At 68.3% G+C, this 55361-nt stretch carries 54 protein-coding genes, 1 tRNA gene and 3 rRNA genes (1 of these 58 running past the window's edge); 44 read left to right on the top strand and 14 right to left on the bottom strand.

Features of this window, described 5'->3' with window-relative positions:
• From ACQG07_RS07730 to rrf, 3 genes are all read left to right on the top strand, one after another.
• Nucleotides 1–1113, top strand: a 16S ribosomal RNA gene (locus tag ACQG07_RS07730); the annotation flags it as partial.
• Between the two features lie 447 nt (nt 1114–1560).
• A 23S ribosomal RNA gene (locus ACQG07_RS07735) occupies nt 1561–4678 on the top strand.
• A gap of 136 nt (nt 4679–4814) precedes the next feature.
• Nucleotides 4815–4931 (top strand): 5S ribosomal RNA (rrf, locus tag ACQG07_RS07740).
• A gap of 426 nt (nt 4932–5357) precedes the next feature.
• Here the strand turns inward: rrf and ACQG07_RS07745 are convergent.
• Nucleotides 5358–5795 (bottom strand): hypothetical protein, encoded by a 438-nt coding sequence (locus ACQG07_RS07745; protein WP_426737960.1) that lies wholly within the window; start codon nt 5793–5795, stop codon nt 5358–5360.
• Between the two features lie 6 nt (nt 5796–5801).
• On the opposite strand from ACQG07_RS07745, the gene ACQG07_RS07750 reads away from it, so the two are divergent.
• From ACQG07_RS07750 to der, 16 genes are all read left to right on the top strand, one after another.
• Nucleotides 5802–6470, top strand: coding sequence for a hypothetical protein (locus ACQG07_RS07750; protein ID WP_426737961.1), 669 nt, complete (start codon nt 5802–5804; stop codon nt 6468–6470).
• Between the two features lie 4 nt (nt 6471–6474).
• Nucleotides 6475–7476, top strand: coding sequence for an HAD-IIA family hydrolase (locus ACQG07_RS07755; RefSeq protein ID WP_426737962.1), 1002 nt, complete (start codon nt 6475–6477; stop codon nt 7474–7476).
• A gap of 92 nt (nt 7477–7568) precedes the next feature.
• Entirely contained in the window at nt 7569–7727 is a 159-nt protein-coding gene (locus ACQG07_RS07760; RefSeq protein WP_162852287.1) for a hypothetical protein, read from the top strand.
• Nucleotides 7728–7730: 3 nt separating this feature from the next.
• Nucleotides 7731–8582 carry a TlyA family RNA methyltransferase gene (locus ACQG07_RS07765; protein WP_426737963.1) on the top strand — a complete coding sequence of 284 codons (852 nt, stop codon included), beginning with the start codon at nt 7731–7733 and terminating at the stop codon, nt 8580–8582.
• A gap of 4 nt (nt 8583–8586) precedes the next feature.
• The gene (locus ACQG07_RS07770; protein WP_079706105.1) at nt 8587–9597 is read left to right on the top strand and encodes an NAD kinase; all 1011 of its coding nucleotides are present in this window, start codon (nt 8587–8589) and stop codon (nt 9595–9597) included.
• Nucleotides 9594–11291 carry a DNA repair protein RecN gene (recN, locus tag ACQG07_RS07775; RefSeq protein ID WP_426737964.1) on the top strand — a complete coding sequence of 566 codons (1698 nt, stop codon included), beginning with the start codon at nt 9594–9596 and terminating at the stop codon, nt 11289–11291. The genes ACQG07_RS07770 and recN overlap by 4 nt, the downstream gene beginning before the upstream one ends.
• Before the next feature lie 86 nt (nt 11292–11377).
• Nucleotides 11378–13072: a CTP synthase gene (locus ACQG07_RS07780; protein ID WP_199862395.1), complete on the top strand. Its 1695-nt coding sequence runs from the start codon at nt 11378–11380 to the stop codon at nt 13070–13072.
• Nucleotides 13065–13703, top strand: a complete 639-nt coding sequence (locus tag ACQG07_RS07785) for an NUDIX domain-containing protein (protein WP_139382460.1) — start codon at nt 13065–13067, stop codon at nt 13701–13703. Before ACQG07_RS07780 ends, ACQG07_RS07785 begins: the two co-directional genes overlap by 8 nt.
• A gap of 3 nt (nt 13704–13706) precedes the next feature.
• Nucleotides 13707–14642: a site-specific tyrosine recombinase XerD gene (gene xerD / locus ACQG07_RS07790; RefSeq protein WP_086475418.1), complete on the top strand. Its 936-nt coding sequence runs from the start codon at nt 13707–13709 to the stop codon at nt 14640–14642.
• A gap of 85 nt (nt 14643–14727) precedes the next feature.
• Nucleotides 14728–15603, top strand: a complete 876-nt coding sequence (locus ACQG07_RS07795; RefSeq protein ID WP_071260744.1) for a ParA family protein — start codon at nt 14728–14730, stop codon at nt 15601–15603.
• A 16-nt stretch (nt 15604–15619) separates the two neighbouring features.
• Nucleotides 15620–16474 carry a segregation and condensation protein A gene (locus ACQG07_RS07800; RefSeq protein WP_191941182.1) on the top strand — a complete coding sequence of 285 codons (855 nt, stop codon included), beginning with the start codon at nt 15620–15622 and terminating at the stop codon, nt 16472–16474.
• Nucleotides 16467–17102: an SMC-Scp complex subunit ScpB gene (scpB, locus tag ACQG07_RS07805; RefSeq protein WP_137241546.1), complete on the top strand. Its 636-nt coding sequence runs from the start codon at nt 16467–16469 to the stop codon at nt 17100–17102. The genes ACQG07_RS07800 and scpB overlap by 8 nt, the downstream gene beginning before the upstream one ends.
• The gene (locus ACQG07_RS07810) at nt 17068–17889 is read left to right on the top strand and encodes a pseudouridine synthase (protein ID WP_086475416.1); all 822 of its coding nucleotides are present in this window, start codon (nt 17068–17070) and stop codon (nt 17887–17889) included. Before scpB ends, ACQG07_RS07810 begins: the two co-directional genes overlap by 35 nt.
• Nucleotides 17886–18986, top strand: coding sequence for a prephenate dehydrogenase (locus tag ACQG07_RS07815; protein ID WP_274500037.1), 1101 nt, complete (start codon nt 17886–17888; stop codon nt 18984–18986). Before ACQG07_RS07810 ends, ACQG07_RS07815 begins: the two co-directional genes overlap by 4 nt.
• Before the next feature lie 8 nt (nt 18987–18994).
• Complete coding sequence (gene cmk, locus ACQG07_RS07820) at nt 18995–19732, top strand: (d)CMP kinase (protein WP_274500036.1); 738 nt, start codon at nt 18995–18997, stop codon at nt 19730–19732.
• Nucleotides 19719–21227, top strand: coding sequence for a ribosome biogenesis GTPase Der (gene der, locus ACQG07_RS07825; RefSeq protein ID WP_085514417.1), 1509 nt, complete (start codon nt 19719–19721; stop codon nt 21225–21227). The genes cmk and der overlap by 14 nt, the downstream gene beginning before the upstream one ends.
• Before the next feature lie 93 nt (nt 21228–21320).
• On the opposite strand, the gene ACQG07_RS07830 is transcribed toward der, so the two are convergent.
• The gene (locus ACQG07_RS07830) at nt 21321–21968 is read right to left on the bottom strand and encodes a TetR/AcrR family transcriptional regulator (protein WP_426737965.1); all 648 of its coding nucleotides are present in this window, start codon (nt 21966–21968) and stop codon (nt 21321–21323) included.
• Between the two features lie 146 nt (nt 21969–22114).
• Here ACQG07_RS07830 and ACQG07_RS07835 point away from each other — a divergent pair, with 146 nt between their 5' ends.
• The 4 genes from ACQG07_RS07835 (at nt 22115) to ACQG07_RS07850 (ending at nt 27158) form a co-directional block, all read left to right on the top strand.
• Nucleotides 22115–23029, top strand: a complete 915-nt coding sequence (locus tag ACQG07_RS07835) for an NUDIX domain-containing protein (RefSeq protein ID WP_426737966.1) — start codon at nt 22115–22117, stop codon at nt 23027–23029.
• Nucleotides 23030–23128: 99 nt separating this feature from the next.
• Nucleotides 23129–23617 (top strand): NfeD family protein, encoded by a 489-nt coding sequence (locus tag ACQG07_RS07840; RefSeq protein WP_426737967.1) that lies wholly within the window; start codon nt 23129–23131, stop codon nt 23615–23617.
• A gap of 46 nt (nt 23618–23663) precedes the next feature.
• The gene (locus ACQG07_RS07845; RefSeq protein ID WP_064295482.1) at nt 23664–25184 is read left to right on the top strand and encodes a flotillin family protein; all 1521 of its coding nucleotides are present in this window, start codon (nt 23664–23666) and stop codon (nt 25182–25184) included.
• 279 nt (nt 25185–25463) lie between these two features.
• The gene (locus ACQG07_RS07850) at nt 25464–27158 is read left to right on the top strand and encodes a long-chain-fatty-acid--CoA ligase (RefSeq protein WP_426738100.1); all 1695 of its coding nucleotides are present in this window, start codon (nt 25464–25466) and stop codon (nt 27156–27158) included.
• Nucleotides 27159–27237: 79 nt separating this feature from the next.
• On the opposite strand, the gene ACQG07_RS07855 is transcribed toward ACQG07_RS07850, so the two are convergent.
• Both ACQG07_RS07855 and ACQG07_RS07860 read right to left on the bottom strand, forming a co-directional pair.
• The gene (locus ACQG07_RS07855) at nt 27238–27438 is read right to left on the bottom strand and encodes a hypothetical protein (RefSeq protein ID WP_056005177.1); all 201 of its coding nucleotides are present in this window, start codon (nt 27436–27438) and stop codon (nt 27238–27240) included.
• Nucleotides 27439–27648: 210 nt separating this feature from the next.
• Nucleotides 27649–28083 (bottom strand): MarR family transcriptional regulator, encoded by a 435-nt coding sequence (locus ACQG07_RS07860; protein ID WP_426737968.1) that lies wholly within the window; start codon nt 28081–28083, stop codon nt 27649–27651.
• 64 nt (nt 28084–28147) lie between these two features.
• Between ACQG07_RS07860 and ACQG07_RS07865 the strand changes: the two genes are divergently transcribed.
• From ACQG07_RS07865 to ACQG07_RS07875, 3 genes are all read left to right on the top strand, one after another.
• Nucleotides 28148–28669 carry a hypothetical protein gene (locus tag ACQG07_RS07865; protein ID WP_426737969.1) on the top strand — a complete coding sequence of 174 codons (522 nt, stop codon included), beginning with the start codon at nt 28148–28150 and terminating at the stop codon, nt 28667–28669.
• Nucleotides 28666–29628, top strand: a complete 963-nt coding sequence (locus tag ACQG07_RS07870; RefSeq protein ID WP_426737970.1) for an IS481 family transposase — start codon at nt 28666–28668, stop codon at nt 29626–29628. Before ACQG07_RS07865 ends, ACQG07_RS07870 begins: the two co-directional genes overlap by 4 nt.
• Before the next feature lie 72 nt (nt 29629–29700).
• Nucleotides 29701–29777, top strand: a tRNA-Pro gene (locus tag ACQG07_RS07875).
• Nucleotides 29778–29840: 63 nt separating this feature from the next.
• On the opposite strand, the gene ACQG07_RS07880 is transcribed toward ACQG07_RS07875, so the two are convergent.
• Nucleotides 29841–30215, bottom strand: coding sequence for a winged helix-turn-helix transcriptional regulator (locus ACQG07_RS07880; RefSeq protein WP_240043834.1), 375 nt, complete (start codon nt 30213–30215; stop codon nt 29841–29843).
• Between the two features lie 119 nt (nt 30216–30334).
• On the opposite strand from ACQG07_RS07880, the gene ACQG07_RS07885 reads away from it, so the two are divergent.
• A complete protein-coding gene (locus tag ACQG07_RS07885) occupies nt 30335–30700 on the top strand; it encodes a DoxX family protein (RefSeq protein ID WP_426737971.1) in 366 nt (121 codons plus the stop codon).
• Nucleotides 30701–30734: 34 nt separating this feature from the next.
• Here the strand turns inward: ACQG07_RS07885 and ACQG07_RS07890 are convergent, their stop codons facing one another.
• On the bottom strand, nt 30735–31697 hold the full coding sequence (locus ACQG07_RS07890; protein WP_426737972.1) for a zinc-dependent alcohol dehydrogenase family protein: 963 nt from the start codon (nt 31695–31697) through the stop codon (nt 30735–30737).
• Nucleotides 31698–31783: 86 nt separating this feature from the next.
• Between ACQG07_RS07890 and ACQG07_RS07895 the strand changes: the two genes are divergently transcribed.
• Entirely contained in the window at nt 31784–32413 is a 630-nt protein-coding gene (locus tag ACQG07_RS07895) for a TetR/AcrR family transcriptional regulator (RefSeq protein WP_426737973.1), read from the top strand.
• A 15-nt stretch (nt 32414–32428) separates the two neighbouring features.
• Here the strand turns inward: ACQG07_RS07895 and ACQG07_RS07900 are convergent, their stop codons facing one another.
• A complete protein-coding gene (locus tag ACQG07_RS07900) occupies nt 32429–32827 on the bottom strand; it encodes a VOC family protein (RefSeq protein WP_426737974.1) in 399 nt (132 codons plus the stop codon).
• Nucleotides 32828–32923: 96 nt separating this feature from the next.
• On the opposite strand from ACQG07_RS07900, the gene ACQG07_RS07905 reads away from it, so the two are divergent.
• Nucleotides 32924–33913, top strand: coding sequence for a helix-turn-helix transcriptional regulator (locus ACQG07_RS07905; protein WP_426737975.1), 990 nt, complete (start codon nt 32924–32926; stop codon nt 33911–33913).
• A gap of 665 nt (nt 33914–34578) precedes the next feature.
• Nucleotides 34579–34929, top strand: a complete 351-nt coding sequence (locus tag ACQG07_RS07910; RefSeq protein ID WP_159878965.1) for a hypothetical protein — start codon at nt 34579–34581, stop codon at nt 34927–34929.
• A gap of 25 nt (nt 34930–34954) precedes the next feature.
• Here ACQG07_RS07910 and ACQG07_RS07915 read toward each other — a convergent pair whose 3' ends face one another.
• The 3 genes from ACQG07_RS07915 to ACQG07_RS07925 are packed head-to-tail and all read right to left on the bottom strand — an operon-like array spanning nt 34955 to nt 37361.
• A complete protein-coding gene (locus tag ACQG07_RS07915) occupies nt 34955–35281 on the bottom strand; it encodes a YciI family protein (RefSeq protein WP_426737976.1) in 327 nt (108 codons plus the stop codon).
• Between the two features lie 44 nt (nt 35282–35325).
• Nucleotides 35326–36738: an FAD-dependent oxidoreductase gene (locus ACQG07_RS07920; RefSeq protein WP_426737977.1), complete on the bottom strand. Its 1413-nt coding sequence runs from the start codon at nt 36736–36738 to the stop codon at nt 35326–35328.
• Nucleotides 36735–37361 (bottom strand): dihydrofolate reductase family protein, encoded by a 627-nt coding sequence (locus tag ACQG07_RS07925; protein WP_426737978.1) that lies wholly within the window; start codon nt 37359–37361, stop codon nt 36735–36737. The genes ACQG07_RS07920 and ACQG07_RS07925 overlap by 4 nt, the downstream gene beginning before the upstream one ends.
• A 185-nt stretch (nt 37362–37546) precedes the next feature.
• Between ACQG07_RS07925 and ACQG07_RS07930 the strand changes: the two genes are divergently transcribed.
• Complete coding sequence (locus tag ACQG07_RS07930) at nt 37547–38032, top strand: glutathione peroxidase (protein WP_056005205.1); 486 nt, start codon at nt 37547–37549, stop codon at nt 38030–38032.
• Nucleotides 38033–38053: 21 nt separating this feature from the next.
• Here ACQG07_RS07930 and ACQG07_RS07935 read toward each other — a convergent pair whose 3' ends face one another.
• Complete coding sequence (locus ACQG07_RS07935) at nt 38054–38926, bottom strand: oxidoreductase (protein WP_426737979.1); 873 nt, start codon at nt 38924–38926, stop codon at nt 38054–38056.
• A gap of 199 nt (nt 38927–39125) precedes the next feature.
• On the opposite strand from ACQG07_RS07935, the gene ACQG07_RS07940 reads away from it, so the two are divergent.
• The 3 genes from ACQG07_RS07940 to solA all read left to right on the top strand — a co-directional run bounded on the left by ACQG07_RS07940 (nt 39126) and on the right by solA (nt 42673).
• Entirely contained in the window at nt 39126–39617 is a 492-nt protein-coding gene (locus ACQG07_RS07940) for a PadR family transcriptional regulator (protein ID WP_085514431.1), read from the top strand.
• A gap of 61 nt (nt 39618–39678) precedes the next feature.
• A complete protein-coding gene (locus tag ACQG07_RS07945; protein WP_426737980.1) occupies nt 39679–41382 on the top strand; it encodes an ABC1 kinase family protein in 1704 nt (567 codons plus the stop codon).
• A 130-nt stretch (nt 41383–41512) separates the two neighbouring features.
• The gene (gene solA, locus ACQG07_RS07950) at nt 41513–42673 is read left to right on the top strand and encodes an N-methyl-L-tryptophan oxidase (protein WP_426737981.1); all 1161 of its coding nucleotides are present in this window, start codon (nt 41513–41515) and stop codon (nt 42671–42673) included.
• Between the two features lie 42 nt (nt 42674–42715).
• On the opposite strand, the gene ACQG07_RS07955 is transcribed toward solA, so the two are convergent.
• Entirely contained in the window at nt 42716–44521 is a 1806-nt protein-coding gene (locus ACQG07_RS07955) for a helix-turn-helix domain-containing protein (RefSeq protein WP_426737982.1), read from the bottom strand.
• 202 nt (nt 44522–44723) lie between these two features.
• Between ACQG07_RS07955 and ACQG07_RS07960 the strand changes: the two genes are divergently transcribed.
• The 7 genes from ACQG07_RS07960 to ACQG07_RS07990 all read left to right on the top strand — a co-directional run bounded on the left by ACQG07_RS07960 (nt 44724) and on the right by ACQG07_RS07990 (nt 53268).
• Nucleotides 44724–45998, top strand: coding sequence for a hydroxymethylglutaryl-CoA reductase, degradative (locus tag ACQG07_RS07960; protein WP_426737983.1), 1275 nt, complete (start codon nt 44724–44726; stop codon nt 45996–45998).
• Nucleotides 45999–46018: 20 nt separating this feature from the next.
• Nucleotides 46019–46975, top strand: coding sequence for a hydroxymethylglutaryl-CoA lyase (locus ACQG07_RS07965; RefSeq protein WP_426737984.1), 957 nt, complete (start codon nt 46019–46021; stop codon nt 46973–46975).
• The gene (locus ACQG07_RS07970; protein WP_426737985.1) at nt 46972–47646 is read left to right on the top strand and encodes an FMN-binding negative transcriptional regulator; all 675 of its coding nucleotides are present in this window, start codon (nt 46972–46974) and stop codon (nt 47644–47646) included. The genes ACQG07_RS07965 and ACQG07_RS07970 overlap by 4 nt, the downstream gene beginning before the upstream one ends.
• Nucleotides 47643–49112 carry an amidohydrolase gene (locus tag ACQG07_RS07975; RefSeq protein ID WP_426737986.1) on the top strand — a complete coding sequence of 490 codons (1470 nt, stop codon included), beginning with the start codon at nt 47643–47645 and terminating at the stop codon, nt 49110–49112. Before ACQG07_RS07970 ends, ACQG07_RS07975 begins: the two co-directional genes overlap by 4 nt.
• 32 nt (nt 49113–49144) lie before the next feature.
• The gene (locus ACQG07_RS07980) at nt 49145–50782 is read left to right on the top strand and encodes an amidohydrolase (RefSeq protein WP_426737987.1); all 1638 of its coding nucleotides are present in this window, start codon (nt 49145–49147) and stop codon (nt 50780–50782) included.
• Nucleotides 50779–51960: a M20 metallopeptidase family protein gene (locus ACQG07_RS07985; protein ID WP_426737988.1), complete on the top strand. Its 1182-nt coding sequence runs from the start codon at nt 50779–50781 to the stop codon at nt 51958–51960. The genes ACQG07_RS07980 and ACQG07_RS07985 overlap by 4 nt, the downstream gene beginning before the upstream one ends.
• A gap of 123 nt (nt 51961–52083) precedes the next feature.
• A complete protein-coding gene (locus tag ACQG07_RS07990; protein ID WP_426737989.1) occupies nt 52084–53268 on the top strand; it encodes a sensor histidine kinase in 1185 nt (394 codons plus the stop codon).
• Here ACQG07_RS07990 and ACQG07_RS07995 read toward each other — a convergent pair.
• Nucleotides 53257–53802, bottom strand: a complete 546-nt coding sequence (locus tag ACQG07_RS07995; protein WP_426737990.1) for a CGNR zinc finger domain-containing protein — start codon at nt 53800–53802, stop codon at nt 53257–53259. The genes ACQG07_RS07990 and ACQG07_RS07995 overlap by 12 nt on opposite strands.
• Before the next feature lie 25 nt (nt 53803–53827).
• Here ACQG07_RS07995 and ACQG07_RS08000 point away from each other — a divergent pair, with 25 nt between their 5' ends.
• The gene (locus tag ACQG07_RS08000; RefSeq protein WP_137241575.1) at nt 53828–54046 is read left to right on the top strand and encodes a hypothetical protein; all 219 of its coding nucleotides are present in this window, start codon (nt 53828–53830) and stop codon (nt 54044–54046) included.
• Between the two features lie 88 nt (nt 54047–54134).
• Nucleotides 54135–54599, top strand: coding sequence for a carboxymuconolactone decarboxylase family protein (locus ACQG07_RS08005; protein WP_079706065.1), 465 nt, complete (start codon nt 54135–54137; stop codon nt 54597–54599).
• A gap of 6 nt (nt 54600–54605) precedes the next feature.
• Here ACQG07_RS08005 and ACQG07_RS08010 read toward each other — a convergent pair whose 3' ends face one another.
• A complete protein-coding gene (locus ACQG07_RS08010; RefSeq protein WP_192004826.1) occupies nt 54606–54791 on the bottom strand; it encodes a hypothetical protein in 186 nt (61 codons plus the stop codon).
• 124 nt (nt 54792–54915) lie between these two features.
• On the opposite strand from ACQG07_RS08010, the gene ACQG07_RS08015 reads away from it, so the two are divergent.
• Nucleotides 54916–55361: the 5' portion of a response regulator transcription factor gene (locus ACQG07_RS08015; RefSeq protein ID WP_079706060.1), read on the top strand. Its footprint extends 232 nt past the window's final position; the window shows 446 of its 678 coding nt (coding positions 1–446); the start codon lies at nt 54916–54918; its stop codon lies beyond the right edge, outside the window.

Genomic DNA, 55361 nt, shown 5'->3' on the forward strand with positions numbered 1-55361 from the left:
GACGGCCTTCGGGTTGTAAACCTCTTTTAGCAGGGAAGAAGCGAAAGTGACGGTACCTGCAGAAAAAGCACCGGCTAACTACGTGCCAGCAGCCGCGGTAATACGTAGGGTGCAAGCGTTGTCCGGAATTATTGGGCGTAAAGAGCTCGTAGGCGGTTTGTCGCGTCTGCTGTGAAATCCCGAGGCTCAACCTCGGGTCTGCAGTGGGTACGGGCAGACTAGAGTGCGGTAGGGGAGATTGGAATTCCTGGTGTAGCGGTGGAATGCGCAGATATCAGGAGGAACACCGATGGCGAAGGCAGATCTCTGGGCCGCTACTGACGCTGAGGAGCGAAAGGGTGGGGAGCAAACAGGCTTAGATACCCTGGTAGTCCACCCCGTAAACGTTGGGCGCTAGATGTGGGGACCATTCCACGGTTTCCGTGTCGTAGCTAACGCATTAAGCGCCCCGCCTGGGGAGTACGGCCGCAAGGCTAAAACTCAAAGGAATTGACGGGGGCCCGCACAAGCGGCGGAGCATGCGGATTAATTCGATGCAACGCGAAGAACCTTACCAAGGCTTGACATATACGAGAACGGGCCAGAAATGGTCAACTCTTTGGACACTCGTAAACAGGTGGTGCATGGTTGTCGTCAGCTCGTGTCGTGAGATGTTGGGTTAAGTCCCGCAACGAGCGCAACCCTCGTTCTATGTTGCCAGCACGTAATGGTGGGAACTCATGGGATACTGCCGGGGTCAACTCGGAGGAAGGTGGGGACGACGTCAAATCATCATGCCCCTTATGTCTTGGGCTTCACGCATGCTACAATGGCCAGTACAAAGGGCTGCAATACCGTAAGGTGGAGCGAATCCCAAAAAGCTGGTCCCAGTTCGGATTGAGGTCTGCAACTCGACCTCATGAAGTCGGAGTCGCTAGTAATCGCAGATCAGCAACGCTGCGGTGAATACGTTCCCGGGCCTTGTACACACCGCCCGTCAAGTCATGAAAGTCGGTAACACCCGAAGCCAGTGGCCTAACCGCAAGGATGGAGCTGTCTAAGGTGGGATCGGTAATTAGGACTAAGTCGTAACAAGGTAGCCGTACCGGAAGGTGCGGCTGGATCACCTCCTTTCTAAGGAGCATGTGCAGCTCTCCTCTGTATACAGGGAGATTCAAGCTGCCAAGCCAGATCGAGACACATGTTCTCGCTGGCGCTCATGGGTGGAACATTGACATTGGCATCAGATCGAATGATCGGAACTTAGTACGCTGCTTGCAGTTGGAACGGTGCCGGCCAGGAGGTGTGGTGCATGCACGCTGTTGGGTCCTGAGGGACCGGATCTTCTCCGCTTCGGTGGAGGAAGGACGAACCTCAGGGCCTCTTTTGCTTGACATCAATGGTCAAGGAGAGAGGTACCGCCCGTACTTTGAGAACTACACAGTGGACGCGAGCATCTTAGATTCATGACCCTTTTGGGTTGTGGATCACAAAGATCAAAACATGCTTCTTCGGAAGTGATGTTGATCATTGGTCAATCTGCATCAGGTAACTGGTGTCGATCGATTCAAACTCATGTGATTTCAAATTTCTAAGAGCAAACGGTGGATGCCTTGGCATCTGGAGCCGAAGAAGGACGTAGTAATCTGCGATAAGCCTCGGGGAGCTGATAAACGAGCTGTGATCCGAGGATTTCCGAATGGGGAAACCCCGCCAGGCCCCTTGTGGTGATCTGGTGACTCCCGCCTGAATATATAGGGCGGGTAGAGGGAACGGGGGGAAGTGAAACATCTCAGTACCCCCAGGAAGAGAAAACAACAGTGATTCCGTCAGTAGTGGCGAGCGAAATCGGAAGAGGCTAAACCGGGCATGTGTGATAGCTATCAGGCGTTGCATGTCCGGGGTTGTGGGACTTCTCACTCCGAACTGATATTCGGGGAGCATTAGAACGTGGTATAGACGAATGGGATTGAAAGCCCAGCCAGAGACGGTGCCAGCCCGGTAGTCGAAATGCTGCAATCGTGCGAGGAGTATCCCAAGTAGCACGGGGCCCGAGAAATCCCGTGTGAATCTGTCAGGACCACCTGATAAGCCTAAATACTCCCAGATGACCGATAGCGGACAAGTACCGTGAGGGAAAGGTGAAAAGTACCCCGGGAGGGGAGTGAAATAGTACCTGAAACCGTTTGCTTACAAACCGTTGGAGCACCCTTGTTGGTGTGACAGCGTGCCTTTTGAAGAATGAGCCTGCGAGTTAGCGATATGTGGCGAGGTTAACCCGTGTGGGGTAGCCGTAGCGAAAGCGAGTCTGAATAGGGCGATTCAGTCGCATGTCCTAGACCCGAAGCGAAGTGATCTATCCATGGCCAGGTTGAAGCGACGGTAAGACGTCGTGGAGGACCGAACCCACTTAGGTTGAAAACTGAGGGGATGAGCTGTGGATAGGGGTGAAAGGCCAATCAAACTTCGTGATAGCTGGTTCTCTCCGAAATGCATTTAGGTGCAGCGTTGCGTGTTTCTTGCCGGAGGTAGAGCTACTGGATGGCCGATGGGGCCCAAAAGCTTACTGACGTCAGCCAAACTCCGAATGCCGGTAAGTGAGAGCGCAGCAGTGAGACGGTGGGGGATAAGCTTCATCGTCGAGAGGGAAACAACCCAGACCACCAACTAAGGTCCCAAAGCGCGTGCTAAGTGGGAAAGGATGTGGAGTTGCACAGACAACCAGGAGGTTGGCTTAGAAGCAGCCACCCTTGAAAGAGTGCGTAATAGCTCACTGGTCAAGTGATTCCGCGCCGACAATGTAACGGGGCTCAAGCACGCCACCGAAGTTGTGGCATTGATATTTTTGGTAGGCCTTCGTGGTCCAGCCGTATTGATGGGTAGGAGAGCGTCGTGTGGCGAGTGAAGCGGCGGTGTAAACCAGCCGTGGACGCTACACGAGTGAGAATGCAGGCATGAGTAGCGAAAGACATGTGAGAAACATGTCCTCCGAAAGACCAAGGGTTCCAGGGTCAAGCTAATCTTCCCTGGGTAAGTCGGGACCTAAGGCGAGGCCGACAGGCGTAGTCGATGGACAACGGGTTGATATTCCCGTACCCGCGAAGAACCGCCCAAGACAATCCAGTGGTGCTAAGAGTCCTAACCCGGACGACTGATTCCCTTCGGGGATGATGGGTCCGGTCTAACGCTCGACCCCATGCTGGTGCGTTTAGCGTATTAACAGGTGTGACGCAGGAAGGTAGCCTATGCCGGGCGATGGTTGTCCCGGTGTAAGTGCGTAGGCTGAGAGATAGGCAAATCCGTCTCTCGTGAAGGCTGAGACACGATACGGACCCGTAAGGGATAGTAGGTGATCCTATGCTGCCAAGAAAAGCATCGACGCGAGGTTCTAGTGGCCCGTACCCCAAACCGACTCAGGTGGTCAGGTAGAGAATACTAAGGAGATCGAGAGAATCGTGGTTAAGGAACTCGGCAAAATGCCCCCGTAACTTCGGGAGAAGGGGGGCCTGAGGCGTATTAGGACTTGCTCCGAAAGCGTTTGAAGGCCGCAGAGACCAGTGGGAAGCGACTGTTTACTAAAAACACAGGTCCGTGCCAAGTCGCAAGACGATGTATACGGACTGACGCCTGCCCGGTGCTGGAAGGTTAAGAGGAACGGTTAGCCGCAAGGCGAAGCTGAGAATTTAAGCCCCAGTAAACGGCGGTGGTAACTATAACCATCCTAAGGTAGCGAAATTCCTTGTCGGGTAAGTTCCGACCTGCACGAATGGCGTAACGACTTCCCAGCTGTCTCAACCGCGAACTCGGCGAAATTGCATTACGAGTAAAGATGCTCGTTACGCGCAGCAGGACGGAAAGACCCCGTGACCTTTACTACAGCTTGGTATTGGTGTTCGGTGTGGCTTGTGTAGGATAGGTGGGAGACTTTGAAGCTTGGACGCTAGTTCAGGTGGAGTCATTGTTGAAATACCACTCTGGTCACTCTGGATATCTAACTTCGAACCGTAATCCGGTTCAGGGACAGTGCCTGGTGGGTAGTTTAACTGGGGCGGTTGCCTCCCAAAAAGTAACGGAGGCGCCCAAAGGTTCCCTCAACCTGGTTGGCAATCAGGTGTCGAGTGTAAGTGCACAAGGGAGCTTGACTGTGAGACTGACAAGTCGAGCAGGGACGAAAGTCGGGACTAGTGATCCGGCAGTGGCTTGTGGAAGCGCTGTCGCTCAACGGATAAAAGGTACCTCGGGGATAACAGGCTGATCTTGCCCAAGAGTCCATATCGACGGCATGGTTTGGCACCTCGATGTCGGCTCGTCGCATCCTGGGGCTGGAGTAGGTCCCAAGGGTTGGGCTGTTCGCCCATTAAAGCGGTACGCGAGCTGGGTTTAGAACGTCGTGAGACAGTTCGGTCCCTATCCGCTGCGCGCGCAGGAAATTTGAAAGGATCTGACCCTAGTACGAGAGGACCGGGTTGGACGAACCTCTGGTGTGTCAGTTGTTCCGCCAGGAGCACCGCTGATTAGCTACGTTCGGGATGGATAACCGCTGAAAGCATCTAAGCGGGAAGCCGGCCTTAAGATGAGATTTCCATGCCTTCGGGCGAGAGGCTCCCAGCCAGACTACTGGGTTGATAGGCCGGATGTGGAAGAGAGGACGAAAGACTCTCGGAGCTGACCGGTACTAATAAGCCGATAATTTGATAACACTTTCTTTGTTTGAATACGAAGATGCTACGCGTCCACTGAGTGGTTCTCGATGTACGGTCGAGAACCCGCAAACAACACCACTGTGTTCGCACAGCGTGTTGGTTTGCTTGTTCACTTTGATACATCAATAGTGTTTCGGCGGCCATAGCGAGAGGGAAACGCCCGGTCACATTCCGAACCCGGAAGCTAAGACTCTTTGCGCCGATGGTACTGCAGGGGGGACCCTGTGGGAGAGTAGGACACCGCCGGACTTCTTCGTTGAAATGGCCACCCAAGGTTCTTGGGTGGCCATTTTGCGTTAACACGCTTTGTGCGTGAAGTCGTCGTTTCACGGGTACCGTGGGACAAGAATTCAACAGTAGGTTGACGCCGGGTGACGGCGTCCGAGCACCGTGGAGATCATCGTGAGTGACCAGTCAGCAGACCAGCCCGACAAGGGTGAGCGACGTCCTCCGAGATCTTCCGGTGACAACCGTGGGAACAGTGGTGCTCCACGACGCGATGATCGCGCTCGTGGCACCGACCGCCCACAGCGGTCCGATGCGCCCAGGAGCGACCGTCCACGCACGGATCGTCCGCAGCGATCCGACCGTCCAGCACGCAGCGGTGACCGTCCGTCATCCGGAGATCGTCCGCAGCGTTCGGACCGCCTGGCTTGGCAGAAGGATCGGCCAGCGTCAGGCGATCGTCCGCAACGCGCGGACCGTCCCGCCTGGCAGCAGGATCGTCCGTCGTCGGGGGATCGTCCGCAGCGGTCCGACCGTCCCGCACGGAGCAGTGACCGTCCGTCCTCCGGCGATCGTCAGGACCGCGGAAACCGGACCGACCGTGGACACTCCTCTGAGCGTGGCGGCCGTCCCGACCGCGGGCGCGAGAGCGGTGGACGCGAGCTGTGGACGCGCGATGGCGCTCCGGCCCGCGGCGACCGCGACGCGTTCCGACGCGAGCGCGAGCTGACCGAGGAAGAGCGCATCGCGTTCGAGCTCAAGTCGATCCGGCCGCGCCACGACGACCCGGCGATCCCTGACGACGTCACGCCGCAGGACCTCGACAAGGGTGCGCGGAACGAGCTGAAGACCCTGAGCAAGGAGAACGCCGACGGCGTCGCGCAGCACTTGGCGATGGCGGCGCGACTGATCGACAGCGATCCTGCGTTGGCCCACCTCCACGCGATGTCCGCTGCCCGTCGGGCCGGCCGGATCGCGATGGTCCGCGAGACCCTCGCCATCACCGCGTACGAGACTGGCGACTACGCCCTCGCGCTTCGCGAGCTGCGGACCTATCGCCGTATCTCCGGCAAGGACGACCAGCTGCCGCTCATGGTGGACAGTGAACGCGGCGTCGGCCGTCCGGAGCGTGCCTTGGAACTCGGACGGTCCGTCGATCGCTCGACCCTCGACGTGCCGGTCCGCGTCGCCCTCGCGATCGCGATGTCGGGTGCCCGGCTCGACCTCGGGCAGACCGAGGACGCGCTGCTCGAGCTCCAGATCCCACAGCTCGACCCGAAGCGGGCCTTCTCCTACAGCCCGGCGCTGTTCAACGCGTACGCCGAGACCCTCGAGGTCCTCGGCCGTGAGGAGGAGGCGGCCGTCTGGCACGACCGGGCGATGATCGCCTCCGAGGCGCTCGAGCAGTCCGCTGCGGACGACGAGGGCGAGACGATGGTGGTCGTGGAGGAGTTCCTCGAGTTCGACGACGAACCCGAGTCGCCCACAGCTGTCGCCCCTGAATCCGACGATCAGCCCGGGGAGGAGCCGTCCGGTGAGTCCGCTGCTGACGAGAAGGCCTAAGCCCGTGACCCCGCTCGACGGCGTCGACGTGGTCCTCGCGGATCTGGACGGCGTGGTCTACGCCGGCCCGAATCCGATCCCGCACGCAGTCGAGTCGCTGAATCTGGCGGCGGAACACGTTCGCGTCGGATACATCACGAACAACGCCTCCCGGACGGACGCCTCCGTCGCGCAGCACCTGACCGACCTCGGTCTCAGTGTCGCGCCGGCAGAGGTCGTCACGAGCCCTCAGGCCGCGGTCCGGCTGCTGGCGGGCCTGGTGCCCGCCGGGTCCACGATCCTGGTCGTCGGTGGCGCCGGGCTCGTCGACGAGGTCGAGAAGGGTGGTTTCGTCGTCACCCGCTCCGCTGAGGACTCGCCGGCTGCGGTGATCCAGGGCTTCGCTCCCGAGGTCGGCTGGTCGCAGCTGGCCGAAGCGGCGTTCGCGCTGCAGACGCCGACCGCCGACGGTTCCGAGCTGCCGTGGGTCGCGACGAACACGGACTGGACCATCCCGCAGGCTCGTGGGATCGCACCGGGAAACGGCACGCTGGTGTCGGCCGTCCACACGGCGGTCGGCCGTCTGGCGACCGTCGCCGGGAAGCCGGAGGTACCGATCTTCGACGAGGCGAAGGTGCGTTTCGGCGCATCGAAGCCGCTCTTCATCGGCGACCGACTCGACACCGACATCCTCGGCGCGAACCGCGCCGGGATCGCGTCAGCTCTCGTCCTGACCGGCATCGATCGAGCCAAGCACGTGCTCGCGGCCGACCAGCACTCCCGGCCGACCTTCATCCTCGAGGACCTGCGGCAGCTGCACGAGCGGTATCCGGCCACCACCATGTCGCGCGACGGCAAGGCGGCGACGGTCGGTGCAGCCACGGTGCGGATCCGTGGGAACGACGTCGTGGTGGAGTCGGACGGCCCGTCCCGGATCGACCTGTTGCGTGCCGCGTGCGCCGCGATCTGGGCCTCCGGCCGTGCCATCTACGGGCTCAACGTCCCGGAGCGCCTGTACGCGGAGTGATGCCCACCCCTCGGAGAGGCGCGGTTCACCACGGGTGTTCGCCCACAGCGGTTCCCGGGGGCGGCGACGGTGGCGGCCGGTAGGGTTGCCCTGTGACGAACGAACCGGAGCACCCGACCGACGGCCTCGTGTCCCGCGTCCACCTCATCGACGAGCAGCCGCTCGAGGAGCGGGCCGCCGCATACAGCCAGCTCGTCGACGAACTGCGGGCGACGCTCGAGGGGAGCGACTCGCCGAAGACCTCGGCGTAGCGCATGGAGAACACACCCGAACCGTCGGCCACAGCCGATTCGCCGAACGGCGCCGCGCAGCCCGCCCGCCTCGACGCCGCCCTCGCCGCGCGAGGACTCGCCCGCTCCAGGACCCATGCGGCCCAGCTCATCGCCGACGGGCTCGTCAGCGTCGACGACCGCACGATCGTCAAAGCCTCCCACCGGGTCCACCCGGATGCCCGGGTCGTCGTCGCCGGCGCCGACCACTACGTGAGTCGCGCCGCCCACAAGTTGCTCGCCGCCCTGGACGCCTTCCCGGTCGTCGTCGCCGACGCACTCGTCCTCGACGCCGGCGCCTCCACCGGCGGATTCACCCAGGTCCTGCTCGAGCGTGGAGCGCGTCGGGTGATCGCCCTCGACGTCGGGCACGACCAGCTCGTGCCGCAGCTCCGAGAAGACGAGCGGGTGCAGGTCGTGGAGGGGTGCAACGTCCGCTTCCTGACGCCGGAGCAGCTCAGCGAGCTCACCGGTCTGGACGAGCGTCCGTCGCTCGTGGTCGGCGACCTCTCGTTCATCTCCCTCACGCAGGTGCTCCCGGCACTCGTGTCGGTCGTCGCGTCACCGGCGGAACTCGTCCTGCTCGTCAAACCGCAGTTCGAGGTCGGTCGTGGTGGCGTCCGTGAGGGCGTCGTCACCGATCCCGCGCTCCGTGCCGACGCCGTCGCAGGCGTCCTGTGGGCGGCCTGGGACCTCGGGCTCGGGACGGCCGGGCTCATCCCGTCGCCGATCGTCGGCACTCACGGCAACCGCGAGTACGTGGTGTGGATATCGGCGGAGCACGGAACCAATCCGACAGAATGGATGCAGCAGATCACCTCGATGGCTGGAGCGTAACCCGATGGCACATTCCACCGATCCTGCGGTCGCGGCGCGGAACATCCTGGTCGTCGCGCACACCGGTCGCGACGACTCACGCGATGCCGCCGTGCTCGTGTCCAGGCTGCTCCTGGAGGCCGGCGTCCGCCCGGTCCTCAGCGCGCTGGAGCGGGCCGACCTCATCGCCGTCGACCCGGATCTCGACGTCGTCTCCATCCTCGACGAGGAGGTCTCCCTCGGCGACATCGAACTGGCGATCGTCCTCGGCGGCGACGGCACGATCCTGCGAGCGGCCGAGGTCACGCGAGGATCGGCGGCGCCGCTGCTCGGGGTGAACCTCGGCCACATCGGCTTCCTCGCCGAGAGCGAGCGCGACGACCTCGCCGAGACGGTCGAACGGGTCGTGCGTCGCGACTACTTCGTGGAGGAGCGCATGACGCTCTCCGTCCGGGTCAAGGTCGGCGCGGAGGTCGTCTACGAGACGTGGGCGCTCAACGAGGCCACGGTCGAGAAGGCGAGCCGGGAGCGCATGCTCGAGGTCGTGATCGAGGTCGATCAGCGTCCGCTCTCCTCCTTCGGGTGCGACGGGGTGGTCATCTCGACGCCGACCGGCTCCACCGCCTACAACTTCTCGGCCGGCGGCCCGGTCGTGTGGCCGTCGGTGGAGGCCATCACCCTCGTCCCGCTCAGCGCGCACGCCCTGTTCGCGAAGCCGCTCGTGGTCGGCCCCGAGTCGTCCCTCGCCGTCGAGGTGCTGGAACGCACCGACGGCCTCGGCGTGCTCTGGTGCGACGGCCGCCGGGCCAAGGACCTCCAGCCGGGCGCCCGGGTGGTCGTCAGACGCTCCTCGGTGCCGGTCCGCCTCGCACGCCTCCACGAGAGCACCTTCACCGATCGACTCGTCAACAAGTTCCGGCTACCGGTCACCGGTTGGCGTGGCCCCGTCGGACGCGAGGAGCCGATGACCGGCACGATCCACCTCCCGGCCTCCACGGCCACCCGACACCACAGCGATCAGGAGGGCACCGCATGATCGAGGAGATCGAGATCCGCGACCTCGGCGTGATCGCGTCCGGGACACTCCCGCTCGGTCCCGGCTTCACCGCCGTGACGGGCGAGACCGGCGCAGGCAAGACGATGGTCGTCACCGCCCTCGGGCTGCTCCTCGGACAGCGGTCGGACAGCGGCGTCGTGCGAGCGGGCCAGAAGCAGACGAGTGTCCAAGGACGCTGGTTGGTGCCGGGCGACGGCGCGGTCGCCGAGCGCGTCCGCGAGGCCGGGGGAGACCTCGATCCCGCGGGTGATGCCGCAGAGCTGCTGCTCGGTCGGATCGTGACCGCCGAGGGCCGCGGCCGCGCGATCGTCGGTGGCCGCACGGCCCCCATCGGGATCCTCTCCGAACTCGGCGAGCAGCTCGTCGTCGTGCATGGGCAGTCCGATCAGATCCGCCTGCGGGCCGCGCCGGCCCAGCGGGACGCCCTGGACCGCTTCGCCGGTGAACCGCTCCAGCGGGCTCTCGGCGACTACCAGCGGTGCTACATGGAGCTCCTGGAGCTGCGGACGGAACTCGAGACCCTGACGAACGAGCGCGACACGCGACTCCTCGAGGCCGAGCAGCTGCGCGTCGCGCTCGCCGAGATCGAGCAGGCCGACCCACAGCCCGGCGAGGACGCCGAGCTCGCCGAGCGCGCAGATCGACTGACGAACCTCGAAGAGCTCCGCCTCTCGGCGGCCGGCGCCCGAGAGCTCGTCTCGGCCGAGGCCGGCGAGGAGAGCGACGTCGTCGGACTGCTCGAAGGCGCGCGGCGGCAGCTCGACCGGGCCTCGGTGCACGATCCCGCCCTCGGCGCGATCGCCGCGAGTGTCGCCAACGCGAGCTACCTGGCTGCTGAGATCGCCGCCGAGCTCTCGAGCTACCTCGCCGGACTCGACGAGGACGGCGCTCGCGAACTCGAGGTCGTCCAGGAGCGCCGCGCGACCCTCGCGACGCTCGCCAGGAAGTACGGTCCGTCGCCCGAGGACGTCCTGCACCTGCTCGAGACGGGCAGCACCCGCCTGATGGAACTCGACGGCGACTCCGACCGCATCACCCAGCTCGAGGGCGACGTCGAACGACTGTCCGGGGAGGTCGACGCCGCCGCCGCGACGTTGAGCGCCGTCCGGGTCGAAGCCGCCGCTCGACTCGGCGCAGCCGCGAGCGCGGAACTGCGCTCGCTCGCCATGGCCGAGGCGGAGCTCGTCGTCGAGGTGTCCGATCGCGACGACCTCACGCTGCACGGCAAGGACGTGATCGCCTTCCTCCTCCGGCCGCACGCCGGTGCAGAGCCCCGACCACTCGGCAAGGGCGCCTCGGGCGGAGAGCTGTCCCGCGTGATGCTCGCCCTCGAGGTCGTCATCGCCGGTGCGGACCCCGTGCCCACCTTCGTGTTCGACGAGGTCGACGCCGGTGTCGGCGGAGCCGCGGCGATCGAGATCGGGCGTCGCCTCGCGGCCCTCGCCGAGCGCTCGCAGGTGATCGTCGTCACCCACCTCGCTCAGGTCGCGGCCTTCGCCAACAACCACCTGAGCGTGGTCAAGGGCGGCGACGGTTCGGTGACCGCGTCGAGCGTGCGCCAGCTCGTCGGCGCCGAGCGTGAGGCGGAGATGGCGCGGCTGCTCTCCGGGCTCGCAGAGTCCGACAGCGGCCTCGCCCACGCCCGCGAACTGCTCGCCCTCGCAGCCTCCTGACGACGAGAACGCCAAGGAAGCGACACATGAACCCGAACTGGATGGTAGGATAAAAGCCCGTGGTGAATACTTCTGAAGCGGGCAACCTGAACTCTCCGACCGACGGCATCGTCTCGGGCTCCAACGGCACGACCAAGCACATCTTCGTGACTGGTGGTGTCGTTTCTTCGTTGGGCAAGGGGCTCACCGCAGCCAGCCTCGGCAACCTGCTGACGGCGCGCGGGCTCCGGGTGGTCATGCAGAAGCTCGACCCCTACCTTAACGTCGACCCGGGCACGATGAACCCGTTCCAGCACGGCGAGGTCTTCGTGACCGACGACGGCGCCGAGACCGATCTCGACATCGGCCACTACGAGCGGTTCCTCGACATCGAGCTGAGCCAGGCCGCCAACGTGACGACGGGTCAGATCTACTCGACCGTCATCGCCAAGGAGCGTCGCGGCGAGTACCTCGGCGACACCGTGCAGGTGATCCCGCACATCACGGACGAGATCAAGCGCCGTATGCGCCTCCAGGCGTCCGAGACGCCCCAGCCCGACGTGATCATCACCGAGATCGGTGGCACGGTCGGCGACATCGAATCGCAGCCGTTCATCGAGTCGGCTCGCCAGATCCGCCACGAGCTCGGCCGGAACAACGTGTTCTTCGTCCACGTGTCCCTCGTGCCGTACATGGGCGCCTCCGGTGAGCAGAAGACGAAGCCGACGCAGCACTCGGTCGCGGCCCTCCGGTCCATCGGCATCCAGCCCGACGCACTCGTGCTCCGCAGCGACCGTCCGGTGACCGAGAGCAACAAGCGCAAGATCGCGCTCATGTGCGACGTCGACGAGGACGCGGTCGTCAACGCGGTCGACGTCCCGAGCATCTACGACATCCCCACCATGCTGAACGACCAGGGCCTCGACGCGTACATCGCCGACCGCCTGGGTCTCGTCACCAACGAGGTCGACTGGAGCGGCTGGGCCGACCTCCTCGAGGCCGTCCACCACCCGAAGCACGCCGTCACCATCGGCCTCGTCGGCAAGTACATCGACCTGCCCGACGCCTACCTGTCGGTGACCGAGGCGCTCAAGGCCGGCGGCTTCGCCCACGACACCAAGGTCAGCATCCGTTGGATCCCGTCCGACGACTGCGAGACCGTCGAGGGAGCGATCAAGGCGCTCGCCGACGTCGACGGCATCTGCGTCCCCGGTGGCTTCGGCATCCGCGGCATCGAAGGCAAGCTCGGCGCCCTGAAGTTCGCCCGCGAGAACGGCATCCCGGTGCTCGGCCTGTGCCTCGGACTGCAGTGCATGGTCATCGAGTACGCCAGGAACGTCGTCGGGCTCGAGGGCGCCAGCTCCTCCGAGTTCGACCCCGACACGCAGTTCCCCGTCATCGCGACGATGGCCGAGCAGGTCGAGATCATCGCGGGCGGCGACCTCGGCGGCACGATGCGCCTCGGTCTGTACGCGGCGAAGCTCGACGAGGGCTCGATCGTCGCCGAGCTGTACGGTGCGGACGAGGTGTCCGAGCGTCACCGTCACCGCTACGAGGTGAACAACGGCTACCGCCAGCAGATCGCGGACGCCGGCCTCCAGTTCTCCGGTCTGTCGCCCGACGGCACGCTCGTCGAATACGTCGAGCTGCCGCGCGAGGTGCACCCGTTCTACGTCGCGACGCAGGCGCACCCCGAGCTGCGGTCGCGCCCGAACCACGCGCACCCGCTGTTCGCCGGCCTCGTCGGTGCTTCGCTCGAGCGCCAGCAGGCGAGCCGCCTGTTCGACGTCGCCAATGGTTGAGTCGATCGGCGACGCCGCGTCGTTGCGCGACGAGCCGCACCCCGTCGAGGTGGTGTCCTCCGAGCGCGCGTTCGCGGGCAAGGTGTGGGACATCCGCAGAGAGACGTTCCGCTACGGCGACGGCGAGGTCGTGCGCGAGTTCGTCGATCACACCGGTGCGGTCGCGGTCTTGGCGCTCGACGCCGACGAGCGCGTCCTGCTCATCCAGCAGTACCGTCACCCGATCGGCGAGCGCGACTGGGAGCTGCCCGCCGGCCTCCTCGACATCGCGGGGGAGGACCCGGCCGTGGCCGCGGGTCGCGAGCTGGAGGAGGAGGCCGACCTCGTCGCCGGTTCGCTCCAGCTGCTGACCGAGTTCTACACGACGCCCGGTGGCAGCAACGAGTCGATCCGCATCTACCTCGCGCGTGACCTCACCGCGACCGCCGAGGCCTTCGCCCGCGCTGAGGAGGAGGCGGACATCCTCGTGGAGTGGGTGCCCCTCGACGACGCCGTGGCCGCGGTGCTCGACGGCCGGCTCCACAACTCGATCCTGATGCTCGGCGTCCTCACGGCCGCTGCGGCTCGCGATCGCGGGTGGTCGACGCTGCGCGACAGCGGCCACTCCACGATCGGGCCGGGCGGAGCCTGAGGCGTGGCGCTCGATCGCGCGGTCGCCGACTACCTGCGGCACATCGCGATCGAGCGCGGCCTGTCAGCCAACACGCAGGCCGCCTACCGGCGGGATCTCGAGGGCTACCTCGCCTGGCTCGGCGCGCACGGTGTCGTCGAGGCACCGGCCGTCACCGCTGCGCACGTGTCGGAGTACACGGCGTCGCTCCGGACACCGGAGGGTCAGCCGGTGCGCGCGTCCTCGCTCGCCAGGGTGCTGTCGTCCATCCGCGGTCTTCACCGCTTCCTGCTCGACGAACAGCTCGTCGAGGTCGACGTCGCGCGCGAGGTACGCCCGCCGAAGCTCCCGGGGCGACTCCCGAAGGCGATCACGATCGACCAGGTGCGGGCACTGCTCGAGACGACCGACGGCGACGACCTGCTGGCCGTCCGCGACAAGGCGCTCCTCGAACTGCTCTACGCGACAGGAGCCCGCGTCTCCGAGGCCGTCGGTCTCAACGTGGACGACGTCATCGACACCGACATCGTGCGGCTCCTCGGCAAGGGCGGCAAGCAGCGGATCGTGCCGCTCGGCAGCTTCGCCCGTGACGCCGTCGACCGCTACCTGGTGCGCGTCCGGCCGGTCTTCTCCGGCCTCGGCCGGTCCACGCCGGCGCTCTTCCTCGGGCAGCGCGGTGCGCGGCTGTCCCGCCAGAGCGCGTGGCTCGTCCTCCAACGCGCCGCCGAGCGCGCAGGACTCGAATCGCACGTCTCGCCGCACACCCTCCGACACTCCTTCGCGACGCACCTCCTGCAGGGCGGAGCCGACGTCCGCGTCGTGCAGGAACTCCTCGGTCACTCCTCGGTGGCGACGACCCAGCTGTACACGCTGGTGACGGTCGACAACCTCCGCGACGTGTACACGCAGTCCCATCCCCGGGCCAGATGGACCACGGGCGGAGCGGCACCGCAGGCCTGACCCGTGGCCCGGTAGACTCGTCACTCGAACGACAGCAAGCGGGAGCGAGGCAACACCGGTGGCCGGTACGAAGCACACGAGCGCAGTGCAAGATTCTGCGCGCAAGACCGCCGCCGAACTGAACCCGAACGGCCCGACCGGCCGCCCGCGTCGTGAGTTCGCGGTGCCGCCCACACTGGCGCAACACGGTCCGGCACGCATCATCTCGCTCTGCAACCAGAAGGGTGGCGTCGGCAAGACGACGACCACCATCAGTCTGTCCGCCGCGCTCGCCGAATACGGCCGCCGGGTGCTCGTCGTCGACTTCGACCCTCAGGGTGCGCTGTCCGCCGGTCTCGGCATCTCCACGCACGACTCCAACACCGTCTACGACCTGCTGCTCGGCACCGTGAAGGACCCGGCCGAAGTCATCCAGCACACCGCCATCGAGGGTCTCGACGTGCTCCCGGCCAACATCGACCTCTCGGCCGCCGAGGTCCACCTCGTCAACGAGGTCGCGCGCGAGACGATCCTGGCCCGAGTGCTCCGCAAGGTGTCCGACGACTACGACGTCATCCTGATCGACTGCCAGCCCTCGCTCGGCCTGCTCACGGTCAACGCCCTCACCGCCAGCCACGGGGTGCTCATCCCGCTCGAGTGCGAGTTCTTCGCGCTCCGCGGGGTCGCGCTGCTCATCGAGACCATCGACAAGGTGCGCGACCGCCTCAACCCGGCGATCGAGCTCGATGGCATCCTCGCCACCATGTACGACTCCCGGACCCTGCACTCGCGAGAGGTCCTCGAGCGCGTCGTCGACGCCTTCGGCGAGAAGGTCCTCGAGACGGTCATCGGCCGGACCGTGAAGTTCCCCGACGCGAGCGTCGCCGGAACCCCGATCACCGAGTTCGCACCGGAGCACGCCGCCGCGAAGGCCTACCGTCAGCTCGCGAGAGAGCTCATCTCCCGTGGCGCGATCGCCTGATCCCGCGCGGACGCCCGTGGCCGTCCTCCCTCCGGCCGGCGACACCGGCTCGCGCTCCGCTGAGGCGACGACCGTCGACCCAACACCGGCACCGTCGTTCCGGGTGTCGTTCGAGGGCTTCGAAGGGCCCTTCGACCTCCTGCTGACCCTCATCGGCAAGCACGAACTCGACATCACCGAGGTCTCGCTCAGCCGCGTGACCGACGAGTTCATCGCCTACCTGCGCACGCTCGAGGCCGACGACGAACTCGACCAGGCGAGCGAGTTCCTCGTCGTCGCGGCCACCCTGCTCGACCTCAAGATCGCGGGGCTGCTGCCGCAGGGTGAGCTCGTCGACGCGGAGGACGTCGCCCTGCTGGAGGCGCGTGACCTGCTGTTCGCGCGCCTGCTGCAGTACCGCGCGTTCAAGCAGGCGTCGGCGTGGTTCGCGGAGCGCCTCGACCTGGAGGCGGCGCGCCACTTCCGGGCGGTCCGGCTGGAGGAGCAGTACCGTCAGCAGACCCCGGAACTCGTCTGGACGCTGACCGCGCAGGACTTCGGCGCCCTCGCGACGCTCGCGTTCACGCCGCGCGAGGTGCCGACCGTCGGTCTCGACCACCTGCACGCACCGCTCGTGAGCATCCGGGAGCAGGCGGCGCACGTCGTCGCCATCCTGCGCCGCGGCGGGTCCCACACCTTCCGCGAGCTCATCGCCGGCGCGGAGTTGAAGGGTGTGGTCATCGCGCGCTTCATCGCCGTGCTCGAACTGTACCGACACGCGGCGCTGTCCTTCGAGCAGATCGAACCGCTCGGCGAGCTCACGCTGCGCTGGACGGCCGAGACCTGGAACGACGACAGCCTCGCCAACCTGGGAGCCGATTACGATGCCTGACGCGACACCCGAGTCGATCGAGCGGCCGACGGACGCCGCTCAGGGCCTGCCGGCCGAGCCCGCGCCGGTGCCCGCACCGGACGTCCCGCGTGCGCTCGAGGCGATCCTCATGGTCGCCGACGAACCGCAGAGCCTCGTGAACCTCGCCGCCGCCGTGCACGTCCCGGTCGGCGCCGTCCGACGGGCCATCGCCGAACTCGTCGCCGACTACGACGGCGAACGCGGTGGCGTCCGACGCGGGTTCGAGCTCCGCGAGGTCGGCGGCGGCTGGCGGATCTACGTCCGAGCCGACTACGACGCGCTCGTCACCGACTACGTCGTGACCCAGAACCCGACGAAGTTGTCGCAGGCGGCGCTCGAGACACTGGCCGTGATCGCCTACAAGCAGCCGATCAGCCGCGGCGCGATCGCCTCGATCCGCGCCGTCAACGTCGACTCCGTCGTCCGCACCCTCCTCGGTCGCGGACTCATCACGGAGATGTTCACCGACAGTGAGACGGGTGCCATCAACTACGGCACCACCGATCTCCTGCTCACCCAACTTGGTATCAACGCCATCGAGGAGCTGCCGCGGATCTCGCCGTTGCTCGACGATGGCCGGGAAGGATTCGACAGTGACCAGCACTGAATCAGAAGGCATCCGCTTGCAGAAGGTGCTGGCGAACGCCGGCGTCGCCTCGAGGCGCGTGTCTGAGCAACTCATCGAGGACGGCCGTGTGGAGGTGAACGGCGTCGTCGTCACCGAGCTCGGCTCGCGGATCGACCCGGAGCACGACCTCGTGTCCGTCGACGGCAGCGCCATCCAGCTCGACGCCTCGAAGCGCTACCTCATGCTCAACAAGCCGGTGGGCATCTACAGCTCGCTGAAGGACGACCGCGGTCGCCCCGACCTGCGCCGCTTCACCGAGCAGTACGAGGAACGACTCTTCAACGTGGGCCGCCTCGATGCCGAGACGAGCGGTCTGCTCATCCTCACCAACGACGGCGACCTCGCCCACGTGCTCGCGCACCCGTCGTTCGGTGTGCAGAAGACGTACATCGCGAAGGTCACCGGCAAGGTGACCGCGCAGGTCCTCGCGAAGCTGACCGCGGGCATCGAACTCGAGGACGGACCGATCTCCGCCGACAAGGCCCGCCTGCTCGGCACCGAGGACGGGTTCAGCCTCGTGGAGCTCACGCTGCACTCCGGTCGGAACCGCATCGTCCGTCGCATGCTCGACGCCGTCGGCCACCCGGTCGTCGACCTCGTGCGCCGTCAGTTCGGCCCCCTGCACCTCGGGACCCTCGGATCCGGCCAGCTGCGCGAGCTGAGCAAGGACGAACTCGGCGCCATCCTGACCATCGCCCGCGCCCACGGTCCTGAAGCCCGCGCGGCCGACGGTACGGCAGCGGAGGCGTCGGAGCCGACGGCATGAGCGACCTGAGTTCCGCGCCCGCGCGCGTGCAGGGGTCGGTCCGCATCGTCGGAGCCGGCCTCCTCGGCGCGAGTATTGGACTCGCGCTGCGCGCTAAGGGCGTCGACATCATCCTCGACGACGCGTCGCCCAGCCAGTTGCGCCTCGCCATCGACTACGGCGCGGGTCGTGCGGCGGAACCCGACGACGACCCGTCCGTCGTCGTCATCTGCGTCCCACCGGACGTCACCGCCCGCGTCATCGAGGCCGAACTCGCCGCGTTCCCGCGCGCCGTCGTGACCGACGTCGCGAGCGTGAAGCTCGAACCGTACCGGGCACTGCTCGAGCGCGGTGTCGACCTCACCCGGTACATCGGTTCCCACCCGCTCGCCGGCCGTGAGCGCGGGGGAGCGATCTCCGCGAGAGCCGACCTCTTCCTCGGCCGCCCCTGGGTGATCTGCCGCGACGCCGAGACACCCGCCTGGGCGCTGTCGCAGGTGGAGGGCCTCGCGCTCGACCTCGGAACCATCCCGATGGAGATGACGCCGGACGAACACGACCGCTTCGTCGCGCTCGTCTCGCACACGCCGCAACTCGTCGCGAGCCTCCTGGCCGCCCAGCTGCAGGACGCCGAGGAGGGCGCCATCCAGCTCGCCGGACAGGGCCTGCGCGACACCGTCCGCATCGCCTCGAGCGCACCGGAGCTCTGGGTCCAGATCCTCAGCGCCAACCACGCCGAGGTCCTCCCGGTGCTGGAGCAGCTGTCCACCGACCTCGCGTCGGTCATCTCGGCACTCCGGGACCCGGAGGTGCCGGGCGCTCGCCGCACGATCGCGGACACGATCGCCGCCGGCAACACCGGCGTTGCACGGCTCCCCGGCAAGCACGGCCAGAACCGCCGGTTCGCGAGCATCGTCGTCCTCCTCGACGACCGCCCCGGCCAGCTGGGCGCCCTGTTCACGGAGCTCGGCGAGATCGGCGTCAATATCGAGGACCTGCGTCTGGAGCACTCGCCCGGCGCGAACATCGGTCTCGCGGAGGTCCAGGTCCTCCCCGAGGTGAAGCAGCGCACCGTCGACGACCTCGAGTCGCGCGGCTGGCGCATCGCGGAAGTATAGGAAGAGACATGACCGAACAGCACCCCACCAGTACCGACGCGTCGACGACGCCGGACGCACCCGTCGTGGTCGCGATCGACGGACCGGCCGGCAGCGGCAAGTCCAGCGTGAGCAAGGCCGTCGCCCGCCGGCTCGGCTACCGCTACCTGGACACGGGCGCCTGGTACCGCGCGCTCGCGCTCCACACGCTCGATGCGGACGTCGACCCCGAGGACTCGGCGGCGGTGATCAGCTCGCTCGACGCGTTCGGTGGCGCCTTCACCGTCTCCCTCGACCCGGACGTGACGGCGTTCACGCTCGGGGATCGCGACGTCACGGACGAGATCCGCGGCCCCCGCGTGACGGCCGTCGTGTCGGCCGTCGCCCGTGTCCCGGAGGTGCGGGCGTGGATCAACGAGACCTTCCGATCCCTCATCGCCGACGTCGACCGCCCGGGCATCGTCGTCGAGGGACGCGACATCACCACGGTGGTCGCACCGGACGCTCAGGCTCGGATCCTGCTCACGGCATCCGAAGCGGCTAGAATGGCCAGGCGTTCAGCGGAATTCGAGAGCCACCCTGCCGGCGACGTCGCGGAACAACTGCAGCGGCGTGATCGGGCGGACTCCAGGGTCGTCGACTTCATGAACGCGGCGGACGGAGTGACCACGGTCGACTCCACGCACATCGACTTCGACGAGACGGTCGACGCGGTCGTCCGCGTCACCGAATCCCTCACAGCAAGGAACTCCCATGGCTCACGATGACGAGCAGTTCGACGGAGGCCCCGACGACCTCGCGGACCGCCTCCAGGACATGGACGAGGAGCTCGCGACCCAGCGGGCCGCGTCCCTCCGCTCCGGCCTGGCCGACTACGACCTCGAAGGCGACGACCTCGACATCCTCGACGGCGCGACGGAGGACCCGGACGAGATCCGCTTCCTGCCGGCGCTGCCCGTCGTGGCGATCGTCGGTCGCCCGAACGTGGGCAAGTCCGCGCTGGTGAACCGCATCCTCGGCCGTCGTGAAGCCGTCGTGGAGGACACCCCCGGTGTCACCCGCGACCGCGTCAACTACAAGGCCGAGTGGAACGACCGTCGCTTCACGGTCGTCGACACCGGTGGCTGGGAGCCCGACGCCAAGGGGATCGACGCGTCCGTCGCGGCCCAGGCCGAGATCGCCATCGACCTCTCCGACGTCGTGATCTTCGTGGTCGACGCCATGGTCGGCGCCACGGCGACCGACGAGCAGGTCGTCAAGCTGCTCCGCAAGACCGGACGCCCCGTCTTCCTCGTCGCCAACAAGGTCGACGACGCCCGTCAGGAGCCGGAGGCCGCAGCGCTCTGGAACCTCGGCCTCGGCGAGCCTCACCCGGTCTCCGCGATCCACGGTCGTGGTGTCGCCGACCTCCTCGACAAGATCCTCAAGGTCCTCCCGCAGGTCTCGGCCGTCGCGAAGGACGAGTTCGGCGGACCCCGCCGCGTCGCGATCCTCGGGCGCCCGAACGTCGGCAAGTCGAGCCTGCTCAACAAGACCGCAGGCGAGGAGCGCGTCGTCGTCAACGACCTCGCCGGGACCACCCGCGACCCGGTCGACGAGCAGATCGAGCTCGGCGGCAAGATCTGGCGCTTCGTCGACACCGCCGGTATCCGTCGTCGCGTGCACCTGTCGCAGGGTGCCGACTTCTACGCGTCGCTCCGCACGAGCACGGCGCTCGAGAAGGCCGAGGTGGCCGTCGTCCTCATCGACGTCACCGAGGTGATCAGCGAGCAGGACGTGCGCATCATCGACCTCGTCCTCGAGAGCGGTCGCGCCCTCGTGCTCGCCTTCAACAAGTGGGACCAGCTCGACGACGAACGCCGGAAGTACTTGGAGCGCGAGATCGAGCAGGACCTCTCGCACGTGTCGTGGGCGCCGCGCGTCAACATCTCCGCGCGGACGGGCCGTCACCTGGAGCGCCTCGTCCCGGCCCTCGAGGTCGCACTCGAGTCGTGGGACATGCGTATCCCCACCGGCAAGTTCAACGCCTTCCTCGCTGAGCTCACGGCGGCGCACCCGCACCCGCTGCGTGGTGGCAAGCAGCCCCGCATCCTGTTCGGCACGCAGGCTGCGAGCCGCCCGCCGACCTTCGTGCTCTTCACGACCGGCTTCCTCGACCCTGGTTACCGTCGCTACGTGATCCGTCGCCTGCGCGAGATCTGGGGCTTCGAGGGCACGCCGATCAACGTCAACATGCGCGTCCGCGAGAAGCGTCAGCGCTGACCCGCGGCGTCCGTCTGCCGGACGGCGACGACAAAGGCCCGGGACCACTCCATGGAGTGGTCCCGGGCCTTCGTCGTACTGGTCGATGTGTGATCAGGAGCGAGCGAGGGTGGATTCGTCGGCGGGCGCCAGGGCGGGCCCGTGTTCGGTCTCGAACGGCCACCAGCTCGGGAGCAGTTCGCGGATGACCTCGAGGAACGACTCGACGTCGCGTGGTGCTGGGGTGTCGAGCCAGACACGGAAGCTCGCGACGGAGCCCGCGGCGACGAAGTGCGCCGCTGATCGCATGAACAGCTCGTGCTGCTCCTCGCTCAGGCATTCGGCGTGGGGGAGGGTGATCGCCCCGCGCTCGAAGATGTCGAGCACGGTGGATGTGAATACCCGGTTGAGCATCGGCTGCAGACTCGCGCCGGTGAGGTCGTCGCCGAGACCGACGCGGTAGATGTCGGCGCGCTCGTCGATGTGGCGGAGCGCGGCGACCGTGGCCCGGGTGATCGCCGCCGGGGCGTCGTCCGCGGAGACGGTCGCCAGGTGGGTCATGCTCAGCTCCGTGAGCTCCTCGGCAAGGACCGATTCGAGCAGCTCGCACGGCGCCGCCGCGTGCTGGTAGAAGGTCGATCGGTTGATGCCGGCGCGTGCGGCTATCTCCGAGACGGAGATCTCGGAGGTGGGGCGTTCTGCGGCGAGTTGCAGGATCGTGCGCGCGAGCCGTGCTCGCGTCCGGCGTTGACGTGCATCCATGAGGGTCCTTCGCGTGGGTTCGGTGCGGCGGGCGCGAGCGCGGCCGATGCAATACTGGAGTTCAATATATAACATATTCCGCGCGTGCGGTGGAGATGACCCTGGGCAAGGGGGTGGCGCACAGCGTTTCGTGCCAGGCTGGTCCAATGACTGATGCGCATCCTCCCGGCGGCCCCGTCCGGGACGCCGGGGATGCCTGGGTCGAATCCGGGGACGGCCGGAAGTACTGGGGTCGTTTCGGTGCAGCCGGACTCCTCGTGCACGATCGAGCGCGTGGCGTGCTGTTGCAGCACCGGGCCGGTTGGAGCCACTTCGGCGGCACCTGGGGCATCCCGGGAGGCGCGCGTCACCAGTTCGAAAGCGCTGTGGACGGCGCGGTCCGCGAGTCGCACGAGGAGGCGGGTGTCCCCGCCGAGTCGATCGAGCTACGGTTCGACTCCGTGCTCGATCTCGGGTTCTGGTCGTACACGACGGTGATCGTCGAGGCGGTAGAGCCGTTCGAACCCGTGGTGTCCGACCCTGAGAGCATCGCTCTCGCCTGGGTGCCGCTCGCCGAAGTCGAGGCCTTGCCCCTGCACCCCGGCTTCGCCGATTCGTGGCCCGGCCTGCGGTCGCAGCTCGAGCGCCGCGTCACGGTCGTCGTCGACGTCGCGAACGTCGTCGGCTCGCGACCGGACGGGTGGTGGAAGGACCGCGCCGGAGCAGCGCAGCGGTTCGTCGCGCGACTCCGCCGACTCGCTCACGAGGGACTCGACGCCCAGGCGCTCGACCTCGACTTCAACCGCTGGTGGCCGGCCTACGTCGCCGTCGTCGAAGGACAGGCCCGCGGCGTCCGCACCGATGACGACGTGCAGGAGCCCGGGCATGAATTGCGGGCGGGCGTCTCGGTCGTCGACGCGGCGGGGAGTGGTGACGACGCAATCGTGGACGTCGTCCGTGGGCTCGACGGCGCGGTCGTCGTGGTCACCTCGGACCGTGAGCTGCGGGAACGCGTCGAGGGTCTGGGCGCGACGACGCGCGGTGCCAGCTGGCTGACGGACCTGCTCGACGCAACGGTCTGAGGGCAGCGGCAGTCGCTCCACAGGAGCCGCAGCCCGTCGTCGCCATCGCGGGAGACTGCTTTCCTGCACGTCGCCTGGGCGTTCAGTAGGGTTGGTGCCATGACCCTGTTCATCATCGTCGGCGCCGTCGGTCTCGTGATCGTCCTCATCTCCCTGGTCTTCGGTGAGATCTTCGACTTCCTGGACGGGGCCGTCTCGGCCACCGCGCTCGGGAGCGCGTTCACCGTCTTCGGTGCGGTCGGTGCGATCGTGCTCGCGAACGGGCTGCCCGTCTGGTCCGCGTACGTCATCTCGGCCGTCATCGGTGTCCTCGTGCTTGTCGGCGTCCAGCTGATGATCCGGAGTTTCAAGCGCTCGGAGGACGGCACGCCGAGTTCACCGCTCGGTCTCTACGGCGTCGCCCGGTCGACCATCTCGGCCTCCTTCGGCGAGGTGAGCCTCGACGGTCCGCACGAGATCGAGACGCGCCTCGCCTTCTCCGACACCCGGATCGAGACCGGCAGTCGAATCCGCGTGGTCGAGCTCCAGGGCTCCCGCGTGAAGGTCGAACCCGCATCGAGCGGAGCCGCTGCCGAAACGCAGCCCTGATTCCATCTATCCACCAGCACGCCCTCGAGGGGAAGGCACCTGCCCTATGGACTTCATCACCACCAACATCACGGTGATCGCCGTGATCGCACTCGTCGTGGTGGCGCTCGCGATCGTCGCGTTCGTCGCCGGACGTATCAAGCGCGTACCGCCGAACCAGGCGCTCGTCATCGTCGGTCGGGGGGCCGGCGCCAAGACGGGTGAGCCCGATGGCGGTCAGCGCGTCGTCATCGGTGGGCGGGTGTTCATCTGGCCGATCCTGCAGCAGGGCTTCCCGATCTCGCTCGAGCAGCGCCAGATCGGCATCGTCGTGGAGGGCGTCGACACGAACTTCATCAAGGTCGCCATCCAGGCGAGCGTGAACTTCAAGGTGTCCGGCACGCCGGAGGGTGTGCGCCGTGCCGCGCAGCGCTTCCTCTCGCAGCAGGGGTCGCTGACGCAGATCATCCAGCAGTCCCTCGAAGGATCGCTGCGGTCCATCATCGGCAACATGCCGATCAAGGAGATCATCTCCAACCGCAACGCCCTGTCCGAAGCGGTGGTCGAGGCGACCAAGACGGATCTCGCCGAGCAAGGCCTCCAGGTCGACCTGCTGAACATCTCCGACATCTCGACGCCGGGCACCAACTACCTCGCCGACCTCGGTCGAGCGGAGAACGCACTCGCCCGGCAGAACGCGGAGATCAAGGAGGCCGAGACCGCTCGTGCGTCCGAGTTCGCGCGGATCGAAGCGGCGGAGCAGGTCGCGGAGCGCCAGAAGGCCCTGAGCCTCAAGCAGGCGACCATCAAGGCGGAGACCGACCGCGCGAACGCCGAGGCCGAGGCCTCGGGTCAGCTCGCCACGGCTCAGCAGGACCGCCTCGTCGCGGAGCAGGAGCGTGAGGCGCTCGCCGAGAAGGCGAAGGTGGAGCAGGAGCGCCTCGACATCGAGGTGCGCAAGCCGGCCGAGGCCGACGCGTACGCGACGGTCCAGCGCGCGCAGGCGGCCCGAGATGCGGCCAATGCCGCAACGGAAGCCGACGCGTTCAAGCGCAAGACCATCGCCGAAGCGAACAAGGTCGCGGCGGTGCAGGACGCCCAGGCGGCTGCGGAGTCCGTGCGTCTCGCCGGTACCGCTGAGCGCGACAAGCAGATCGCGCTGGCCGAGGGTATCCGTGCCCAGGGTGACGCGAAGGCCTCGGCCGTGGCCGCGGAGGGTCTGGCGGAGGCTGAAGCGATCGACGCGAAGGCGGAGGCGCTGAAGAAGTACGGTGAGGCTGGGCTCGCGTCCGAGATCATCGCCCGTCTGCCTGAGATCACCCGTGCCGTGTCCGAGCCGCTCGGGAACATCTCGAACCTCACGGTCATCTCGACCGAGGGCGCGTCCGCCGTCACGAAGACGGTCGGCCAGGTGGTCAGCGAGGTTCCGAAGGTCGTCAAGGACATCACCGGGCTCGACCTGTCCGCCCTCCTGGGCGGGGTCGCCGGTGGCGCGCTGGGGGAGAACCTCCAGCAGGCGATGTCCGACAACGCCGCTGCGGCCGCGAAGCGTCAGCCGAAGACGCCCGCGTCACCCGACGCCGTCTGAGTCGCTCGACCATCGGGAGCCGGTCGCCTTCGGGTGGCCGGCTTCTGGCGTTGTTCCACGACTCCTCGGGCGATTCACCGGTGTCGCTTTGGAGCTTGTCAAGCGGTCCGGTCGCATCCCCGGTCGGGCATACGCGCCCGCCTAGGGTGGAGGCATGCGTGCGGTGCGCACGGTGTCATCTGGAGGATCGTCGTGGACCATCGAGGAAACACAGCCGAGCAGCGTGAGGGCGAGCAGTCGTCGGAGCCGACCGAGGCCGGCGAGGCCCAGCGTCAGCGTCTGGCCGAGCGGCCGTGGCTGTCCTCCTACGCCAGTGGCGTGCCCGCCGACATCGACGAGGTCACCGAGACGCTCGTCGACCTGCTCGACACCTCGGTGAAGCGCTTCGGTGATCGCATCGCCCTGGAGTTCTTCGGTGCCGAGACGAGCTACAGCGAGCTCGGCGAACAGGTCGCGCGAGCGGCCGAGGGGCTCCGCAAGCTCGGCGTGAAGCCGGGTGACCGCGTGGCGCTCGTGCTGCCGAACTGCCCGCAGCACGTCGTCGCGTTCTACGCGGCGCTCCGGCTCGGCGCGACGGTCATCGAGCACAACCCGCTCTACACGGCTCGCGAGCTGCGGCATCAGTTCGAGGACCACGGCGCGCACGTCGCGATCGTGTGGGACAAGGTCTACGACCTCGTGGCCGACCTCCCGGCCGACGTCATGCGCGGGCGGATCGTCTCCGTCGACGTCACGCAGGCCCTGCCGTTGTCGAAGCGTCTCGCACTGCGGTTGCCGGTGAAGCGCGCGCGCGAGTCGCGTGCGGCGATGACCGCGACCCCGTCGGCGAAGCACGTGCTCCCGTGGGAGCGACTGATCGGCGGACGGAAGCTGTCGAAGCGGGTCGTGCGTCCGACGCTCGACGACACCGCGCTCCTGCAGTACACGAGTGGGACGACCGGGGCGCCGAAAGGCGCCATCCTGACGCATCGCAACCTGCGGGCGAACGCCGAGCAGGGACGCGCGTGGGTGCCGGGCCTGAGCGAAGGTGGCGAGGTCTTCTACGGAGTCCTGCCGCTGTTCCACGCCTATGGCATGACGCTGTGCCTCACGTTCGCCATGAGCATCGGGGCGCGTCTCGTGCTGTTCCCGAAGTTCGACCTGGAGCTGGTGCTCACGGCGGCGAAGAAGTCCCCGCCGACGTTCCTGCCGGCGGTGCCGCCCATCTACGACGCGCTGTCGCGTGCTTCGAGCCGCAAGGGCGTCGACCTGACAAGTGTCCGCTTCGCGATCTCCGGCGCGATGAGCCTGCCGGTGTCGACCGTCACGCGTTGGGAGGAGGCGACCGGCGGTCTGCTCGTCGAGGGCTACGGGATGACGGAATCGTCGCCCGTCGCACTCGGCAACCCGATCGGTCCGTCGCGTCGGCCGGGCACCGTGGGTGTGCCGTTCCCGAGCACCGAGATCCGCGTCGTCGATCCTGAGAACCCGACGGTCGATCGTGCGGCGGGGGAGTCGGGCGAGTTGCTGCTCCGTGGCCCGCAGGTCTTCCAGGGGTACTGGGGTCGTCCGGACGAGTCGCGCGAGGCGTTGCTCGAGGGCGGCTGGTTGCGGACCGGCGACATCGTGACGGTGTCGGCGGACGGCTTCGTGACCGTCATCGACCGCGTGAAGGAGCTCATCATCACCGGTGGGTTCAACGTGAGCCCGTCGGAGGTGGAGGAGACGCTCCTGTCGCACCCGGACGTCGAGTCGGCCGCTGTGGTCGGCCTGCCGCGCGATTCCGGTGGCGAGGATGTGACGGCCGCGGTGGTCATGCGTGCCGGGACGGTGTTCGACGCCGGCTCGTTGCGCGACTACTGCCGGACCCGCCTCACGGCGTACAAGGTGCCCAAGCGGGTCGTGCAGCTCGACGAGCTGCCGACGTCGCTCATCGGCAAGGTGCTGCGGCGCAAGGTGCGCGACCAGCTCGTCGTGGATCGCAAGGCCGAGTAGCGCCGGCGTCCGGGCACGTGCCCATCCTCGTGGCACGTCGGACAAGACGTGCCACGAGCGCTTCGTCGTGTCGCGGTGGTCAGCCGCGGGACTCGGGGTGCAGCCAGTGGCGCACGACGGGGATGAGCAGTGACAGCGCGACGAAGGTGATGGCGCCGCCGATGATGGCGTCATCGATCGGCGTGTTCCGGCTGACCTGCACGATGCCCGAGACGATCGCGACGGGCAGGGCGGTGAGTGCCGCGACGCGGACCTCTTTCCAGTAGTGGCTGTAGCGCATGGTGGTCCTTCGTCGGGTGACTGGATCGGTCGGCTCGTCCTGTCGCGCGGATGCGGACGGATCACGGTAGCGCGCCCCGTGCGGGGGTGGGCAGGGGAGATATCCCACCCGACGAATGCGGCATGTCTGAGCCGGGCTGTGCTCGCTAGATGTAGTTCCCAGGGACGTTGCGAACACCACCCCGCTCTTCGGCGGCAGCTGTGATGCTCGTCAGATCGCTCGGTCGCCTCTAGAGAGGAGTTCGGCGGCGGCGGCCAGGTGCTGTTGAAGGGTGGCGCGCTCCTGATCGGTGAGGGTAGGCGTGTGCATGAAGAGCGCTGATTCGAGCGGCTCATTGGCCCGTTGGAGTATCGCTGCGCTGGTGGTGCTGCTGAGTTCCACGCGAACCTTGCGTCGGTCCCGTTCGTCGGTCGTGACGGTTAGTGCCCCGGCGGCGGCGGCAGCGTGAACGATTCGCGAAACGAGGCTCTGCGCCAGCCCGGTTCGGACGGTGACGTCTCGGATTGATGCTCCGGGGTGCCGCGCGACGTCTTCGAAAACGGCGAGCTGGCCTGCGTTGACGCGGTCCGCGCCCACATTTCCGGTGGCCTCGAGCGCGATCTCTCGGAGCGTGCGGGCGAGACGGTGGAGTTCTGATGCGCGCATGCGTTCATTCAATCACCAGTGATAGATTGCAATCCATCACAAGTGATTGAAATGGAGCGGATCAATGCAATGGGACTGGGGCACGGCGAACCAAATTCTGGACGACGTCATCATCGCGGCGGGGATTATCATCCTCATCGTCCGCCAATTCGTCTGGCGCTCGACGCAGCTGCATCGGATGCTGCGAATGCCCGTCGTGATCATCGCGGCGGGGCTCGTCTACCTCGCCATTGAACTGTGGGGTGGCTTCGGTTGGGTGGCAGCGGATTGGATCATCATCGGTGAACTCGTCCTGGTCACAGTGACCGGAACCGTCATGGGCTTGGTCACTCGGTTCCGAACCGCCGATGCGCACCTCCAGTACAAGCTCAGCCCCGCCGGGATCTGGTTGTGGGCACTCTTCATCGTGATCCGGGTCGGATCGTTCTACCTGGCCTCCGTCCTCGGGGCGAACCTGGCGGAAGCCACTGGATTGATCTTGCTGTCTTTCGGGGCGAACAGGCTTGCCGCAATTCTCGTCGTGCGAAAACGCGCTGAAGCGCTTCTCACCACGGAGTCCCGGGACGTTGTGGGCAACGCATCGTGACGCACGCGAATGCGCCGCTTACTCCCGAAGGCCGGCGTCGGCTGGCCGACCTGATCGTCAATCGAGGATGGGGCGTCCGTCGCGCCGCCGAACGGTTCCAATGCTCACCATCGACCGCATCGAAGTGGGCCTCGCGCTACCGGCAGGGTCTTCCGCTTACCGACAGAACCTCGAAACCCCTGTCGTCGCCCCGTCGAACCGCACAACGCACCGAACGTCGAATCGTTGCTCTCCGATTCACCAGACGGTGGGGGCCACACCGGATCGCGTATCACCTCCACGTCCCTCGCTCGACCGTTGGGCGCGTTCTTGCCCGCTACCAGATGCCGCTCCTCACGCAAATTGATCAAGCGTCAGGCCTGCCGGTTCGGAAGCCAAAGGTTGTGCGCTACGAGAAGGCCACGCCGGGGGAGCTCGTTCACGTCGACATCAAGAAGCTCGGCCGCATTCCCATTGGCGGTGGACACCGCATCCTCGGACGGCAGAAGGGAGCACGCAACACCAAGCGAGATGGTCGCGGATACGCCTACCTCCACCACGCAGTGGACGACCACTCCAGGCTCGCCTACTCAGAGATCCTGGATGACGAACGCAAAGAAACAGCCGCTGCTTTCTGGACCCGCGCAGCCGCATACTTCGCCGCTCAGGGCATCCTCGTCACCGCCGTAATGACAGACAACGGGTCCTGCTACAGATCCGGAGCCTTCGCCACCGCGCTCGGTACCATCAAGCACAAATGGACCCGCCCATACCGTCCTCAAACCAACGGAAAAGTCGAGCGGTTCAACCGAACGCTCGCCGCCGAGTGGGCCTATGCCACTCTGTACACCTCAGATGAGGCCCGCGCCGACGCCTACCCCCACTGGCTGCACCACTACAACCACCACCGTCCGCACACAGGAATCAACGGTGCCGTTCCAGCCTCGCGCGTTCGCAACCTACCGGGGAACAACAGCTAGAGCCGTGTCACGGAGCGCTCTCGGAATCCGCTAGACTGTTCGAGTTGTCTTCTCCGCCCGCGGAGATGGCATCGGGCTGTGGCGCAGCTTGGTAGCGCACTTGACTGGGGGTCAAGGGGTCGCAGGTTCAAATCCTGTCAGCCCGACCATGAAGTCCCGGAAACCATCTGGTTTCCGGGACTTTTTCGTTGGCCCGCAGCGCGGGCAGGTGGTCAGGACCGCTCGTCGTATGCCGTTCGACTCGCTTCGATCATGGGGACGTGCTCTCCGGCCCACTCGGCGAGTCCCACCGCATGGGGGATGAGCGACTGCGCGAGGTCCGTCAGCTCGTACTCGACCCGTGGCGGCACTTCGGCGAAGGTGGTGCGGGTGACGAGCCCGTCGCGTTCCAGGTTCCTGAGGGTGAGGGTGAGCATGCGTCGGGAGATGCCCGGGATGCGCTGCTCGAGCTCCGTGAAGCGGAACGGCCCGTCATGGAGCGTCGCGATGAGGAGGAGCGCCCACTTGTCGGCGATGCGGTCGAGGAGTGAGCGGATGGCCTTGCCCTGATCGCCTCGAACTGAACACAGCCTTGCGTAGCGGAACATGGCACCTCGCGGGACTCGGTTACACACGTGTGCCTTTTGTACGCCGCTCGATTCCGGCCCACACTTGCGTTGGTTACCCATCGTAACCATCAACGCACACACGCACTCGGAGGTTGCACATGGTCATCGCCTATTGGATCGTCGCAGGATTGCTCGCGCTCCTGTACCTGTACTCGGGCGGCATGAAGCTCGTCCGCTCTGCAGAGCAGCTCCGCCCGATGATGGCTTGGGTCGACGCCATGCCGCTCTCGGCCGTCCGCGCGATCGGCGCCCTCGAGATCCTGGGCGTGGTCGGCCTGATCCTGCCACCACTCGTGGGCGTTCTCACCTGGTTGACCGTCGCTGCGGCGGTCGGGCTGGTGCTGGTGCAGATCGGTGGTATCACCCTGCACGTGCGTCGCGGCGAGTTCCGGGTCCTCGGGCTGAACGTCGCCCTGCTGGTGCTCGCCGCCGTCGAGGTCTGGCTGGCGACGATCTGGCTGTAGCGGTGGCGGATCGGTGCCTGCCTCGTCAGCCGACTCAGGGGACGAGCACGATGCGCCCGAACACGTCCCCGGCGTCCATGAGACGGTGCGCCTCGGCTGCATCGCTCAGCGGCAGGGTGTCGTGGACCACAGGCGACAGCGCTCCTCGGACGGCGTCATCGAACACTTCGGCTCGCACCCGGGCGAGTTCCTCGCGTGGCACGGTGTCGAGGCTCAGGGTTCCGAAGGTGATCGATCGGCGGAAGCCGGCCAGGAGAGCCGTGCCGAAGTCGGCGGGCGGGAACCCGCCCACCACGCCCACGGCGATCAGGCGGCCGTTCGGCGAAAGCCGCTCGATGAACCGGGGGAGATCGGGACCGCCGACGATGTCGAGGATGACGTCGAACTCCGCCGGGCCGTCCGCATCGCCTGCACCGGAGCGGTCGAGCACGTGGGTTGCACCGAAAGCCCGCAGACGTTCGCCGCGTTCGGAGGACGAGGTGGTGACGGCGATGACGCCGGCGCCGGCACGAGCGGCCAGCTCGACGCCGGCCAGGCCGATACTGCCGGCGGCCCCGCGCACGAGGACGGATTCGCCCTCGGCCAGGCGAGCGCGTTCGAGCGCGAAGTGCGCGACCGGGAACGCGCTGCCCAGCGTCACCGCCTGGACGGATGTCAGGTCGGACGGCAACTCGACGATCTCGTCTGCTCGCGCGATCACGTACTCGGCGTAGGCGCCCGAGGTCCCCGTGAACGCCCAGACCCGTCGACCGACCCATGTGGGGTCGACCTCGGGCCCGGTCGCGGTGATGACGCCGGCTGCTTCACTCCCCGGGATCATCCCCGAGTCCCGGGCGGCTTCGGCGATCCCGCCCCGGCGGATCACGACGTCGACCCCGCCGATGCCTGCGGCCTCCGTTCGAACGAGGACCTCACCGGCCCCGGGCGTGGGGACAGGCAGGTCCGTCACCTCCATCCCACTCGGGTCACCGAAGGTCCGGATGATCACTGCGCGCATGGGTGCACTCCGTTTCGCGGCGGGGGATCTGACCCGCCTCCCGAAACGTAACGGACGCACCCGTCCACTTGAGTAATGTGAGACACATGTCCGCGACACTGCCTCAGAACCTGCGTTCCGACGCGCAGGAGAACCACGACCGCGTCCTGGCGGCAGCCCGCGACCTGTTCGGGACCGACGGCCTCCACGTGACGATGCGAGAGATCGCCCGCCGAGCCGGTGTCGGGCCGGCCACCCTATACCGACGGTTCCCGACCAAAGCCGATCTCGTCAGAGCCGCCTTCGTGGACGAGCTCGACGCCTGCGGCTCGATCGTGGTCGACGCCCTCGCGGACGTCGACCCGTGGCGTGGCTTCCGCGGCATCATCGAGGAGGTCCTGGTCCTCAACGCTCGGAACCAGGGGTTCACGGACGCGTTCCTCGCCGCCTACCCCGATGCCGTCGACTTCCGGACCCAGCGTGAACAGGCCGTGCGCGCGATCACCGCCGTCGCTCGTCGCGCCATCGACGCCGGCGCGCTGCGCGCGGACTTCGTCCTCGACGACTTCCTCGTGGTCCTGCTCGCGGCTCGCGGACTCTCACGTACGACGGAGACGGAGCGCGTCCGAGCCGCACGACGCTACGCCGCGCTCGTGATCGACGGACTGCGTGCGTCAGACCGGCACGGACCGCTCCCTCCAGCGCCACGACTCATCCCGAGCGTCATCCCGGCGTAGGCCGCGCGTCCAGGTTCACGATGCGACCCGCTTGCTTGCGTCAGCCGTGGTCGGGGTGAAGACGTTGACGAGGTTGCCGTCGGGGTCGCGGAACAGCAGCGATCGGTTACCCCACGGCATGGTCGTCGGCTCGTTCACGAACGTCTCCACGACGCCCTGGAGTGTCGTGTAGACCGCGTCGACGTCATCGACGAGCAGATCGAGGATGACGGATCGGTTGGCTCGCGGTGCGGCGGCGTCCTCGCCCAACAGTGGGATGGTCGCTGAACTGGCGATGGCGAGCGTGCCGGTGTCGGTGCGCACCTCGGCGAACAGTGGGTGCAATCGTGCCGCGGTCGCACCGGTGACCCGTTCGTAGAACGCGACCAGGGTGTCGACGTCGTCGGTGATGATCCGGGTTGCTGCGAGGTGCATGCGTGTCTCCTTGGCTGGTGGTCTTCCCCCACAGGTGCGGGGCCGTGACGACGATAGAGCCAATAGCGGACCGTTTTCGCCCGGTATTCTCATGAGATGGGACATGTCAGCTCGCCGACTGCTCGAGCGCTGCAGCTGCTCGAGTTGCTGCAGTCGGCGGAGATCCGCAGCGTGCCAGAGCTCGCCGAACGGTTGGGCGTGGATGAACGGACCGTGCGCCGCTCCGTGCAGCGTCTCGTGGACATGGATGTCCCGATCGAATCGGTGCGCGGTCGCTACGGTGGGTACCGCCTCGCCGTCGGCCGACGGGTGTCGCCGATGATGCTCACTGACGAGGAAGCGGTCGCCGTCTTCCTCGGCTTGAGTGAAGCCCAATCGACCTCGGACTCCCCGGATGTCGCAGCGCAGATCGCCCTCGCGAAGATCCGGCGTTCCCTCCCGGCCGCATCCGTGGACCGCCTCGAGGCGGTCCTGCAGGCCGCAGCCCGGAGACCGTCGCGCCACGACGTGCCCGACGCGGGAGTCCTGCTCACCGTGTCGGATGCGCTCCGAGCGAGACGTCCCCTCGAACTTCGCTACCGCGACGCGGAGGACACGCCCTCGCGTCGCACGGTGCATCCGTTCGACCTGCTCGTCCATGCCGGTCGTTGGTACCTGGACGCGTTCGACGTCGAGCGAGCGGAGGAGCGCACCTTCCGGGTCGACCGCATCCGATCGGCGCGGACGCTGCCCGGCGTCTTCCCGGGCCCGGTCACTCGAGCGGAGCGCCCTCCGCTCGTCGAGCGCTTCGCGTGGGCGGACTACCGATGGCACGTCCGGTTGCGCATCCAGGCGAGCGTCCCGCAGATCCGTGCCCGCTTCCCGGAGAGCGTGGCCGTCGTGGAGTCGATCGAGGACGTATCTGGCTGGCATCGGGTGTCGATCCGAGCCAAACGCCTCGACTGGCTTCCAGCGGTGATCGCCGGGATGGGAGATCACGCGGTCATCATCGACGAGCCTGAGGATCTCCGTGAACTCGTGCGCGCGACGGCGACGCGGATGTTCCGCATCGCTGGCGGTGCTGAACAGCGGCCCGTCGCCGAGTAGCGCGCGACGATGCGGATCGTCTCGACGCGGGCGACCGGTGGCCTGGTCGACGCGATCGCCGCGGGCGCGGCGGGTATCGGGGCACTCGAACAACTGGCCGGCGGGGCAGACGCGGGCGCACCCACCGATGAGCCGCTCGGACTCGTTCCAGGGCCTCTGTGGGCCTCATCCAGGTTCCGCATCGGCGGACACAGGGCCGGGAGGAGCGCGGGGCGGCCACCGATGGTCCAGACCTGGCCGTAGGTCTCGTCGCTTCCTGCGGTCGAAGCCGTTGCGGCCATGAGCGCAGGCTGCGAGTCACTCGACACCGTGCCTGCGGCGCCGAGGCGTGAGAGCAGGGTGACCACGCGACGGGCTCCGGTGTCTCGCTGGCGACCCATGCCCGGCTGGGCGGCCAACAGATTGGTGGGGGAGAAGTAGGGGTGGGACAGGTTGCTGGAGACACCCCACCGGCTCGACGACGTGCTCGCCCCTCGTGGTCGAGCGCACAGGCAGGAGGACCGCGGCGCCAGCCCGGGCGAGGCCGGTGGCGATGCTTCGACCGATGCCGAGGACCCTGGTCGGCGTGAGGACCGCTCAGCTCGCCAGCTGCCCCCCGCCTTGGGGGTTGTCGATGCCATGGCGTGATAGGAGCATCAGCTGCATCGGAACCAATGGAGGTTCGAATGCGGAATCCAGAGGTATGGCTTACCCTCGTCGCCTTACTCGGGGGTGTCGTCATTACTGGGGCCCTCTTCGCGCCGATCGCAGCGATCATCGCCGGGGTCGGATTCCAACTCAAGCGGAAGGAACGGGGCATCGCTCCAGGGCTGTTGCTTTTCAGCCTTGCGGCGATCGTGTTGGCGATCTTCATCTACCCGGCCCACTTCCGTGCCGTGGCCACGTGTGATGCGATCGCCGCAGGGGCTTCGAACTCGCCGCTGGAGCGACTACTCGATACACCCATGGAGCGGCGGATGGACGCACTGGAGGCAGGCTGCAACGATCTGCCGTTCTACGAGATGCGCGAGTACTGACCCTTCGGTCTCGACAGCGTGCCGTTCAGCTCGTTGCAGGGAAGGGGCGCAGCTCCAGGCGGCCGTTGCGGGCCATCGGGTGGCGGGCCGCGACGTCGATCGCCTCGTCGAGGTCGGCGCACTCGAGGATGTCGAAGCCCCAGAGGGTGTCGGTCGCTCCCGGGATCGGACCATTGGTGACGAATCGCTCGCCGGCGCGGACGCGGACGCCGCGCGCCTCGCTCGGATCGAGCACGTCGCCGAGGAGCCGCCGACCCGTCGTGTCGAGCTCCTGGACCCAGTGGTCGACGTCGGAGTCGTCGGTGGGCTCGTCGGGCACCGGGTCCGTGAGGACGAACATCATGAATCGCATACGGTTCCTCTCATTCGACGCTCTCGAGAGCGCACTCGTGGTGGCTATCGGACCGGGTTGACGACCGGTACTCCGCTCTCGTCGCGCCAGAGGGTATCGATCGGGACGGACTGACCGAGGACGCGCTCCGCCGCCCGATGGCCGGAGTGGAATGCCGCCGTCACCGTCGCGGGGTCGTCGGTCCAGGTGGCCTCGCCCGCGAGGTGCAGGACGCCGCCGACCGGGGTCGCGAGGGCATCGTGGTCGTCGGTCGTCGAGCCGACGGTCATGTAGGCGTAGGACCCGCGGGAGAACGGGTCGTCATGCCAGCGCGTGACGTGCACCTCCGTCGGCTCCCCGACGCGGTCGCCGTACAGGCGCCGCAGCTGCTCGAGGATCGATTCGACGACGCGCGACTCGTCCCAGTCCTGGATCTCCGCGGCCGTCGGGCCGGCGGCGAACGTCAGCAACGTCGGTGATCCGTGCGCCGTCGTGAGGTCGTACCAGGAGTGCCAGCGTCGACTCTCCGGGCCTTGCTGTCGAATCGCGTAGACGTCGTCGTCCCAGAATCGCCGCTCGAACCGGAGGAAGACCTTCTCGAACGCGTTCATCCGCAACCGGGCGAGCGCACCGGCGACCGGCTCCGGCAGCGGGGGATCGATCCTGAACTCCTCCGACTGCAGCACCCCGACCGGCACCGTCACCACCACCGAGCCCGCATGCAGCCCCACCTCGCCCATCGGTCCCTGCGCGGTGACCTCGACGCCGTCTGCAGACCACCGCACATTCGTCACCACGTGCTCCAGGCGCACATCGAGCCCCTCGGCCAATCGCCGGGGGAGCACGTCGTACCCGTCGGGGAACACGACCTCGTCACCGTCGATCGCATCGTCGTCGAGCCCGTGGGCCGCGAGATCCTCGATCCACGCGCCGTACTGCTCCTCCGAACGATGCTCCAGATACTCGCGGACCCGCTGCACCCGCTCGGCGTCCCAGTCCTGCAGCGCGAGCGCCGCCTCGGTCACGTCACGGTACGACGCGTCCGGCGCGGACTCGGCGACGACACCGAGCAGCGTCGCGTCGAGGGCGTGGACGTCCTCGGCGAAGCCGCGAGCCTCGGCGTCCGACAGGCGCTCGCCGCCGGGCCCGTAGTAGGCGATCGGCCGGCTGTCCGGCTGGTAGCCGCCGACGGTGAACTCGACCGTCCGCATCCCGAACGCGTCGGCCGCCGCGGCGACCGCACTGTCGTTCACCCCGTGCACCCACGATGCGCCGAGATCCGTCACCTGACCATCGCGACGCTCGGTCGACACCCGCCCGCCGACCCGGTCACGGGCCTCGACCACGACCACCGTTCGTCCGGCGGCCGCGAGGAGCCGTGCGGCGACGAGCCCGGCGACGCCGGCACCGACGACGACCGTGTCGAAGCGGATGTCGGCTTCGGGCGTCTGCGCCGATGCCTCGTCCGACGCGCTCATCGTGGGTCGCCCATGTCGCCGGTGGCCGGTGTGCCGTCGATCCGTTCGTACCTGAGGTGGACGGTCCCTGCGGGGGAGGTGGTCGCCGGGCCGAGCAGGCGCAGCGAGGACGGCACCGTGCCGGTGGCGAAGACCCGCTTCCCGGTGCCGAGCGTGATCGGGTACACCCAGAGGTTCAGCTGATCGAAGAGTGCGTCGGCGAGCAGGGTCTGCACGAGGTCGAGGCTGCCGATGACGTGGATCTGCGAGTGACGCTCGCGCAGTGCTCGAACGGCCTCCGGGAGGTCCGATCCGAGTTGCGTCGAGTTCCCCCACCCCAGCTCCCTCGGCTCGCGTGACGCGACGTACTTCGGCAGTCGGTTGAAAAGCCTGGCGATGCCGTCGTCCTGGCCACCCTCCTGGTGCGGCCAGTATCCGGCGAAGATGTCGTAGGTCCGGCGCCCGAGCAGGAGGGCGTCCATGCCCACCATGCCAGCGTCGATCTGCTCACCGTCGACCTCGTCGATGAGCGGCGCCTGCCAGCCGCCGAACGCGAACCCGTCACTGGGGTCCTCCTCCGGCCCACCGGGCGCCTGAGCGACGCCGTCGAGGGTCATGAAGAGGTCGATGTGGATGCGTGCCATGTCCTGCTCCGATCTGCTGCACTCACGATCCACCGGCGGGCAGGCGGTGTCAACGGCTGTCGGCTGAGAACGCACTGACGAAAGGGCGTCGGCCGTGTCCTGGGCGAGTAGCGTTCGGAGTGGATCCGCTTGCGCACACCAGTGCACGGGCAGGACGTCGTTCGACAGATGAGAGGCATCACACCATGACCGATCTGGACACCATCCCCGTCACCACCCTCGACGGCCGGGACACGACCCTCGCGGAGTGGGACGGGAAGGCCAAACTCGTGGTCAACGTCGCGAGCCGCTGCGGCCTCGCACCGCAGTACGAGAAGCTCGAGGCGCTCCAGAAGGAGTACGCCGACCGCGGCTTCACGGTGATCGGGTTCCCGAGCAACCAGTTCCTGCAGGAGCTCGGCGACAACGAGAAGATCGCCGAGTACTGCTCGGCCACCTGGGGCGTCACCTTCCCGATGATGGACAAGGTGAAGGTCAACGGCCGCAACCGGCACCCGCTCTACCAGGAGCTCGTGAAGACCGCCGATGCCAACGGCAAGGCCGGCAACGTCAAATGGAACTTCGAGAAGTTCCTCATCGCGCCCGACGGCACCGTGCACCGCTTCCGTCCGACGACCGAGCCGGACGCCCCCGAGGTCATCGCCGCGATCGAGGAGAGCCTTCCCGCGTGACGCCGGGACGGCCGGGCGCGCTCACCGGTAGGTGACTCCGGTGAGCGCCTCGGCCGTCGTCCAGAGTTCGGCGGCGACGTGCTCGTCGCGGGCCGCCGAGGTCCGGTCGACGGGCTTCGGACCGCCGCGCATCTCGCCGAAGCCGCTCGGACCGTAGTAGCCGCCGGGCTCGACATCGGGCGACGTCGCCGCGTAGAGCGTCGGAAGCGCACCCATCTCAGCGCTCTGACCGAGGAGCCGGGTTCCCCACGCGAGGAGCGGACCCTGCGCGGACTCGGTGTGGGACTGGAGCTCGGTCGACGCGAAGCCGGGGTGTGCGGCCACGGACAGCACCGAGGAACCCTCCGCCGAGAGGCGTCGCTGCAGTTCGGCCGAGAACATGAGGTCGGCGAGCTTCGACTGGCCATAGGCGGACCAGCGCCGATACGTGCGGTTGCGCCAATTGAGATCGGCCAGGTCGATCTTGCCGGCGCGGTGTGCAGCACTCGACAGCGTCACGACCCGCGTGGTGATGCGGTCGATCAGGAGGCCGGTGAGTGCGAAGGGCCCGAGGAAGTTCGTGCCGATCTGCATCTCGAAGCCGTCGGCCGTACGTCGTTCGGGAACGGCCATGACGCCGGCGTTGTTCACGAGCACGTCGACCCGCTCGACGCCGTTGGCGAATCGACGGACGGACGCGAGGTCGGCGAGATCGAGCTGCCGCACTTCGACGTCGCCGGTCATCGTCGCCGCGGCCCGCGCGCCCTTGTCCGTGTCGCGACAGGCGAGGATCACGGCGGCACCGTGGGCGGCGAGCTCGCGGGCCGTGACCGCGCCGATCCCGCTGTTCGCGCCGGTCACGATCGCGACGCGGCCGTGCTGATCGGGGATGTCTGCTGCGGTCCAGGGGCTCATGAGGGCGACGTTACGCCATCATGATCTTCCGATTACACATATCGTTCACAGCTTCACCGATATATCGTTGAGCATCGTTCACGTACGACGAAGGAGAGCAATCATGGGTGGATTCCCAAGCGGTGGCGCAGGATTCGGTGGCGCAGGGTTCGGTAACGGCGGAGGCTTCGGCAACGGAGCCGGCTTCGGTACCGACGGGATGTGGCAGATGATGGAGCAGCTGCGTTCGAAGTTCGAGAAGAGCGCCGGCTCGCGCGTCGGCCGCGGCGACGTCCGCTCCGCCGTGCTGGCCCTCCTGGCCGAGCAGCCGATGCACGGCTACCAGATCATCCGCGAGATCGAGGAGCGCAGCGGCGGCTCCTGGAAGCCCAGCGCAGGCTCGGTCTACCCGACGCTGCAGCTGCTGTCCGACGAGGGCATCATCACGGCCGAGGAGTCGGGCGGCCGCAAGACCTACGCACTGACCGAGGCCGGTCGCGACGAGGTCGCCGAGTCCGGGGCATCCGCTCCGTGGCAGAACGCCGAGTCGTCCGAGCACCCCGGCTTCACCGCTCTGCCGAAGGCCGGCGTCGAGCTGGCCCAGGCCGCAGCCCAGGTCGGCCGCACCGGCACGCCCGAGCAGGTCCAGCAGGCCGTCACCATCCTCGACGACGCTCGCAAGCGCCTCTACGCGATCCTCGCCCAGGACTGACCGAGTGTCGTCGACCGGCGGGACGCCCAGCGACTCGGCGTCCCGTTTCGGCGAGCTCCCCATGAGCGGGCGGGCCGGCGTTCCAGCCGGTCCGCCCGCTCACGGGCGCGCCCGGTACCGTCGCATCCTCCGCTTCGCGAGCTGGCACCTGGCCGCCGCCTGGTGGTTCGAGATCGTCCTGCCGCGGTTCGGGCTCATCAAGCTGACGGAGCGGACCCGCACGCGTCGGATGCAGAAGTTCGCACGACGGTTCCACGTGCTCGCCGTCGACCTCGGCGGCCTCATGATCAAGGTCGGCCAGTTCATGTCGTCGCGCCTCGACGTCCTACCGCCGGAGATCACGAAGGAGCTCGAAGGCCTGCAGGACGAAGTCCCGCCCGTCGCCTTCCCACGCATCCGAGCGCTCGCCGAGTCGGAACTCCGTGTGCCGCTCTCGCAGGTCTTCGCCGGCATCGACGAACGCCCCGTCGCAGCGGCCTCGCTCGGCCAGGCGCACCGCGCCCTGCTCGCTCCGGCGCTCGCCGCGGACACGGGGCTCGACGCCGTCGTGCTCAAGGTCCAGCGGCCGGGCATCGACGAGATCGTCACCGTCGACCTCGCCGCCCTGCGCAAGGTGGGCGGTTGGTTGCGCCGCGTCCGGCTCGTCTCCGACCGCGTCGACATGCCCGCACTCGTCGAGGAGTTCGCCGCGACGAGCCTCGAGGAGATCGACTACCTCCATGAGGCCGCAAGTTCCGAGCGGTTCGCCGCCGACTTCGCCGGCGACGACCGCGTCTCCGTGCCCGCGGTGGTCTGGGAGCGCACGACCCAGCGCGTCCTGACGCTCGAAGACGTCACCGCCATCAAGATCACCGACGCGGACGCCCTGCGCGCCGCCGGCATCGATCCGGTCGACGTGGCACCCGTGTTCGCGGCCGTCATGTTCGACCAGCTCTTCACCAACGGGTTCTTCCACGCCGACCCACACCCCGGCAACATCTTCGTGACGCCGGTCGACGCCGCCCCGGGCGAGCGACCCTGGAAGCTGACCTTCATCGACTTCGGGATGATGGGCGAGGTCCCGCCGACCACGAGGCGTGGCCTCCGGAAGCTCCTCATCGCCGCAGCCTCCCGCGACGGCAAGGGCCTCGTCGACGCGATCCGAGACCTCGGCGTCCTCCTGCCCTCGGCCGACACGACCGGGCTCGAGCGGGCCATGACCGCGCTGTTCGGACGCTTCGGCGGCATGGGGTTCGCGGAACTGCGCGACGTCGACCCGAAGGAGTTCCGCGACTTCGGCAACCAGTTCAGCGAGGTCATCCGGACGCTGCCGTTCCAGCTCCCCGAGAACTTCCTGCTCATCATCCGCGCGATCTCGCTCACCTCCGGTGTCTGCAGCGCCCTCGACCCCGAGTTCAACCTCTGGGACTCCGTCGAGCCCTACGCCGCGCAGCTGCTCCGTGACGAACGCGGCAACGTCGTCCAGGACCTCGGTCGCGAGGCACTCGACATCGCCACGGTCGCCGTCCGCCTGCCGAAGCGTCTCGACGCGGTCATCACGCGGGTCGAAGCCGGCACCGTCGCGACCACCAACCCGAGACTGGAACAGCGGATCGCGCGGCTCGACCGCACGACGGGCCGGGTCGTCTCGGCCGTGCTGTTCGCCGCGCTGCTCGTCGCGGGAGCCGTCCTCCGGTCCGACGACGCCGTGCTCGGCACCGTCTTCATGGTGGTCTCCGTGGTGCCACTCCTCCATGCACTGTTCTCGGGGCGCCGCGGGCGCTGACCCCGGCGAGGGGTCGTCGCCACGGCACACTCCTGACGCGAAAACCTGGATCAACGGTCCATAGGCCGGTCCCCGGCGCTCCAGCACACTTGCCTGAATCGATCGGGCAAGCACGAGGGAGCACCACCGGATGGAATCGTTCGACGTCGCGGTTGTCGGTATGGGGGCTCTCGGGAGCGCCGCCGCCTACCACCTCGCCCGTCGGGGCGCGAAGGTCGTCGCCTTCGAGCAGTTCGAACTCGGGCACGTCCGCGGCGCCTCGCACGACACCTCGCGGATCGTCCGGACCTCGTACGGCGCTCCGCAGTACGTGCGACTCGCGCAGTCGGCGTACCGTGACTGGGCCGACCTCGAGCAGGAGTCGGGCGAGCGGTTGCTCACCATCACCGGCGGGGTCATCTTCCTGCCCGTCGACGGGCCCTACTCGGCCACCGACTTCACCGCGGCATTGGAGGAGTGCGGGGTCCCGCACGAGCTGCTGACGCCGGCCGAGGTGCAGGCGCGGTGGCCGCAGTTCCGGATCCCCGAGAACGTGGAGACGGTCTACACCGCCGACACCGGCATCGCCCACGCGGCGCGCACCGTCGCGACGCTGCAGCTCCGTGCTCGGGCGCTCGGTGCGGACATCCGCGACCGCACCCGGGTCGACGCGCTGACCCCTGATGGATCCGGCGTCGTGGTGCAGACCTCCAGCGGCCCGGTGCGTGCCGGCAAGGTTGTCTTGGCCGCCGATGCCTGGGCCAACGAGCTGCTCGAACCCCTCGGCGCGGCGATCCCACTCGACGTCATGCAGGAGCAGGTCACCTACTTCCGCCCGGCCGACGCCGGGCAGCTCGATCGCGAGCGGTTCCCGGTGTGGATCTGGGAGGACGAGGAGTGCTACTACGGCTTCCCGACCTTCGGGGAACCGACGGTGAAGGCCGCACGCGACGTCTCGGAGAACCGCATGTCGCCGGCGGAGCGCACCTTCGTCCCGTCGCCGGACCTCACCGGGCAGCTGGCCGGCTTCATGGCGGACCTCGTGCCGGCGTCGGGCCCCGAGCTCCGCACGGTGACCTGTCAGTACGCGCTCACCCCGGACCGGAACTTCGTCCTCGGCCCGCTCGAGGAGCACCCGGACGTCATCGTCGCCCTCGCCGCCGGTCACGGCTTCAAGTTCACGCCCGCGTTCGGACGCATCCTCGCGGAGCTCGCGCTCGACGGGGAGACGAGCGACGACATCTCGAGCTTCGCCCCGTCCCACGCCCGCAGCGCCGACCGCGTCTCACCGATGCCGACCTCCGCGAGCTGATCCGGAGCTCGGCTTGGAGCGGGCCGGTCCGAGTGCTGCAGGTTACCGTCCGGACTGCAACTGCTCGCGGAGCTCGTCGAGGCGGACGGCGATGCCGAGCCGGAACATGCGCTCGTCCTCGCGCCAGGAGGCTCCGAGGACCTGGTCGAGCCGGTCGAGCCGCTGGAGGATCGTGTTCGTGTGGAAGTTCAGGGCGCGCGCCGTGCGGGTGGGGCTCGCGTTGTTCCGCACGAACGCACGCAGCGTCCCGAGCAGGTCGGCGTTCCGCTCGGCGTCGTAGCGCCGGACGAGTCCGATGGTGTCGCGCAGGAAGTCGGCGAGCGCCCGCGCATCGGTGTCGAAGATCGCGGAGTAGGGCAGGAAGTCGTCGGTCGATGCGGTGAGGTCCGAGAGTTCCAGTGCGGCGATGAGTCTGGCGGTGCGCATCGCGCTGGTGAACGCGGAGGTGAGGGCGTCGGGAGCGGTGCGGGGCACGACGGCGACGACGGGTTGCTGGATGCTGCCGGCGACGTGTCGGCGGACGGCGTCGGCGTCGAGCGGCCGACGGCCGGAGGAGTGTGCGGCGACGACGTACCCGCGGTACTCGCCGACGAGCGCATGGTCGTCGAGTCGGCGGCTGAGCGCTCGGGCGGCGGTGGTCTGCTGGTCTCCCGGGACGGCGAGGAGGAGCAGGGAGTCGAGTTCGTGCAGGTCGGTGCCGAGGCGCCTGGCGCGTCGTTCGACGTCGGATCGGCGTTCGGGCACGTCGTCGAGGAGGTCGGCGATGAGTTCACTGCGGACGCGGTGGTCGGCGCCCGAGGCCGCCTCCTGCTGGAGTTCGAGGAGCGCCGCGACCTGCGCCGCGCGTTCGACGGTGCGGAGGTCCACGGCGCCGAGCTCGAAGTCGCCGTCGCCGAGGATGAGGGCGCCGAAGTGCTGGCTGCCGGCAGACAGGGCGGCGACTGCTCCGACACCGCCGCTCGCGACCAGGACGCAGTGGCCCGAGCGACGGCTGTCGGTGATGGCCGCGCGGGTGACGTCGTCGAGGTCGAGCATGCCGGGGGAGAGCGGGAGGCCGGCCGCCGCGATCACCCGGTCCTGCGCGTCGGTGACGGCGACCGCACGGCCGAGTGCGGTGGCGAGCGTCTCCGCGACGGGTGCGAATCCGCCCCCGGCGAGGACCGCCTGGACGAGTTCCTGGTGGACGGTGTTCGCCCGATCGCGTTCGACGAGGTGGGCGGTGAGGTCCGCGAGGTTCCGTCGGCTGGCGTCCTCGGAGTCCTGCAGGTCGCGGAGGGTCTGCGTGGTCTGGAGGATCACCGAGGCGTGGTCCGCGAGCGCCGCCAGGAGCGCGACCTCGTCGGGGGAGAAGTCCTTCCGGTCGCGGTTGCCGACGAAGAGGACGCCGAGGACGTCATCGCTCGTGAGCATCGGCACGCCGAGCAGGGAGACGAGCCCCTCCGCTGCGACCGCGTCGTCGATGCCGCGCTCGTGTCGATCGGTCGAGTAGTCGGAGTAGTCCGCGACCCACTGGGCCGTGCGCGATTCGACGACGACGCTCGCGAGCCCGCGCCCGGGAGGGACGCGGAGCGTCTGGAACGACGGGCTGACGGAGCCACTCGTCTCGCGGACCCGCAACTCGTGGGTGACCGGGTCGAACTCGGACAGGTAGGCCAGATCGACGCCCATCATCTGGTGGGCGCGCTGGACGAGTCTGGCGAGCACGGCGTCGCTGTCGCGGAGCTCGGCCAGTTCGCGGGCGCTCGAGAACAGGGCTGAGAGCTCGTGCTCGCGGCGTCGCAGCCGGATCAGCTCCCGCTCGGCGTCGTGGACGGGTTCGGCGTCGACGAGGTCGGTGGCCGTTCGCACGTCGGCAGGCTCTCGCATCGGGTCTCCTGACTGGTCCCTCAGGAGTCTAAAGCGACGGCCGGTCCAGCGGGGTGTGGGATCCACCCACACGATCTCCGATCCGCTGAGTCATCCACCCATCGTCGTCGACGATCGCCGCTCCTAGGGTCGTCTTGATCGCAGCACCGAGGATCCGGTGTCTGCCTGTACCGAAGGGCGACCCATGCCGAGACACAGCCGAATCCAGGGGCTGCGCGACCACACGCCGGACGAGCGGCTCGACCTCGTCGCCGAGGGGGCCGGGATCGCGGCGGAGGCGCTCGCCGCACTGCGACCTGATGCCGGCCTGTCGATCGCCCAGGCGGACCACCTCGTGGAGAACGTGGTCGGCGTCATCGCCGTCCCGGTGGGCGTCGCGACGAACTTCACCATCGACGGCGAGGACCGACTCGTCCCCATGGCGACCGAGGAGCCGAGCGTCGTCGCCGCGGCCTCCAACGCCGCCCGCATCGCGCGCGTGCACGGCGGGTTCCGGACGTCGTCGTCGGGCGACGTCATGATCGCGCAGATCCAGATCCTCGACGCGGTCGACCCGCACGCCGCGCGGCTCCGTGTCCTCGAGGCGAGAGACGAACTGCTCGCCCTCGCGAACGAGCTCGACCCGATCCTCGTCTCCTTCGGCGGTGGCGCCCGCGACATCGACGTGCGGATCCTGCCGACGCGCGTGGGGACGCAGGTCATCGTCCACCTCCACGTCGACGTCCGCGACGCCATGGGCGCGAACGCCGTGAACACGATGGCCGAGGCGATCGCGCCCCGCATCGCCGAGATCGCCGGATCGCGGACCCTCCTGCGGATCCTCACGAACAAGGCCGATCAGCGCATCACCCGTGCCAGGGCGGTGTTCGACGCCGACCTCCTCGGTGGTGCGCAGGTCGTCGCCGACATCGTCGCCGCGAGCGCGTTCGCCGAGGCCGACCCGTACCGGGCGGCCACGCACAACAAGGGCATCATGAACGGCATCACGGCCGTCGTCCTCGCGACGGGCAACGACACCCGGGCGGTCGAGGCCGGCTGCCACTCCCACGCGGCGCGGTCCGGTCGCTATTCGGCGCTGTCGCAATTCGAGCAGGACGCCGACGGGAACCTCGTCGGCACGATCGAGGTCCCACTGGCCGTCGGACTCGTCGGTGGAGCGACGAAGGCACACCCGACGGCGCAGGCGGGCGTGACCCTCCTCGGCGTGGAGACGGCTCGGGAACTCGCGGCCGTCATCGCCTCGGTGGGCCTTGCACAGAACCTGGCCGCGTGCCGGGCGCTCGCCGCCGAAGGCATCCAGCGCGGACACATGACCCTGCACGCCCGGACGATCGCGGCGAGCGCCGGCGCGACTGTGGAGGAGATCGGGGCGGTCGCGGCGAGGATCGTCGCCGACCGTCGGATCCGGGTCGAGTACGCGCGTGAGGTGCTCGACGAGCTCCGGGCGACGACGGCATGAGTGGCCTTCCGCAGCCCCGCATGGAACCGGTCGACGGTCTCCCGACGCGGGTGCGCGTGTACGAGGTGGCACCGCGTGACGGGCTGCAGGCCGAGACGGACATCCTGCCCACGGCGGTGAAGGCGGAGCTCTGTCGGCGCCTGTACGAGGCGGGTTCGCGGGACCTCGAGGTGACGAGTTTCGTGCCGGCCACCTGGATCCCGCAGTTCGCGGACGCGGAACGGCTCGTCGCGGGCCTCGAGGTGCCGACCGGTGCGCGGGCGGTCGGCCTCGTGCCGAACCTGCGCGGCCTGCATCGGGCGATCGACGCGGGTGTCCGGGAGGTCTCCGTCGTCGTGAGCGCGTCGGAGTCGTTCGCCAGGGCCAACCTCAACACCTCGCGCGAGGGAGCCGTCGAACGCGCCGAGGAGGTCGTCGCCACCGCGATCGCGGATGGCGTCCCGGTGCGCGGTTACGTGTCGATGGCGTTCGGGGACCCCTGGGAGGGTGCGGTCGATCCGGCGACGGTCGTCGAGGCCGCCGTCCGGCTGTACCGCGCCGGGTGTTCGACCGTCGCCGTCAGCGACACGATCGGGGTGGGGACGCCCGGGCTCACGACCAGGGTCGTCCGGGACGTGCTCGCCGCCGGGATCCCGGTCGAGGCGGTCGCGCTGCATCTGCACGACACCTACGGGCAGGGACTCGCCAACGTGTACGCGGCGCTCTCGCTGGGCGTCGCCGAGTTCGACTCCTCCGTGGGTGGCCTGGGTCGCTGCCCGTACGCGAAGGGCGCCACCGGTAACCTCGCAACCGAGGACCTCGTGTGGATGCTCCACGGGCTCGGGATCGAGACCGGGCTCGACCTCGGGGCCCTCGCCGCGGCGACCGCCTGGTTGGCGCGCGTCCGGGGCGTCGCAGCCCCCTCGAACGTGGCGACGGCCCTGGCGGCCGCAGCGTCCGCGGTCGACACCCCGAGCACCGCAGGAGGCGGCAGATGAGGCACACCACCGAGTACGTCCAGGGCGACGTCGAAGCGGTCCGCGCGCTGGTGCGCGAGTACCCCTGGGCGACGGTCGTCAGTCACGTCCCCGGTCGTGGGCTCGTCTCGTCGCACTATCCGGTCCTGCTCGAGGAGGACGAGGACGGGATCGTGCTCCTCAGCCACGTCGGGCGGCCGGATGAGCGACTGCATGAGCTCGGTCAGCACGAGGCCATGGTGATCGTCTACGGCCCCCAGGGGTACGTGTCGCCGAGCTGGTACGACACGTCGCCGGCCGTCCCCACCTGGAACTTCGCGGTCGCGCACCTGTACGGGGTGCCCGAACTGCTCTCGGACGAGGAGAACCTGCAGGTGCTCGACCGCCTCGTCGCCCACTTCGAGCGTGTGCTGCCCGAGCCGTACCTCATGAACGGGACGATCGCGAACAGCGAGTACGCGGCACGCATCGTCCATGGGACGGTCGGATTCCGCCTGCGCGTGACCCGGTTCGAGGCCAAGGAGAAGATGAGCCAGGACAAGCCGGCAGAGGTCGTCGAACGGGTCGTCACGGCGCTCGGGGAGCCGGGTCCGTACCGGAACCCGAGCCTCGCCGCCCGCATGGCGGCCCTCCACGGGCTCGACACGGGGACAGCTGCGCCCACCACCGACGACGGGACACCGGCACGGTGACCGCGACCGACCTCACGCTCCGGAACGCACGGCCCTCCGGCGGCGAGCCCGTCGACATCCTCGTCCGCGACGGTCGGATCGCCGGGATCGGACCGGCCGGGACGGCCCCGGCGTCCGGCGAGGTCGTGGACGTCGCCGGACGCACGATCGGACCGGGGCTCTGGGACGCGCACGTCCACATGACCCAGTGGGTGATCCAGCGGCGACGGATCGACCTGACGGAGACCGCCAGCGCGGCCGACGTCCTCGCGGCCGTCCGTCGCGCGGTCGACACCGATGCACCCCTCACTGACGGGTTCCTCATGGGGTACGGGTTCCGCGACGGCCTGTGGGCGCAGCCGGCGACGCTCGCCGCGCTGGAGGCCACCGAATCGGACGTACCCGTCGTCCTCGTCAGCGGCGACCTCCACTGCGCCTGGATGAACACGCGCGCCGCGCGACGACTCGGTCTGGACCTCGACGCGAGCGGGGTCGTCGCCGAAGCGCCGTGGATCGAGGCGCTGCAGCGGATCGATCAGCACTCGGGGCTCGCCGCGCACGCCTACCGGGATGCCGCCGAAGCGGCAGCCCGACGCGGCGTCGTCGGGGTCGTCGAGTTCGAGAACACCGACAATCTCGGCGAATGGTCCGAGCGCATCGCGGACGGCGCGACGAGCCTGCGGATCGAAGCCGCCGCGTGGCCCGACAGGCTGGAGTCCGTCATCGCGGCGGGACTCCGCACCGGCGACGCGATCGACCCGGCCGGACTCCTCACCATGGGGCGACTCAAGGTCGTCGTCGACGGTTCCCTCAACACGAGGACCGCCTGGTGCTGGGACCCGTATCCGGGCGTCGACCCGTCGAGTGCACACGCCTGCGGGGTCGAGAGCGTCTCGGTCGACGAGCTCCGCCGACTGCTGGAACGAGCGAGGGGCGCCGGGATCGAGGCGGCCGTCCACGCGATCGGCGACCGAGCCAACACCGAGGTCCTCGACACCTTCGAAGCGCTCGGGATGCGCGGCGTCATCGAGCACGCCCAGCTCGTGCGCGAGCAGGACTTCGCCCGGTTCGCGAGCCTCGGGCTCATCGCGAGCGTGCAGCCCGAGCACGCGATGGACGACCGCGATGTCGCCGACCGCCACTGGAGCGGCCGCACGGGTCGCGCGTTCGCGTTCGGATCCCTGCACCGCGCAGGCGTCGGCCTCCGGCTCGGCTCGGACGCTCCGGTCTCGCCACTCGACCCGTGGCAGGCGATCGCCTCCGCGACGAGCCGGAGTCGCGACGGCCGCGACGCCTGGCACCCCGAGCAACGGCTCCCGCTGGACGTGGCCCTGGCCGCGAGCGTCCGCACTTCGATCGCGGTCGGGCAGCCCGCCGACCTCGTCATCACGGACCTCGACCCGTTCGACGCCGACACCGAACGGCTGCGGTCGATGCCGGTCGCCGCGACCCTGCTCGGCGGACGCTTCACCTGGCGCGCGATCTGATGGCAGCTGAGACCGAGACGGATACCCCCACCATGACGCAGACCGAAACCGCGACGCCGACCCGCTCGCAGCTCTTCACGAACGCCCGGGTGTTCACCGGCACCGACGAGACGGGCTTCGCCTCCGCGTTCCGCATCGTCGACGGCCGCTTCGACTGGGTGGGGGAGGCGTCCGCGGTCGCGGGAGAACCCTCGGTCGACCTCGGCGGACGCACCGTGCTCCCCGGCCTCATCGACAGCCACACCCACCCGGCGCTCATGGCCGCCACCGCCGTTGCCGCCGAGTGCTTCCCGCCGTCGGTGGTCTCCATCGACGGACTCGTGGAGCGGCTGCGAGAGCACCAGGCGACGCTGACCGCGCCGAGCGCCTGGGTGCTCGGCCGCGGGTTCGACGACACGAAGTTCCCCGAGGGACGGATGCCGACCACGGCCGACCTCGACGCGGTGTCCACCGAACGCCCCGTCCTCGTCTGGCGCTGCGACGCCCACTCCGCCGTCTGCAACACCGCGGCGCTCCGCCTCGCAGGCATCACGGCCACCACGCCCGACCCGTCCGGTGCGCGTTTCGAACGCGGACCGGATGGCGAGCCGAACGGCATCCTTACCGAGATCGCCGCGGTTGACGCGGTCGCCAGGTTCATCCCGGTGCCCGAACGCGACGAGCAGGTCGCCTCGCTCGTCGCGATCGGCGAGGAACTGGCCTCGCGAGGGATCGTCGCCGTGTGCGACCTGCTGTCCAACCGACTGCACGACCCCCTCGACGCCTTCCGCGCCGCTGCCGCCAAGGGGCTCCGCACCCGCGTCGCCCTCTACCCGGGCTGGGACCCCTCCGCGCCACTCGCCGAGCTCACTCCGGACGATCGCGAGGGGCGGATCCGCATCGGCGGGGTGAAGGTCGTCCTCGACGGGGCCTACTCGAACCGCACCGCCTGGGTCGCCGAACCGTATCCCGAATCATGCGACCACGGACTCCGACTCGTCGAGGACGACGACGTCCTCGCAGCCGGCGCCTGGGCTCGCCGCAACGGCGTTCAGCTCGCGGTGCACGCCATGGGCGACCGCGCCCTCGACCGCGTCGCGAGCCTCTTCGAAGACCAGGAGCCCTGGCTCGACGGCATCCCCTCCGTCCGCATCGAGCACGCGACCATCATCAGCGAGGAGTACGCCGAACGGCTCCGCTCCGCGCGCATGACGTTCGGGATCGCCACCCACACCGTGTTCTTCTTCGCCGAATACGACGGCTACGAGCTCGCCCTCCGCGCCGAACAGGTCCCCGACGCCTACCCGATCGCCCGGTTGTTCCGCACCATCGGGCCGCTCGCGCTCTCCTCCGACCGCCCGGCCACCGCCTGGAGCGGCGCCGACGACGTCATGCTCTCCGTCGAGGCCGCCGTCCGACGCCAGGCCTACAACGGCGCCGACTTCGTCCCCGAGGAAGCCATCAGCGTCGCCCAGGCGCTCCTGCTGTACACGGGACGAGCCGGCCTGCTCTCGCCGCTCGACAGCGTCGGCCGGATCGCCACGGGATACGACGGCAGCTTCGCCGTCCTCGACCGCGACGTCTTCTCCGTCCCCGCCGACGAGATCGCCACCGTCCGGGTGGCCGAGACGTGGATCCGCGGCGAGCAGGTGTACCGGCGCTCGCCGCAGGACGAGGGGGTCCGCTCATGACCGGCTTCCAGGGGGACGCGACCGCGATGCGCGACGAGCTGATCGCCGTCCGACGTGAGCTGCACCAGGAGGTCGAGATCGGCCTCGACCTGCCAGTGACACAGGGGATCATCCTGCGCGAACTCGCGGGGCTCGGCCTGGAGATCACGACGGGCATCGGACTCTCCTCGGTCGTCGCCGTCCTCCGGGGCGGCGCCCCCGGCCCCACCGTGTTGCTCCGTGCCGACATGGACGGTCTGCCGGTGACCGAGGCGACCGGGCTGCCGTTCGCGTCGACCTCCGGGGCCATGCACGCCTGCGGCCACGATCTCCACATGGCGGGTCTCCTCGGCGCCGTCCGGCTGCTCGTCGCCCGTCGCGACGACCTCGCCGGAACGGTCGTGTTCATGTTCCAGCCCGGGGAGGAGGGCCAGGCCGGCGCGCGGATCATGCTCGAGGAAGGCCTGCTCGACATCGCCGGAGAGCGACCCGTCGCGGCGTACGCGCTGCACGTCGACTGCAGCACCCCACGCGGGCAGCTCGTCACGCGCGAGGGCGCGATGATGGCGAGTGCCAACGCGTTGCAGCTCACCCTCCGCGGGACGGGCGGTCACGCGGCGTTCCCGCACCTCGCCGTCGATCCGGTGCCGGTCGCCGCACACCTCATCCTCGCCGTGCAGACCTTCGCGGCCCGTCGGCTTCCGGCCACCGACCAGGCCGTCATCTCCATCACCCGGCTGAGCAGCGACTCCGAGGCCAGCAACGTGCTCGCCTCGGCCGTCAGCCTGGAGGCGAACATCCGCACACTGTCGAAGGCGACGCTCGAGACGGTGCGTGAGCAGCTGCCCGAGCTGCTGACCGCGATCGCCGAGGCGCACGGCTGCACCCTCGAGTCGACGTTCATCGCGTCCTACCCCGTCACCGTCAACGACCCGGAGGAGACGCGGTTCGTCCTCAGCACGCTCGACTCGCTCGTGGAGCCCGACCGGGTCGTCCGCCAGGAGGTGCCGTCGATGGCGTCGGAGGACTTCGCCTACATCCTCGACGAGGTCCCCGGCACACTCGTCTTCGTCGGTGCCGCCCCCGACGAGGGCTCCGTCGCCCTGCACTCCGAACGCGCGGTGTTCGACGACGACGTCCTGGACCTGCAGGCCGCGGTGCTCGCCGAACTCGCCTGGAGGCGCCTGCAGCTCGCCTGAGCGACGGTCGACCGTCCGGGTGGCGAGTGGGACATCCCGGACGTATCCGACAGTCGGGGCAGCGCATGTGCCCTGGATGGGTAGCATGGACACGTTCCGGATTCCGACGACGAAAGGGCGCGCGTGATCACCGCAGAGGACATCACGAGGCGCTCCGCGATCGCCGAATACCAGGTCGTCGGTCGTCCGCCCGAGACGGACCTCGAGAGCCTCGTCCACCTCGCCGCGGCGATGTGCGGCGTGCCGACCGCCGTCATCAACATCATCGACGACCGGTTCCAGCACCAGATCGCTGCAGTCGGGTTGGAACCAGCGAGCTGCTCGCGTGAGGACTCGATGTGCGCGGTCGTGTTCCAACAGCAGGTGCGGACGATCGTTTCAGACGCTCGTGAGGACCCGCGCTTCGCGGCGAATCCCTTCGTCACCGGTGAGCTCGCCAACGTCCGCTTCTACGCATCGAGCCCGCTCGTCACCCCCGACGGCGTCCCGATCGGCACCCTGTGCATCTTCGACGACCGTGTCCGTGAGCTGACTCCGGAACAGGGCAAGGCGCTCGACCTCCTCGCGAGGCAGGTCGTCGACGTCCTCGAGCTGCTCCGCCTCACCTACGAGCTCGGCCAGTCCAACGAGCAGCTCGCCCAGTTCGCCGGCCAGGTGAGCCACGACCTGCGCAACCCGCTCATGGCGGTCTCCGGGTTCCTCGAGCTCGCGACCGACAGCCCGGAGATGGTGAACGCGCCACACGCGGCGAAGGCGCTCGCGCGAGCCGAGTCCGCCGCCGACCGGATGGCGGCGATGATCACCGACCTGCTCGACTTCGCCCGGATCGGTGGCGCCCGTCCGCGACGCGTCCCGATCGACCTCGAGCCGCTCGTGTCCTCGGTGGTCGAGGACCTCGACGCGACCATCACCTCGACCGGCGCGACCGTCGAGGTCGACACGCCCTTCCAGGTGGACGGCGACGAGACGCTGCTGGGTGCGCTGCTGCAGAACCTGATCGCGAACGCGGTGAAGTTCAGTGCAGCCGCCGGAGTCGTCCCGCGCGTGCTGGTGCAGGCCGAGCGGGTCTCCGCCGGGGTGCTGGTCGCGGTCGAGGACAACGGTCCCGGCGTCGCTCCGGAGCAGCGTGAGCGCGTCTTCGACCTCATGGAACGCGCGGCGGGGAGCGAGATCGCCGGCCTCGGCATCGGCCTCTCGACCTGTCGACGCATCGTCGAGGCGCACGGTGGCCGGATCGAGATCGACGAGTCGGGGCTCGGAGGAGCGAGCGTCTGGTTCCTGTTGCCCGACGCCCGATCAGCGGCCTGAGCCGCCCGCACGTGCGCGGTGCCTGCGGACGCCCGACCGGTTGGCGCACCGCACCGAGCAGTAGCGCTGGCGACCGTTGCGGGTGACGTCGACGACGACCCGCCGGCACGTGTCGCCGGGTTCGGTCCCCGCGGCACACCGACCGAGACGCTGCATCCCCCTCGTCGTCAGGTGGAGGGCGGTCCCGACGCTGATCACCGCGGCCAGGACTTCGGGGAGCGCCTGATGCTCGTCGCGGTAGTGCAGGTGCCACCCCTCGCCGTCGTGGTCCGTCAGCCGCGGGAACGCGGCGGCGGAAGCCATCTGGCGGTTGAGCGCGGCCGCCCTGGCCTGATCGTCGGCCGCGTCGACGACGGTCAGCCACTCGTCGACGACCTGGCGGACGCGGGCGTGGTCACGGGCCACCTCCGCGAAGGGCATCGTCATCCCGTGTTCGCGGGTGCGGGCGACGATGCCGTCCCGGTCGTCGGGCCAGTCGTTCGCCAGCGACGCGGCCAGGAGGACGGCGTACGAACCGTAAGGGTTGAGATGCATAACGCCATTACATCATGGTGGAGTCATGACCCTCCTCGACGCACCCCCGCAGTCCTCCGAACCCTCGCCGAACGCCCTCGACGCCTGCCCCCACGCCTGGGCGACGGAGTCGGCGCACACCACCTCGGAGGGGTCGCTGCGCTACCTCCGGTGCGCCGCCTGCGGCAGTCGTCGGGTGGAACTGCGACCCCACGACGACGCACCAGCCGTGCCGGTCACACGCCAGGACATCCCGCCACGATGACGCGGCACGCTGACGTCGTCCCGCCATGCGCGTTAGCGTTGGACGAATGCGTGCGGGACCGCGCCCGCCCAGTGACGAGAGGAACCCCATGAGCGCCGACGTCTGGCTCGACAAGGAATCACCCGAGGTCTACCAGGCGCTCGTCGAGACCGGCCGCGCCGCGGGTCGCGCGGCTCTCGACGCCGGCATCGACAAGCGGCTCATCGAGCTGATCCGGATCCGGGCCTCGCAGATCAACGGTTGCGCGTACTGCCTGCGTCTCCACGTCGCTGACGCGATCGCGCTCGGCGAGACCACGGAACGCCTCGCCATCCTGTCCGCCTGGCGCGACAGCGAGTACTTCAGCCCGGTGGAGCAGGCCGCACTCGCGATCACCGAGGACGTCACCCTCATCGCGGACGTGCAGCATCGCCGGCGACTGCCGGACGACGACCTGTCGACGCTCACGAACGGTCAGATCGCCGCGGTCCGGTGGCTGGCGATCGTCATCAACGCCTTCAACCGCGTCTCCATCACGAGCCACTACCCGGTGCACCCGGAGCAGGCGGACTGACGACGCTCAGTCCTTCCGGCGCCTGGCGCCACGGAACCACGTTGCGACGCGGGTGCGCAGTCCGTCGGAGTACTCGTTCGAGAGGTCGAGGGTCTCCTTGCCGAGATCGCCGCCGTTCCTGATGGACTCGAGCGCCCGCAGCGCCCGGGCCTCCTGCTCGGCGGCTCGCTTCCTGCGGTCCTCATCACCCATGCGCCCAGCCTAGACGGGGGTCCACGCCGGACCGTCCCGCTTCAGCGCTGCTTCAGCTTGTCCGCGCCAGACTGGGACGCGCCGCTCGACCGTCGACCGGCACGGAGCCTGGAGGTCGCACCGGATGCGGATACTCGTCGTGGACGATGAGGTGCGACTCGCCGACGGCGTTCGGAGGGGACTCGAGGCGGAGGGCTTCGCCGTGGACGTCGCGGCGAACGGTGTCGACGGACTCTGGATGGCCGGAGAACACCGCTACGACGCGATCATCCTCGACATCATGATGCCGGGCCTCAGCGGCTACCGCGTCTGTCAGCAGCTCCGCGACGCGGGCGACTGGACCCCGATCCTCATGCTCACGGCGAAGGACGGCGACTGGGACCAGGTCGAAGCCCTCGACACCGGTGCCGACGACTTCCTGAGCAAACCCTTCTCCTTCGCGGTGCTCGTCGCGCGGATCCGCTCACTCGTCCGACGTGGATCGCGGGAGCGGCCGGCGGTGCTCGAGGTCGGCGAACTGCGGCTCGACCCGGCGTCGAAGCAGGTCCACCGGGGCGACGTCCCGATCGA

Source organism: Plantibacter sp. 2H11-2 (assembly GCF_050031945.1).
In the GTDB taxonomy this organism is placed as follows: Bacteria; Actinomycetota; Actinomycetes; order Actinomycetales; family Microbacteriaceae; genus Plantibacter; species Plantibacter auratus.

Excerpts from the sequence above, each read along its gene's own strand:
- ACQG07_RS07750 (WP_426737961.1), top strand. The coding sequence starts at position 5,802 with ATGGCGGCGCGACTGATCGACAGCGATCCTGCGTTGGCCCACCTCCAC.
- ACQG07_RS07765 (WP_426737963.1), top strand. The coding sequence starts at position 7,731 with ATGGAGAACACACCCGAACCGTCGGCCACAGCCGATTCGCCGAACGGC.
- ACQG07_RS07770 (WP_079706105.1), top strand. The coding sequence starts at position 8,587 with ATGGCACATTCCACCGATCCTGCGGTCGCGGCGCGGAACATCCTGGTC.
- recN (WP_426737964.1), top strand. The coding sequence starts at position 9,594 with ATGATCGAGGAGATCGAGATCCGCGACCTCGGCGTGATCGCGTCCGGG.
- ACQG07_RS07785 (WP_139382460.1), top strand. The coding sequence starts at position 13,065 with ATGGTTGAGTCGATCGGCGACGCCGCGTCGTTGCGCGACGAGCCGCAC.
- scpB (WP_137241546.1), top strand. The coding sequence starts at position 16,467 with ATGCCTGACGCGACACCCGAGTCGATCGAGCGGCCGACGGACGCCGCT.
- ACQG07_RS07810 (WP_086475416.1), top strand. The coding sequence starts at position 17,068 with ATGGCCGGGAAGGATTCGACAGTGACCAGCACTGAATCAGAAGGCATC.
- ACQG07_RS07815 (WP_274500037.1), top strand. The coding sequence starts at position 17,886 with ATGAGCGACCTGAGTTCCGCGCCCGCGCGCGTGCAGGGGTCGGTCCGC.
- cmk (WP_274500036.1), top strand. The coding sequence starts at position 18,995 with ATGACCGAACAGCACCCCACCAGTACCGACGCGTCGACGACGCCGGAC.
- der (WP_085514417.1), top strand. The coding sequence starts at position 19,719 with ATGGCTCACGATGACGAGCAGTTCGACGGAGGCCCCGACGACCTCGCG.
- ACQG07_RS07830 (WP_426737965.1), bottom strand. The coding sequence starts at position 21,968 with ATGGATGCACGTCAACGCCGGACGCGAGCACGGCTCGCGCGCACGATC.
- ACQG07_RS07835 (WP_426737966.1), top strand. The coding sequence starts at position 22,115 with ATGACTGATGCGCATCCTCCCGGCGGCCCCGTCCGGGACGCCGGGGAT.
- ACQG07_RS07840 (WP_426737967.1), top strand. The coding sequence starts at position 23,129 with ATGACCCTGTTCATCATCGTCGGCGCCGTCGGTCTCGTGATCGTCCTC.
- ACQG07_RS07845 (WP_064295482.1), top strand. The coding sequence starts at position 23,664 with ATGGACTTCATCACCACCAACATCACGGTGATCGCCGTGATCGCACTC.
- ACQG07_RS07855 (WP_056005177.1), bottom strand. The coding sequence starts at position 27,438 with ATGCGCTACAGCCACTACTGGAAAGAGGTCCGCGTCGCGGCACTCACC.
- ACQG07_RS07860 (WP_426737968.1), bottom strand. The coding sequence starts at position 28,083 with ATGCGCGCATCAGAACTCCACCGTCTCGCCCGCACGCTCCGAGAGATC.
- ACQG07_RS07865 (WP_426737969.1), top strand. The coding sequence starts at position 28,148 with ATGCAATGGGACTGGGGCACGGCGAACCAAATTCTGGACGACGTCATC.
- ACQG07_RS07880 (WP_240043834.1), bottom strand. The coding sequence starts at position 30,215 with ATGTTCCGCTACGCAAGGCTGTGTTCAGTTCGAGGCGATCAGGGCAAG.
- ACQG07_RS07885 (WP_426737971.1), top strand. The coding sequence starts at position 30,335 with ATGGTCATCGCCTATTGGATCGTCGCAGGATTGCTCGCGCTCCTGTAC.
- ACQG07_RS07890 (WP_426737972.1), bottom strand. The coding sequence starts at position 31,697 with ATGCGCGCAGTGATCATCCGGACCTTCGGTGACCCGAGTGGGATGGAG.
- ACQG07_RS07895 (WP_426737973.1), top strand. The coding sequence starts at position 31,784 with ATGTCCGCGACACTGCCTCAGAACCTGCGTTCCGACGCGCAGGAGAAC.
- ACQG07_RS07900 (WP_426737974.1), bottom strand. The coding sequence starts at position 32,827 with ATGCACCTCGCAGCAACCCGGATCATCACCGACGACGTCGACACCCTG.
- ACQG07_RS07905 (WP_426737975.1), top strand. The coding sequence starts at position 32,924 with ATGGGACATGTCAGCTCGCCGACTGCTCGAGCGCTGCAGCTGCTCGAG.
- ACQG07_RS07910 (WP_159878965.1), top strand. The coding sequence starts at position 34,579 with ATGCGGAATCCAGAGGTATGGCTTACCCTCGTCGCCTTACTCGGGGGT.
- ACQG07_RS07915 (WP_426737976.1), bottom strand. The coding sequence starts at position 35,281 with ATGCGATTCATGATGTTCGTCCTCACGGACCCGGTGCCCGACGAGCCC.
- ACQG07_RS07920 (WP_426737977.1), bottom strand. The coding sequence starts at position 36,738 with ATGAGCGCGTCGGACGAGGCATCGGCGCAGACGCCCGAAGCCGACATC.
- ACQG07_RS07925 (WP_426737978.1), bottom strand. The coding sequence starts at position 37,361 with ATGGCACGCATCCACATCGACCTCTTCATGACCCTCGACGGCGTCGCT.
- ACQG07_RS07930 (WP_056005205.1), top strand. The coding sequence starts at position 37,547 with ATGACCGATCTGGACACCATCCCCGTCACCACCCTCGACGGCCGGGAC.
- ACQG07_RS07935 (WP_426737979.1), bottom strand. The coding sequence starts at position 38,926 with ATGAGCCCCTGGACCGCAGCAGACATCCCCGATCAGCACGGCCGCGTC.
- ACQG07_RS07940 (WP_085514431.1), top strand. The coding sequence starts at position 39,126 with ATGTGGCAGATGATGGAGCAGCTGCGTTCGAAGTTCGAGAAGAGCGCC.
- ACQG07_RS07945 (WP_426737980.1), top strand. The coding sequence starts at position 39,679 with ATGAGCGGGCGGGCCGGCGTTCCAGCCGGTCCGCCCGCTCACGGGCGC.
- solA (WP_426737981.1), top strand. The coding sequence starts at position 41,513 with ATGGAATCGTTCGACGTCGCGGTTGTCGGTATGGGGGCTCTCGGGAGC.
- ACQG07_RS07960 (WP_426737983.1), top strand. The coding sequence starts at position 44,724 with ATGCCGAGACACAGCCGAATCCAGGGGCTGCGCGACCACACGCCGGAC.
- ACQG07_RS07965 (WP_426737984.1), top strand. The coding sequence starts at position 46,019 with ATGGAACCGGTCGACGGTCTCCCGACGCGGGTGCGCGTGTACGAGGTG.
- ACQG07_RS07970 (WP_426737985.1), top strand. The coding sequence starts at position 46,972 with ATGAGGCACACCACCGAGTACGTCCAGGGCGACGTCGAAGCGGTCCGC.
- ACQG07_RS07980 (WP_426737987.1), top strand. The coding sequence starts at position 49,145 with ATGACGCAGACCGAAACCGCGACGCCGACCCGCTCGCAGCTCTTCACG.
- ACQG07_RS07985 (WP_426737988.1), top strand. The coding sequence starts at position 50,779 with ATGACCGGCTTCCAGGGGGACGCGACCGCGATGCGCGACGAGCTGATC.
- ACQG07_RS07995 (WP_426737990.1), bottom strand. The coding sequence starts at position 53,802 with ATGCATCTCAACCCTTACGGTTCGTACGCCGTCCTCCTGGCCGCGTCG.
- ACQG07_RS08000 (WP_137241575.1), top strand. The coding sequence starts at position 53,828 with ATGACCCTCCTCGACGCACCCCCGCAGTCCTCCGAACCCTCGCCGAAC.
- ACQG07_RS08005 (WP_079706065.1), top strand. The coding sequence starts at position 54,135 with ATGAGCGCCGACGTCTGGCTCGACAAGGAATCACCCGAGGTCTACCAG.
- ACQG07_RS08010 (WP_192004826.1), bottom strand. The coding sequence starts at position 54,791 with ATGGGTGATGAGGACCGCAGGAAGCGAGCCGCCGAGCAGGAGGCCCGG.